Here is a 55,455-nt window from a genome sequence, read left to right as displayed (position 1 = left end):
ATCGAGTGCCTGCCATGGGCCGAGTTCATCAGCCGCTACGACCGGCCGGACACGCTGTTTTTTCTCGACCCGCCGTATTTCGGCGGCGAGAAGGACTACGGCGCCGGCCTGTTCGAGCGGTCGGAATACGCCCAGATGGCGGATGTTTTAAGGGGCTTAAAGGGCCGCTTCATCATGTCGATCAACGACGTCCCCGAGATCCGGAAGACCTTCGCCGGCTTCCGGCTGCGGCCGGTGCAGCTGACCTATTCGTTGGCCCGCAGCAACAAGGCGCACCAGGCGCGGGAGCTGATCATCACACGACATTCGAAGAGAGTGGAAGGATGAGGCTGTTCCCGGTCAAGAGGAACATGCTAAAGTTGCAGCCTCGACTTCCGGCAATTGGGGGAGCCTGCCTGTGCTCGATTATCTTAGTCGATATGTCTCGCTGGCTTCGTTGGCGATCATCTCGACCCTCGCAGTTTTTAATATCGGATACTTCTGGAAAGTTGGAATCCACTTCCTAGGGCTCGCGGACCTTAGTAATTTCGTCTACTCGCTCGGTGTCGCCCTCACTGCTCTCAGCATTGGTGCGGCAATTGTTGCCGTGGTCGCGCGAATCAAGAAGGCATCGGTGCAGATCATCATCGCATTGATCGGCGGCGCTCTGGCCACGGCGGGCACGATCCATTTTAGCCCGAGGACTCTCGACCCGCAGCTACTCGCAAACTTTGCAATCCTAATCGGATTCATCCTTCCGTGGTCTGCTTATGTGAGCAGACTGACAAGAGTAGGGGCGCCGATCGGTTGGCCCGAGTGCGCTTGGATTGCCATCGGTTGGTGGGCCATAATTTTCCAAGCCGGCGCTTGTCAGGTTGCCATAGAACTCGCTGACCGGTTTCGATACGTGGTCAACACAAAATCCGGCGTCATTGATAATGCGCGCATCCTGCGCGCGTCTTCTGCGGGTTTTCTCCTTGCCGTGGACGGACGGATCTCCTTCCTCCCGCAAGGCGAAATCAAAGCGGTGAGCCTCCAAAATCCGGAGTGAACGAGTCTGACTTCCGAGTCCGAGTTCGCGCCCGCCGCGATTGTGCCAGTCACCTGAAAACGCCGCATCTCCAATTGCTTGCGTCGATTTGAGCGAACTCGGACTCCCTGGGCGCCGACGGGCGGTTTCGAGTCCGAGTTCGAATGCCGCGCTAGGGTTATTCGGGCGATTTCGCGAAGCGGGCCGCCGCCTGGTGACATTTGAACTTGCGCGCGGTCCGTGCCGCCGACGAGCGCCAAAGGCCGCGCAAACCCTTGCATTCCAATCACTTCCCGCCGTTTCCCGGATAATCCCAGCTGATCCCGGGAGGTGTCATATGAAACTGCGCGTCACACCTGGCGCCCGGGGTCTGTGCGCCAAGTCTTGCGGTGATGTGGCAGCCCGACCGGGCATGCGCATCAGCCATCCGCAACGGCGACGGGGGCAATAGTGCAACGCTCCCCGGGGAGAGCACGACATAAGCCGTTCCAACCACTGCGCAGGGAAGGCCGGGATGCTCCGGTTGCCCTGTTACCCGCTGTGCATTGTAGCGCAAACTACTCATGGCATAGCGGACAATGGGAGCCAGCCGGCTCCCGGCCTTCCCTGCGCCCTCTTTCAATTGGGGGTGAGGCGACCAAGCAAAGCTCGGGCGAAGCAAGCCGCGAGGACGCGAGGGTGTGTCCGCAATGAAGATGCGTATGATGAAGCGGCCGTGTCACCCCACACTCCGTCATTGCGAGGAGCTCTTGCGACGAAGCAATCCAGACTGCCTCCGCAGAGGGATTCTGGATTGCTTCGCTGCGCTCGCAATGACGATGTTGAGGCAGTTGCGCGCCAAAACTCCGGTCTCGCATCCCGGACGCAGCGCGTCCGGGATGCGAGAGAGCGCGTGCTAAACCGGCTTGCCCGTATACGGCATCGACGCCGTCAAACCACCGTCAACCGGGAACGCCTGGCCGTTGACATACGATGCTTCGTCGCTGGCCAGGAACAGCCCCATCGCCGCGAGCTCGTGCGGCTGGCCGGGGCGCTTCAGCGGATTGAGCTGGCCGATCTTGTCTTGGGTGCCGCGCTCCTTGGCGCGGTCGAAGATCGGTTTGGTCATGCCGGTCTCGATCAGGCCCGGGCACACCGCGTTGATGCGCACGCCGGTGCCGGTGAGCGAATACGCTGTGGTCTGCACCAGGCTGATCACGCCGGCCTTGCTCGCCGCATAGGGATGCCCGCTGGCGCCGGCCTTGAGGCCCGCGACGGACGCCGTGAGCACGATCGCGCCGGACTGCTGCTTCACCATGTGCGGCATCGCATGTTTCACCGCGAGGAACGGGCCGATCAGGTTGATGCGCAGCACCTCCTGCCACTGTTCCACGGTCTGCTCGCCGAGCGGCACGAGCCCGCCGGAAACGCCGGCATTGGCCCAGATCACGTCGAGCCGGCCGTGCGTCTTCACCGCCTTGTCGATGACGGCCATGACGTCCTTTTCGGAGCCCGCGTCGGCCACCATGGCTTCCGCGACACCGCCGGCCTTCTTCACCTCGTCGACGGTCTCCTTCACCGCCTCGGTGCGGTCAACCGCGATCAGCTTGGCGCCTTCCCTGGTGAAGAGGAGTGCGGCGGCGCGGCCGATGCCGCTGCCGGCGCCGGTGATGATGACGGATTTGCCTTGCAGACGGCCCATGCGTTTCTCCCTTTGGTATGCTGCGCGACGCTTGCCGCGCAACGGAATTTCAAACAAGATTTCAAACGGTAAAGTGTCTTGAGACACGTTCACACCTGACGTACAGCGACATCACACGGGATGGAAGAGTTTCGATGACAGGCACAGACAAGCCCAAAGTGGTCACGACGCGGTGGTGGTGGGTCCGTCATGCGCCGGTGCGCAATGACGGCGGCAACATTTACGGCCAGAGCGATCTCGCCTGCGACACCAGCGACACCTACGTGTTCAACGCTGTTGCCAAGGTGCTGCCACGCAAGGCGGTTTGGTATTCGAGCAATCTGATGCGCACCCACCAGACCGCGGAAGCGATCTGGGCGGCCGGCTTCCCAAGGCCCGCATCGATGAAATGGGAAGCAGACCTGGCCGAACAGAATCTCGGACGCTGGCAGGGCATGAACCGCGCCCAGTTCATCGCCAGCCGCCCCGTCGGCTCGAGCTGGTTCGCCGACATCAACGAGCCCGCGCCCGGCGGCGAAAGCTTCATGGATCTCTACAACCGCACGCGCCGCACCGTCGAGCGGATCAACAACGAGGCGGCCGGGCAGGATGTGATCGCGGTCGCGCATGGCGGCACCATCAAGGCGGCGATCGGCCTCGCACTCGACGGCCAGGTAGAGCGGGCCCTGTCGTTCGACATCGACAATGTGTCGATCACGCGGCTCGATTATTTCTCAAGCCCCGAACGCTCGGTCTGGCGACTGCCGATGGTCAACCAGCAGCCGTGGATCGCTGATGACGCGCACGCCGAGATGCATCAGCTGGCGGGGCCGGAAGTCAAGAAGCTCGCCTGATACCGTTGTCCGCGCGCGCGGACACGGCGTAAGCTTCAAGTCAATCAAACCATAATCTGGGAGGAAACCATGACCTTGTTCGACATGAAGGGGAAAGTCGCCGTCATCACCGGCTCGACGCGCGGTATCGGGCTGGCGATCGCCGAGCGCATGGCCGAGCACGGCGCCAAGGTCGTGATCTCCTCGCGCAAGGCTGATGTCTGCGACCAGGTCGCGAAGGGCATCAACGACAGGTTCGGCAACGGCACGGCGGTTGCGATCGCCGCCAACATCTCGTCGAAGGAAAATCTGCAAAACCTCATCGACGAGAGCAACCGCGCCTTCGGCAAGATCGACGTGCTGGTCTGCAACGCCGCGTCGAACCCCTATTACGGTCCGCTCGCCGGCATCTCCGACGATCAGTTCAGGAAGATTCTCGACAACAACATCGTCGCCAACAACTGGCTGATCTCGATGGTGGTGCCGCAGATGATCGAGCGCAAGGACGGCTCGGTCATCATCGTCTCCTCGATCGGCGGCCTCAAGGGCTCGACCATCCTCGGCGCCTACGCGATTTCGAAAGCCGCCGACATGCAGCTCGCGCGCAACCTCGCCTGCGAATACGGCAAGCACAACATCCGCGTGAACTGCATCGCGCCCGGTCTGATCAAGACCGATTTTGCCAAGGCACTGTGGGACAACCCAGAGAATTTGAAGGCCTCGACCTCGCGCTCGCCGCTGTTGCGCATCGGCATCCCCGACGAGATCGCCGGCGCCGCCGTGTTCCTGGGATCGAAGGCCGGCGACTTCATGACCGGCCAGACCATGGTGATCGACGGCGGCGCGACGATTAGTTGAGGCGTTGCGTGGGAGGGAAGGGGCACCCAGCCCGCCCACAGACAGCTGTCATCGCCCGCCTTGTGCGCAATTGCGCACTGGGGCGGGCGATCCAGTATCCCAGAGGCCGGCGCTAGAGAGCGCCCTTTCACCACATCCGCCGCGGCGTACTGGATGCCCCGCTTGCCGCCTACGCTAAAGCTTCGGCGGCCCTGGACCTGAGCCCCGGCGAAGCCTTGGCGTAGCCGGGTCGCGGGGCATGACAGTGAGTGCGGAGATGCAACGCCGCGTCTAACTGGCGTCTCCTCAATCCACCGCCGCGTAAACCAGATCCCGCACCAGCGTCCGCGTGTGGTCGCGCTGCCCCGGTCCCTGCGACATAAACACGACGAACAGATCTTCCTTCGGGTCGATCCAGAAGAACGTCCCCGCAATGCCGCTCCAGAAATACTGGCCGACGCTGCCGGGGAACGGCGCGATGCCGGCCTCGCGGCGCACGGCAAAGCCGAGGCCGAAGCCGTGGCCCGGCGACAGCAGTGTGCCGTTGGTCACGACGTGCGGCCCAAGGTGATCGGATGCCATCAGCTCCAGCGTCTTGCGGCCGATGATCCTGTTGCCGTCGAGCGTGCCGCCGTTGCGCAGCATCAGCGCGAAGCGGGCATAGTCCATCGTGGTCGAGACCAGGCCGCCGCCGCCGGACTCCATCACCGGCTGCTCGAGCATGTTGAACAGCGCGACCTTGTCACCGGTCCAGGGATCGGCTTCGAACGGCTGGGCGAGCCGGCCGGCATTGGCTTCGCTGGTGGAGAAGGCGGTTTCAGTCATCTGCAGCGGGGCGAGGATGCGCTCAGCGAGGAACGCGCCGAGCGACTTGCCGCTGACGACCTCGATGATGCGGCCGAGGATGTCGGTGGAGCGGCTGTAGTTGAACTCGTCGCCGGGATGGCAGACCAGCGGGAAGCTTGCCACCAGCGCGGCATGCTCGGCATTGGTGATCTTGCGGCTGCGGACGCGGGACTCCTGGTAGAGCTTGTGCACGGGGCCGTCGCCCTGGTGCTCATAGGTCAGGCCCGAGGTGTGGCGGAGCAGGTCCTGCACCGTCATCGGCCGCCGGGGCGGAACCAGTTCCAGCTTGCCGCCACTGACGACGCCGACTTTCTGGTTGGCGAACTCCGGAATGAACTTGGCGACGGGGTCGGCGAGCAGCAAATGGCCATCCTCGACCAGCGCCATGATGCCGACCGAGACGATCGGCTTGGTCATCGAGAAGATCCGGAAGATCGAATCAAGCGCCATCGGCGCAGGTCCCGCCGGGCTCTGCTTGCCGAGCGCCTCGAACCAGCCGACCTGGCCGCGCCGGGCGACCAGCACGGTCACCCCGGGAATGGTTCCCTTGTCGATCTCGCGTTTGAAGGCGTCCGACATCGCCTGCAGGCGAGGGCGCGACAGGCCCAGCGTTTCCGGCCTGGCCTCGGGCAAAGGCGGGGTTTTCGGCGCGGTGGCGGCTTGGGCGGCGGCTGTGGCAGTCATGTTCACTCCCGGGGGCACATTATTATCGGGAACGAACTCTGGCCCAGAAGGCGCGGCACAAACAAGCGAAGCCAGCGCGCTTCACCCTTGCAAACCAGCCGTCCCCTGTGCTTGAAAGCGCCCCTGATCCGCGTGGCGACGCGAGGGTCCGTAGGAGTGTAGCTCAATTGGTAGAGCACCGGTCTCCAAAACCGGGGGTCGCAGGTTCGAGCCCTGCCACTCCTGCCAGCTAATCCCAGACAATCAGGATCGACAGGCAGGACGGTGGCGGGCCGACAAGCTCGGACCGTGGATCATGCGGACCGGGTAAGCCCTTGATCCGGATCGGGTCCGCTGGCCTCGGCCGCGCGTGTCCCGGGCAGCCCACACCTTGACCTTTGGCCCCATCCGCAGTATCTACCCCGCACTCGCAGCCGGCCCGTTAAACGCGGATTTCCGGCGCGGCTTTGAAATCCCCGAACAATCGAGCCCGGTTTCCCGGCTCATCCTTCGAGACAGAGGGCTGGGCCAACGGCGGCTGTTCGGATCCCTGAAATTCATTCGCGTCTGTCGACGGACGTTGGACATCAAACGATGGCAGTCAGCCCGTTCAAGTTTTTGCAGGAAGTGCGCTCGGAGACCGCCAAGGTCACCTGGCCGACCCGTCGTGAGACCACGATCACCACCATCATGGTGTTCGTGATGGTCGCCGTGGCCTCGATCTTCTTCTTCGCCGCCGACCAGATCATCCGTTACCTCATCACCTTCCTTTTGGGCATTCACTGATGGCAACAGCCGCTGCAACCCAATCGACCGACAAGCGCTGGTACATCGTCCACGCCTACTCGAACTTCGAGAAGAAGGTCGCCGAATCGATCCGCGAGCAGGCCAAGCAGCGCGGGCTCGAGGAGCTGTTCGAGCTGGTGCTGGTTCCGACCGAGAAGGTCACGGAAGTGCGCCGCGGCCGCAAGATCGACGCCGAGCGCAAGTTCTTCCCGGGCTACGTGCTGGTGAAGATGAAGCTGACCGACGAGGCGTTTCATCTGATCAAGAACACCCCGAAGGTCACGGGCTTCCTCGGCGCCGAGAACAAGCCGATGCCGATCTCGGAAGCCGAGGCCATGCGCATCCTGCACCAGGTGCAGGAGGGCGTGGAACGGCCGAAGGCGTCGGTGTCGTTCGAGATCGGCGAGAACGTGCGCGTGGCCGATGGCCCGTTCGCCTCGTTCTCGGGTGTGGTCGAGGAAATCGACGAGGCGCGCTCGCGCGTGAAGGTCGCGGTGTCGATCTTCGGTCGCGCCACGCCGGTCGAACTGGAATTCGGTCAGGTCGAGAAGGTCTGATTGGACGAGGCGTGAGGCTTCGGTCTCACGCTAGCAAGAGGCCGTGGGAGGGAGAGGGCGGTTGCCAGCCGCATCCGACCCAGACCACGAACCTGAAACCGCTGGCCCTGCCGGCACAACAGGAGTGATACATGGCAAAGAAAGTGACCGGATACCTGAAGCTTCAGGTCCCGGCCGGTGCGGCGAATCCTTCGCCCCCGATCGGTCCCGCGCTTGGTCAGCGCGGTCTCAACATCATGGAGTTCTGCAAGGCGTTCAACGCCCAGACCCAGAAGGAAGAGAAGAACACCCCGATTCCCGTCGTGATCACGATCTACGCCGATCGTTCGTTCACGTTCGAGATGAAGACCCCCCCGATGTCCTTCTTCCTCAAGCAGGCCGCCAAGATCCAGTCCGGTTCGAAGGCGCCGGGCCGTGATAAGGCCGGCAAGGTGACCAAGGCGCAGGTGCGCGAGATCGCCGAGAAGAAGATGAAGGATCTCAATTGCGATTCCATCGAGTCGGCCATGAAGATGGTCGAGGGCTCTGCCCGTTCGATGGGTCTGGAAGTGGCGGGGTAAGCGGTCATGGCAATCGGAAAGCGTTTGAACAAAGCCCGCGAAGGTGTTGACCGCGAAAAGCTTTACCCGCTCGCGGACGCCATCAAGATGGTCAAGGAACGCGCCAAGGCGAAGTTCGACGAGACCATCGAAGTCGCGATCAATCTCGGCGTCGATCCGCGTCACGCCGACCAGATGGTCCGCGGCGTCGTGACCCTCCCGAACGGCACCGGCCGTACGCTCCGCGTCGGCGTGTTCGCCCGCGGCGCCAAGGCCGATGAGGCCAAGGCTGCGGGTGCCGACGTCGTCGGCGCCGAGGACCTGGTCGAGAAGGTGCAGAACGGCTCGATCGATTTCGACCGCTGCATCGCCACCCCCGACATGATGCCGCTGGTCGGCCGTCTCGGTAAGGTGCTCGGCCCGCGCGGCCTGATGCCGAACCCGAAGATCGGCACCGTGACCATGGACGTCACCGGTGCAGTGAAGGGTGCCAAGGGCGGCTCGGTCGAGTTCCGCGTCGAGAAGGCCGGCATTTTGCAGGCCGGCGTCGGCAAGGCCTCGTTCTCCGAGGAGAAGCTGGTCGAGAACATCAAGGCCCTGGCCGATGCTGTCTCGAAGGCGAAGCCGGCTGGCTCCAAGGGCACCTACATCCAGCGCGTTGCGGTGTCCTCGACGATGGGCCCCGGCGTGAAGGTCGAGCCGGGCACCATTCTCGGTTAAGGCTTGCCTCGGCTGAGGTTTGGAAATTGCATGAGGCGAGGGGCGGAATTGGGCAACCGATTCCGCCCCTCGTCGTTTGCGGCGGCGTTCATCGGAAACAAGAACCGGGAAACAAGAAAAAATGGCTGACAAGGTCCTGATCTACTCGCGCTTCCCGAAGACGATGATGGCGCGCTTCGCCGAGCGGTTCGAACTGCTCGACACCGGCGGCAAGCCGGCGCGCGAGGTGTTTTCGGCCGAAGAGCTCGGCGGCATTCGCGCGATGCTCACCGCCGGCGGCTCGCCATTCGGGGCAGAGGCGATGGACCTGTTCCCAAAACTCGGCGCCATCGTCTGCTACGGCACCGGCTATGACGGCGTCGACCTGAAGGCGGCCGCCGCGCGCAACATCGCGGTCGGCCACAGCCCCGGTGCCAACGCGGCTTCCGTCGCCGATATCGCGATGACCCTGATGCTGGCGACGACGCGGCGGATCCTGGTCGCCGACCAATATGTCCGCAGCGGCGATTGGGCCGGCTCAAAGCAGTCGCCGATGATGCGGCCGCAGGCCGGCATGCCCGGCCGCCGCATCGGCGTCTACGGCATGGGCGAGATCGGCCGCAAGATCGCGGCCCGCTGCGCCGCCTTCGAGAGCGAGGTCGGCTACTTCAGCCGCAGCAAATACGATCTGCCCTATCAATATTTCCCGACGCTGGAGGCGCTCGCCGACTGGTGCAGTGTGCTGATGATCGCGGTCCGGGCAGGGGTTGATACCCAGCACGTCGTCAACGCCGATATCCTCGGGCGACTCGGGGAGCACGGCTATGTCGTCAACATCTCCCGCGGCTCAGTGATCGACGAGAAGGCCCTGGTCGCGGCCCTGACCGACAGGACCATCGCCGGCGCCGGCCTCGACGTCTTCGAGAAGGAACCGCACGCCCCCGACGCGCTGACGGCGCTCCCCAATGTCGTGTTCGCCCCGCATATCGGCGGCCACACCCTCGAATCGCACGTCGCCATGCAGAGCTGCGTGCTGGCGAACCTGACGGCATTCTTCGCGGGCAAGCCGCTGCCATACGGGGTCAAATCGGCCTGAATCGGCCCTTGTCGGGCCGCCTCAAGCCCGGCCGGCAACGGATTGGAACTGGTGTGAATTTTGCTCTTGGCAAGCGGGCTCCGAGCGGTTAAAGAACCGCTTCCGGACGTGCCGGCCTCGGCTGGCGCGTTCGTGCACGCATTCCGAAAACCCGACAAGACAGGAGATCATTCCTTTTCAGGACGTCCGTGAGGATTTGCCCGAAAAGGAAGGAAAACCCGTCGGTTGGTGGAGTGCGGGCAGGGGTCGGGCGGTTCGCCGGCTGACCTTGTCCTGTCCAAGACTGCAGGCGCCCGCGGGAAATTTCGATTTCTCAACGGCTTAATCGCATGGCCTGCATAGACGGGTGAAGACCGGATTTCACTTCGCGTCCAGCTTTAACGGCTGGCTTGCGAAACGGGTCTGGTTCGGACCTCGACACGCCGTGGGCCTTAAGGGCTCCCGGAGGGCAGGCTTTGAATTGTCGTCTCGCCCGGCGCGTGTCCGAAGGGGTTTTGGCCCCGAGGTTCAGGTTTTGGGTGGGGCGATGGGTGCAACCCGGCGGTCCCGCTTCTCGCGATGACCGCCAACCGGAAAGAGCTTGCTGTGGAACGAGCGGCAAAAAAGGAAGCGGTCGAACAGCTCAATGGGGTCTTCAAGACCACGAGCGTCGCGGTCGTTGCTCAATATTCCGGCCTGACCGTTGCCCAGATGCAGAAGCTGCGTATGCAGATGAAGCAGGCTGGCGCCTCGGTGAAGGTCTCGAAGAACCGTCTCGCCAAAATTGCTCTTGAAGGCACTGACGTCGTTGCCATCGGCCCCATGCTGAAGGGACCGACCGTGATCGCCACTTCGAACGATCCGGTAGCGGCGCCGAAGGTCGCCGTCGAATTCGCCAAGACGAACGAAAAGTTCGTCATCATTGGCGGCTCGATGGGAAAGACCGTCCTGAATGTCGACAGCGTGAAGGCACTTGCCTCGCTGCCGTCGCTTGATGAACTGCGCGCCAAGATCGTCGGCCTTCTTGTGGCCCCGGCGACCAAGATCGCTCAGCTCGCCAATGCGCCCGCGGGCAAGCTCGCGCGCGTCATCCAGGCTCATGCCTCAAAGGGCGAAGCGGCCTGACGCCCTTCGCAAAACTCAAACCCGAACCAGACTTACACTCAAGGAAACTGAACAATGGCTGACTTGCAGAAGATCGTTGACGACCTCTCGAGCCTCACCGTGCTCGAAGCTGCCGAACTCGCGAAGCTCCTCGAAGAGAAGTGGGGCGTTTCGGCTGCCGCGGCTGTCGCCGTGGCCGGCCCGGCTGGTGGTGGCGCTGCCGCCGCTCCGGCCGAAGAGAAGACCGAGTTCACGGTCGTTCTTGCCGCCGCCGGCGAGAAGAAGATCGAGGTCATCAAGGAAGTCCGCGCCATCACCGGCCTGGGCCTGAAGGAAGCAAAGGACCTCGTCGAGGGCGCGCCGAAGCCTGTCAAGGAAGGCGTGAACAAGGACGAGGCCGAGAAGCTCAAGGTCCAGCTCGAGAAGGCTGGCGCGAAGGTCGAGCTCAAGTAAGCAACGCTTACTGGCGCGAGATCCCGGGCGAGCATCAGCGAAGCCCGGGGTCTCGGTCCATCCATCTAAGGGGTGGGCAATATGCAAAAGGCGTGCGACGGAACATCCCGACGTAGGCCGAACACGAAAAAGTGTTGGGATTTGAAGGTTAACCCCTCGAATCTCGACTATTGTCGCCCCATATCGGTTCGACAGCACGAAAGCGCGGTGGGCAGGGATGCCGGATTCCCTGTAAGCCGTTGGGAGAGCAGGCTATTTCGGGCTTTTGCAGTCCGTGAAGACAATCGTTGTGACGGGCGGGCGTGCCTATGCGCCCCGCGCGTCGTTTTGCGTTTTGAAGGTCTGAAGAACAGATTCAGGGCATGACGGCCTGAAACTGGATTTTTGGTCCCCAAAGCGGGTTCGAAAAATTCAACCCGGGGAGCGGTGGCAACCGCGTCCTGGACGGCGCGCCCGGAGCGGGCGACGAAATGAGAGGCCACGATGGCGCAGCAGACATTCACCGGTCGCAAACGCGTTCGCAAGTTCTTCGGACACATCAAGGAAGTCGCCGAGATGCCGAACCTCATCGAGGTTCAGAAGGCGTCCTATGACCAGTTCCTGATGGTCGACGAACCCGTGGGCGGGCGTCTCGACGAGGGCCTGCAGGCGGTGTTCCGCTCGGTGTTCCCGATCTCCGACTTCTCGGGCACCTCGATGCTGGAATTCGTCCGCTACGAGTTCGAGCAGCCGAAATACGACGTCGACGAGTGCCGCCAGCGCGGCATGACCTTCGCGGCACCCCTCAAGGTGACGCTGCGCCTCATCGTGTTCGATATCGACGAGGAAACCGGCGCGAAGTCGGTGAAGGACATCAAGGAGCAGGACGTCTACATGGGCGACATTCCGCTCATGACGATGAACGGCACCTTCATCGTCAACGGCACCGAGCGCGTCATCGTCTCGCAGATGCACCGTTCGCCCGGCGTGTTCTTCGACCACGACAAGGGCAAGACCCATTCCTCGGGCAAGCTGCTGTTCGCCGCCCGCGTCATCCCGTATCGCGGCTCCTGGCTCGACATCGAGTTCGACGCCAAGGACATCGTCTATGCGCGTATCGACCGTCGCCGCAAGATTCCGGTGACGTCGCTGATGTTCGCGCTCGGCCTCGACGGCGAGGCGATCCTGTCCACGTTCTACAAGAAGATTCTCTACAAGCGGACCAAGGAAGGCTGGCGCGTTCCGTTCGACGCCAACCGTTTCCGCGGCTACTCGACCATCAACGACCTGATCGACGCCGACACCGGCAAGGTCGTGCTCGAGGCCGGCAAGAAGCTCACCGTGCGCGGTGCACGTCAGATGCAGGAGAAGGGGCTGAAGGCGCTGCGCCTGTCCGATGAGGAGCTCGTCGGCAACTATCTCGCCGAGGACCTCGTCAACCCGAAGACCGGCGAGATCCACGCGGAAGCTGGTGAAGAGATCACCGACAAGTCGATGAAGGCCCTCAACGAGCAGGGCTACAAGGAACTGCCGCTGCTCGACATCGACCACGTCAATGTCGGCGCCTACATCCGCAACACGCTCTCGGCCGACAAGAACATGACGCGTGAGGACGCGCTGTTCGACATCTACCGCGTGATGCGTCCGGGCGAGCCGCCGACGCTGGATTCGGCGCAGGCGATGTTCCAGTCGCTGTTCTTCGACGCCGAGCGCTACGACCTGTCCGCGGTCGGCCGCGTCAAGATGAACATGCGCCTCGACCTCGATGCGCCCGACACCCAGCGTACGCTGCGCAAGGAAGACATCCTCTCCGTCATCAAGACGCTGGTGGATTTGCGCGACGGCAAGGGCGAGATCGACGACATCGACCATCTCGGCAACCGCCGTGTGCGCTCGGTCGGCGAGCTCATGGAGAACCAGTACCGCATCGGTCTGCTGCGCATGGAGCGCGCGATCAAGGAGCGCATGTCCTCGGTCGACATCGACACGGTCATGCCGCAGGACCTGATCAACGCGAAGCCGGCGGCTGCCGCCGTGCGCGAGTTCTTCGGCTCCTCGCAGCTCTCGCAGTTCATGGACCAGACCAACCCGCTGTCGGAGATCACCCACAAGCGCCGCCTGTCGGCGCTTGGACCGGGCGGTCTGACCCGCGAGCGCGCCGGCTTCGAGGTGCGCGACGTGCATCCGACGCATTACGGCCGCATCTGCCCGATCGAGACGCCGGAAGGTCCGAACATCGGCCTGATCAACTCGCTCGCGACCTTCGCGCGCGTGAACAAGTACGGCTTCGTCGAGACGCCGTACCGCAAGGTCAAGGACGGTCGCGTCACCGACGAGGTCGTGTACCTCTCGGCGATGGAAGAGGGCCGCTACACGGTCGCGCAGGCCAACGTGCCGCTCGACCCGAAGGGCCGCTTCACCGAGGATCTCGTGGTCTGCCGTCACGCCGGCGAAGTCTTGCCGGTGACGCCGGACAAGGTCGACTACATGGACGTGTCGCCGAAGCAGCTCGTTTCGGTTGCCGCGGCGCTGATCCCGTTCCTCGAGAACGACGACGCCAACCGCGCGCTGATGGGCTCGAACATGCAGCGCCAGGCGGTGCCGCTGGTTCGCGCCGAGGCGCCGTTCGTCGGCACCGGCATGGAAGGCGTGGTTGCGCGTGACTCGGGTGCCGCGATCGCGGCGCGCCGTTCGGGTGTGATCGACCAGATCGACGCGACCCGCGTCGTCATCCGCGCCACGGAAGATCTCGATCCGACCAAGTCGGGCGTCGATATCTACCGTCTGATGAAGTACCAGCGCTCCAACCAGTCGACCTGCATCAACCAGCGTCCGCTGGTGAAGGTCGGCGACATCGTCAAGAAGGGCGACATCATCGCCGACGGTCCGTCGACCGATCTCGGTGAGCTCGCGCTCGGCCGCAACGTGCTGGTCGCGTTCATGCCGTGGAACGGCTACAACTTCGAAGACTCGATCCTGCTCTCCGAGCGGATCGTGAAGGAAGACGTCTTCACCTCGATTCACATCGAGGAGTTCGAGGTGATGGCCCGCGACACCAAGCTCGGCCCTGAGGAAATCACCCGCGACATTCCGAACGTCTCGGAAGAAGCGCTGAAGAACCTCGACGAAGCCGGTATCGTCTACATCGGCGCGGAAGTGCGCGCCGGCGACATCCTGGTCGGCAAGATCACGCCGAAGGGCGAAAGCCCGATGACGCCGGAAGAAAAGCTTCTGCGCGCCATCTTCGGCGAAAAGGCCTCCGACGTTCGCGACACCTCGCTGCGCGTTCCTCCGGGCGTGCAGGGCACGATCGTGGAAGTGCGCGTGTTCAACCGTCACGGCGTCGACAAGGACGAGCGTGCGCTGGCGATCGAGCGGGAAGAGATCGAGCGTCTGGCCAAGGACCGCGACGACGAGCAGGCGATCCTGGACCGCAACGTCTACAACCGTCTTGCCGAGCTCCTCGAGGGACGGCAGGGCATTGCGGGCCCGAAGGGCTTCAAGAAGGACACCAAGATCACCCGTGCGGTGCTCGAGGAGTACCCGAAGTCGCAGTGGTGGCTGTTCGCTTCGCCGAACGACAAGCTGATGGCCGAGATCGAGGCCATGAGGAAGCAGTACGACGAGTCGAAGAAGGGGCTGGAACAGCGCTTCCTCGACAAGGTCGAGAAGCTTCAGCGCGGTGACGAATTGCCGCCCGGCGTGATGAAGATGGTCAAGGTCTTCGTCGCGGTGAAGCGCAAGATCCAGCCCGGCGACAAGATGGCCGGCCGCCACGGCAACAAGGGCGTGGTGTCGAAGATCGTGCCGATCGAGGACATGCCGTTCCTCGAAGACGGTACGCATGCCGACATCGTGCTCAATCCGCTCGGCGTGCCCTCGCGCATGAACGTCGGACAGATCCTCGAGACCCATCTCGGCTGGGCTTGCGCCGGCCTCGGCAAGCGTATCGGCCAGACGGTCGATGCCTATCTGTCGAAGCAGGACATCAAGCCGCTGAAGGAAACCTTGAAGAAGGTCTACGGCGAGGACGAGACGATCAAGTCGCTCAACGACAACGAGTTGATCGAGCTTGGTCACAATCTGAGCCGCGGCGTGCCGATCGCGACGCCGGTGTTCGACGGCGCCAAGGAAGCCGACATCGAGGAGATGCTGAAGCTTGCCGGTCTCGACGCTTCGGGTCAGTCGACCGTCTATGACGGCCGTACCGGCGATGCCTTCGATCGCAAGGTGACGGTGGGCTACATCTACATGCTCAAGCTGCACCATCTCGTGGACGACAAGATCCACGCGCGTTCGATCGGTCCGTACTCGCTCGTTACCCAGCAGCCGCTGGGTGGCAAGGCGCAGTTCGGCGGCCAGCGCTTCGGCGAAATGGAGGTGTGGGCGCTCGAGGCTTACGGCGCGGCGTACACGCTCCAGGAGATGCTGACGGTGAAGTCGGACGACGTCGCCGGCCGTACCAAGGTGTACGAGGCGATCGTCCGCGGCGACGACACGTTCGAGGCCGGTATTCCGGAATCGTTCAACGTGCTGGTCAAGGAAATGCGCTCGCTCGGCCTCAACGTCGACCTGCACAACTCCAAGGTGGGACCGGCGCCGACGTCGGAAGCAGCCGAGTAATACGACCTTTCATGCCCGGCCTTCACGGCCGGGCATCGGCGCCCCTCCCGAGGCCTTGAGGGCAGGGCGCCCCGATTGAGTGATTTTCGAATTTGCGGCCGTAGGCGACCGGCACGCGAGGAGAAGACGATGAACCAAGAAATTATGAATCTCTTCAACCCGACGACTCCGGCTCAGGTCTTCGACCAGATCCGGATTTCGATCGCGTCTCCTGAGAAGATTCTGTCCTGGTCCTACGGCGAGATCAAGAAGCCGGAGACCATCAACTACCGTACCTTCAAGCCCGAGCGCGACGGCCTGTTCTGCGCCCGCATCTTCGGGCCGATCAAGGACTACGAGTGCTTGTGCGGCAAGTACAAGCGCATGAAGTACAAGGGCATCATCTGCGAGAAGTGCTCGGTCGAGGTCACGCTGTCGCGCGTCCGGCGCGAGCGCATGGGCCATATCGAGCTCGCAGCCCCCGTCGCCCACATCTGGTTCCTGAAGTCGCTGCCCTCGCGCATCGGCCTTCTGCTGGACATGACGCTGAAGGATCTCGAGCGGATCCTCTACTTCGAATATTACGTCGTGCTCGAGCCGGGCCTCACCGCGCTGAAGGACCGTCAGCTCTTGTCGGAAGACGAGTATCTGAAGGCGCAGGACGAGTACGGCCAGGATTCCTTCACCGCCATGATCGGCGCGGAAGCGATCCGCGAGCTGCTCAAGGGCATGGACCTCGAGAAGCTCGAGGCCACCTTGCGCCTCGAGATGCAGGAGACCGACTCCGACATCAAGCACAAGAAGCTCGCCAAGCGCCTGAAGATCGTGGAAGCGTTCCGCCACTCCGGCAACAAGCCGGAATGGATGATCATGACCGTGGTTCCGGTGATTCCGCCGGACCTGCGTCCGCTGGTGCCGCTGGACGGCGGCCGCTTCGCGACCTCGGACCTCAACGACCTCTACCGCCGCGTCATCAACCGCAACAACCGCTTGAAGCGGCTGATGGAGCTGCGCGCGCCCGACATCATCATCCGCAACGAGAAGCGCATGCTTCAGGAAGCGGTCGATGCGCTGTTCGACAACGGCCGCCGCGGCCGCGTCATCACGGGCGCCAACAAGCGTCCGCTGAAGTCGCTCGCCGACATGCTCAAGGGCAAGCAGGGCCGCTTCCGTCAGAACCTGCTGGGCAAGCGCGTCGACTATTCGGGCCGTTCGGTGATCGTGGTCGGTCCCGAGCTGCGCCTGCATCAGTGCGGCCTGCCGAAGAAGATGGCGCTCGAGTTGTTCAAGCCGTTCATCTACTCGCGGCTTGACGCCAAGGGCCTGTCCACCACCGTGAAGCAGGCGAAGAAGCTGGTCGAGAAGGAGCGGCCCGAGGTCTGGGACATCCTGGACGAGGTCATCCGCGAGCATCCGGTGCTGCTCAACCGCGCACCGACGCTGCATCGTCTCGGCATCCAGGCGTTCGAGCCCGTGCTGATCGAGGGCAAGGCGATCCAGCTGCATCCGCTGGTCTGCGCCGCGTTCAACGCCGACTTCGACGGCGACCAGATGGCCGTGCACGTTCCGCTGTCGCTCGAGGCGCAGCTGGAAGCGCGCGTCCTGATGATGTCGACCAACAACATCCTGCATCCGGCGAACGGCCAGCCGATCATCGTGCCGTCGCAGGACATCGTGCTCGGTCTCTACTACGTCTCGATCATGCGCGAAGGCCTGCCCGGCGAGGGCAAGATCTTCGGCGACATGGCCGAGCTCGAGCACGCGCTGCACGCGAAGGTCATCCACCTCCACACCAAGATCAAGTATCGGTGGCAGGGCATGGACGAGACCGGCAAGGTCTCGACGCGCTGGATCGAGACCACCGCAGGTCGCGTCATGCTCGGCAATCTGCTGCCGAAGAACCCGCGGATTTCGTACGAGATCATCAACAAGCTGATGACCAAGCGCGAAATCTCGGGCGTGATCGACCAGGTCTACCGTCACTGCGGCCAGAAGGAGACTGTGATCTTCTGCGACCGCATCATGGCGCTCGGCTTCTACAACGCGTTCAAGGCCGGCATCTCGTTCGGCAAGGACGACATGGTCGTGCCGCACTCCAAGTGGAAGATCGTCGACACCACCCGTACGCTGGCGAAGGATTTCGAGCAGCAGTACAACGACGGTCTGATCACCCATGGCGAGAAGTACAACAAGGTCGTCGACGCCTGGTCGAAGGCCACGGAAGAAATCGCCAAGGCGATGATGAAGGAGATCTCCTCGACCAAGAAGACGGCGAGCGGGGCGGATGCCGACATCAACTCGATCTACATGATGGCTCACTCCGGTGCCCGCGGTTCGCCGGCCCAGATGCGCCAGCTCGCCGGCATGCGCGGCCTGATGGCCAAGCCGTCGGGTGAGATCATCGAGACGCCGATCATCTCGAACTTCAAGGAAGGCCTCTCGGTGCTCGAGTACTTCAACTCGACCCACGGCGCCCGTAAGGGCCTCGCGGACACCGCGTTGAAGACCGCGAACTCGGGCTACCTGACCCGTCGTCTCGTCGACGTGGCGCAGGACTGCATCATCACGCAGAACGACTGCGGCACCAAGCTCGGCATCAAGATGCGCGCCATCGTCGATGCCGGCACCGTGGTTGCCTCGCTCGGCTCGCGCATCCTCGGCCGTACGGCCTGCGAAGACGTGCGTGACAGCTCGGGCAAGGTGATCATCAAGCGCGGTACGCTGATGGAAGAGAGCCATCTGGATGCCATCCACCAGGGTGGCGTGCAGGAGGTGAAGATCCGCTCGGCACTGACCTGCGAGCTCGTCAACGGCATCTGCGGCATGTGCTACGGCCGCGACCTCGCCCGCGGCACGCCGGTCAACCACGGTGAAGCCGTCGGCGTGATCGCGGCGCAGTCGATCGGCGAGCCCGGCACCCAGCTGACCATGCGCACCTTCCACATCGGTGGTGCGGCGCAGCTCAACGAGCAGTCGTTCGTCGAATCCAACTTCGACGGCAAGATCGTGATCAGGAACAAGGCCATCGCCCGCAACAGCGAAGGTCACCTGGTCGCGATGGTCCGCAACATGGTGATCGCGATCGTCGATGCCGACGGCACCGAGCGTGCGACGCACCGTATCCAGTACGGTTCGCGCCTGCACGTCGACGAGGGCGACACCGTCAAGCGCGGCCAGCGCATCGTCGAGTGGGATCCCTACACCCGTCCGCTGCTCACCGAAGTCGAAGGTACCATCGGCTTCGAGGATCTGGTCGAGGGGCAGTCGATCTCGGAAACGCTCGACGAGGCCACCGGTATCGCCAAGCGCGTTGTCATCGACTGGCGCTCGACCCGCGGCGGCGCGGACCTCCGTCCGGCCATCGTGGTCAAGGGCAAGGACGGCAAGGTGCTCAAGCTCGCCCGTGGCGGCGATGCCCGCTACATGCTGTCGGTCGATGCCATTCTCTCGGTCGACGTCGGAGCCAAGGTCAATACGGGCGACATCCTCGCCCGTGTCTCCACCGAAAGCGCCAAGACGCGTGACATCACCGGCGGTCTGCCGCGGGTGGCGGAACTGTTCGAGGCACGGCGTCCGAAGGATGCGGCGATCATCGCCGAAATCTCGGGCACCATCCGGTTCGGACGCGACTACAAGAACAAGCGTCGCATCTCGATCGAGCCGATGGACAAGACCGACGAGGCACGCGAGTACCTGATCCCGAAGGGCAAGCACATCCACCTTCAGGACGGCGACGTCGTCGAAAAGGGCGACTTCATCGTCGAAGGCAACCCGGCGCCGCACGACATCCTGGCGGTCAAGGGCATCGAGGAGCTCGCGGCCTATCTGGTCAACGAGATCCAGGAAGTCTACCGGCTCCAGGGCGTGCTCATCAACGACAAGCACATCGAGGTGATTGTCCGTCAGATGCTCCAGAAGGTGGAAGTCACCGACCAGGGCGATACGGACATGATCTCCGGCGAGCAGGTCGACAAGATCGAGTTCGACGCGCTCAACGAGAAGGCGAAGGAAGAGGGCAAGAAGATCGCTACGGGAACGCCGGTTCTGCTCGGCATCACCAAGGCGAGCCTCCAGACCCGCTCCTTCTTCTCGGCGGCCTCGTTCCAGGAGACCACCCGCGTCCTCACGGAAGCGGCGGTCAACGGCAAGGTCGATCCGCTCGAAGGTCTCAAGGAGAACGTCATCGTCGGCCGGCTGATCCCGGCGGGCACCGGCGCCTCCATGGCCAAGATCCGCGAAGTCGCGATGAAGCGCGACAAGCTGATCCTGGACGAGCGCGAGAAGCAGGCGGCCGTCGTGTCGCCCGCGCCCGAAGCGGAGCTTCCTGCGCTGCCTCCTGCGGAATAATCGTTCATCCGTAGGAATACCGAGGACAATGAAAAGGCCGGCGCAAGCCGGCCTTTTTGCTGCTTTGTTTGCCTGTTGCGGTGCAGGATCAACCTTTGTTCATCTTTCCTTCAGGCGCAAAAGCGCTTCTGCTAAGGGAAGTTAGACCGGTGGTCCCGTGACGGGGGCAGGGCCGGAGACCACGGAACTCATATGCTTGATCTCGCAATCGTAGGCGGCGGCCCCGGCGGGCTGATGAGCGCCTGGTACTTGAAGCGTAAGCTCGGCGACCTCTGCCGCATCACCATCTACGAGGCCTCCGACCGGCTCGGCGGCAAGATCGTCACGCGCAAATTCGATTCCGCGCCGGCGATGTACGAGGCCGGCGTTGCCGAGATCTACGACTACTCGATGACGGGTCCCGATCCGCTGCGCGAGCTGATCCAGCATTTCGGACTTCAGACCATTCCGATGGACGCCGAGCAGGTGCAGTTCGGCGGCGAGCTCCTCAACGACGTCGCGGGCATGCGCCGCAAATACGGCGCCAAGACTGCGGCGGCGATTGAGGCGTTCCGGAACCGCTGCGCCGAGGCGATGACGCCGATCGAATATTACGAGGGCGTCGGCGCGCACGACAACGAGAATCCCTGGGCCTACAAGACCGCCGAGCAGGTGCTCGACGAGGAGGTCGAGGACGAAACCGCAAAGCGTTTCTTCAAGGTGATGGCGCGCTCCGACATCGCGACCGAAAGCCACAACACCAACGGGCTCAACGCGCTCAAGAACTACCTGATGGATGTCGACGGCTATATCGGCCTCTATTCCATCCAGAACGGCAACGAGCAGCTGATCGAGTGCCTGCAGTCGGAGGTCAACGCCGACGTCCAGCTCAATCACCGCGTGCTCACCGTCGGCAAGGCGCCGACCGGCCGCTACCAGCTGAAGATGATGAACGGCAAGGGGCCGGAGACGCGCGACTTCGACCTCGTGCTGGTCTGCCTGCCGCATTCGTGGCTCGCGACGATGGGCTGGGAAGGCGAGCAGCTCCGCAAGTCGATGGTCAAGCACGTCTCGTATTTCGATCGTCCCGCGCACTATCTGCGCGTCTCGATCCTGTTCGACACGCCGTTCTGGGGCGAGAAGATTTCCGGCGCCTGGTTCATGTCGGAAGCCTTCGGCGGCTGCTGCGTCTACAACGAGGGCGCGCGCCATGACGTCGGCAAGCACGGCGTGCTGAACTGGCTGATTCCCGGCTCCGACGCGCTGGCCTTCGCCAATTTGTCGGATCAGGAGCTGATCGACGCCGCACTGAAATCGCTGCCCGCCTCGCTTGGCGATGCGCGTTCGCATTTCGTCGAAGGCAAGATCCACCGCTGGCTGTCGTCGGTGAACGCCATCCCCGGCGGTCTGCCCGTGCGCGACGTCATGACCAATCACCGGCCGGAGCCGAAGGAGCATCCCGGCATCGTGGTGGTCGGCGATTATCTGTTCGACTCCACGCTGAACGGTCTGCTCGACTCCTCGGACGCGGCGACCGACATCATCCTGACCGAGATGATGCGCCTGCGCCGCGAGCGCGGACAGGAGGAGGGCGAGCCGGTCTCGGACAAGATCGACCGCGACTATTTCGAGAACTATCGCGGCCTCGGTCCCTACAGCGAAGCTTGGCGCCACTTCACCGATCCCGATTATCTCACCAGGCTGATCGGCATCGTCTGGGGCAAGGCCAGGGGCGCCAAGCTGCTGGTCGCGGGCTCGGCCAGCGGCGAATTGGTCGGCGCGCTGCGCGATCGCGGCATCGATGCCTTCGGCATCGAGAACAACCGCGCCATCCACGCCAGGACGCCGAAGGCGCTGAAGAAGTACAACAAGCTCGGCTCGATCACCGACATGCCGTTCAAGGATGGCGCCTTCGACTTCGTGTTCGAGACCAGCCTCTGCCATGTTTCCCCGAAGCAGGTGGTCCGCGCGATCCGCGAACTGAACCGCGTGGTCAAGACCGGCCTCGTGTTCGGCTCGATCACCTCGGACATGGCTTCGGTGGTGATCGACCGCTACGACCTGCTGCGCGGCGTCAAGAAGCTCGGCACCTGGTGGGAATGGTCCGAGCTGTTCTTCGGCAACGGCTTTGACCTGTCGATGCATCGCAAGGACTGCACCGATGCGCTCTGGGAGGCGACGCTTGCTGCCAACAAGGGCCCGGGCCAGTGGTACGCCGACGCCGACAGCCTGCGTTATTCCTTCTTCGACAAGGTCGAGGATGAGGACGACGACTAGAGACAGGATCGGACCGGCCTAGCCAATTGCTTTGCCGAATTCGTCATGATCGCATAGAATCGGTGCGATAGCGGTTGCCGCTATTTCCTGCTTTCTCCGCGGTCATGCCGGCCGTCAGCATCGGTTGGTTTCATGGCGTCCAAGCCCCTCCCGCCCGACAAACAGAAACTCGCCACGGAAGAGGCGGCCGAGCTCGACGACAAGCTTGTCCCCGTCAAGGCGGACTTCGAAGACGACGAGGACGACGAAGACGAGGAGGATGACGAGCTGGAGCTCGACGACGACGATGAGGACGAGGAGCTCGTCGTCTTTACCGCGCGCGAGGCCGCAGGCGCGCTCGCGACCATCCTGGGTTTCGTCAAGCCGTTCCTGTCCAACTACAAGCGGATGCTGTCATTCGTGGCGTTCGGCGTCTGCGTCGAGACGCTGTTCAACGTCATCATGCCGCTCAGCCTGAAGTACCTGATTGACGACGCGCTCGGCGAGGAGGATTTCCAGGCACTCTACAAGATCCTCGGCGTGCTCGCGGTCGCCGGCATCTTCACCTCGATCGTGGCGGTCTGGTACGAGCGCTGGGACGCCAGGCTGGCTGCCTGCATCATCTCCGACGTCCGCAAGCGCCTGTTCGAGCACGTCCAGGACCTGCCGGCGGCCTATTTCGGCCGCACCAAGCGCGGCGAGATCCTGTCGCGCTTTTCCGTCGACCTTTCGGCCTTCGAGGGCTCGGTTAAGACCTTCGCCAACAGTGCCGCGCTGCCGTTCCTGGAATTGATCGCCGGCATCATCCTGATGGTGTTCCTGAACTGGCAGCTCGCCGCGGTTGCGCTGCTGGTGTTCCCGATCACGCTGATCGGGCCGCGCATCCTCACCCCGAAGGCGGTGCAGGCCAATTACGAGCAGAAGCAGAACGAGAGCGCGCTGCTCGGCATGGTGCAGGAGAACGTGGCCGCGCAGGCCGTGATCAAGGCGTTCAGCCTGCAACGCAAGATGTTCGGCTTCTTCAGCTTCCGCAACGACGAGACCCGCCGCAAGATCGCTTCGGCTGCGTTCCTGTCGACCATGGTGGAGCGGACGGTCACCATTTCGGTGCTGCTGCTGCACCTCGTCGTGCTCGCGATCGGCGCCTATCTGGCGACCAAGGGCCAGATCACCATCGGCACCTTCGTCACCTTCGAGAGCGCGTTCTGGGAGGTGTCCTACAACATCGCCCACGTGATGCACTTCATCCCGGTGTCGATCTCCTCGGCCGCCGCGATCCGCCACATGCAGGAGCTGCTGGACGAGCCGACGCGCGGCGCCGATCGTCCCGGCGCGCCCGATCTGCCGCGCATCACCAACGACATCACCTTCGACCACGTGACGTTCCAGTACGAAGGCAGCCAGACGCCGGTGCTGGACAATCTCAGCCTCAAGCTCAACGCCGGCAAGCGCATCGCCATCGTCGGCCCCTCGGGCTCCGGCAAGAGCACGCTGCTCAATTTGATCCTGCGGCTGTACGTGCCCAACGAGGGGCGCGTCGCCATCGACGGCGTCGACGTCCGCAAGGTGACCCTGGATTCGCTGCGCCGGAGCATGGCGGTGGTGTTCCAGGAGAACATGCTGTTCAACATGTCGATTCGCGAGAACATCCGGCTCGGCAAGGAAGGCGCGACCGACGAGGAGGTGGAGGACGCTGCCAAGAAGGCCGAGATCCACCGCTACATCATGAGCCTGCCGCAGCGCTACGACACGCCGGTCGGCGAGCGTGGCGATACGCTGTCGGGCGGCCAGCGCCAGCGCATCGCGATCGCGCGCGCGGTCATCCGTAACCCTTCCGTGCTGCTGCTGGACGAAGCCACCTCGGCGCTCGACCAGACCACCGAGGCCGCGATCAACCGTACGCTGCTGAAGGTCGCGAAGGGGCGCACCATGATCTGGTCGACCCATCGCCTGACCTCCGTGGTCGAGATGGACGAGATCATCGTGATCTCAGGGGGCAGGGCGATCGAGCGCGGCTCGCATGCCGAGCTGCTCGCCAGGAACGGCACCTATCGCAAGCTGTGGAACGACCAGATCCACCAGCCGCATGGCGCTGTGGCTCAGGCCGATGACGACAGCGACGATGACGACGAGGATGAAGACGACCTCGACGAGGATGATGAGGACGAGGACGACGAGGAGGCGTGACCGAGGAAGTTCGGCTCCAGATGAATTGCTCCTCCGAGCGGCCGCATCAAGCCTTGAACTGACCAAGCGATGAAGCGCGCCCAGCGCTGCGCGGTCCAGTAGGGACTCGTCGCGGTCGAGACGGAGCGGAACTCGAACGCCTTCGCCGCCGACCATTCGTCGCAGGCCCGCTTGACCGGATCGGCGTAGAAGGTGGCGATCTTGGCCCCGTCCATCCCGTCGGAGGCGAGCCACTCCGGGATATGGACGTTGCAGAGCCGCTCGACGTCGGTGAAGACCTTGTCACAGCCGGTGCCGGCGGCGGGGCAGGAGGTCGAGAACGCATCGCCCACCAGCACGAGGCCGGGCTGGCCGCTTGCGTCGTTCACATAGAGGTCGACCGGACGGATCTTGATCTCGCCGGCGATGTCGAAGGCGCCGGTGATGCGCTTGAGCCGGGGCAGGGCGGCGTTCAGCGTCTCGGCTGGCGCGCGGCGCAATTCGCGCAGCCATGGGTCGTCGACGCCGCGATAGACGAACAGATTGGCGCGCATCCGCGGACCGGTCGGAAACAGCGTGATGTAGGGGATTCGGTCGCTCGGCCGTTCCGAGAAATAGGTCAGCGCCGGGAAGTCGAACGAATTCCGCCCCGCCGGCACCACGTCGAACCCGATCGAGATCGAATGGCAGGCGCTGATGACTTTTCGCGCGATGCCGAGCTGGTGGCGCAGGCCGACGTTCAGGCCGTTGGCGAGCACGACGAGTCGGGCCGAGATCGTCTCCTCATTGGAGAGCGTGATCTTTTGCCGCTCCGGGCTCGTCGAGAGCGAGACCGCCTTTGCACAGATCCGCTCGACGCCAGCAGGGATCTCGTCGCGGACAGCGTTGACGAGCGAATCGTAGAGGATGTTGAACTGCCGACTCGGCGCCTTGTCGAGCAAACGGCCGAATCGGGCGATCCAGTTTTCGCCGGCAAAGGTCGCGCGGCGCAGCACCGATTCTCCGATTCCGGTCTTCAGGAATCGCTCGACCTGGACCTGACCACTGAGTTTTTCGACTCGAAAGTCCGCCGGATAGCTCGCATGCGGGTCGATCAGCACCGTCGAAATGCCGGCGCGGCCGAGCATTGCGGCGGCGGTCGAGCCGGACAATCCCCCGCCGATAATGGCAATGTCGGTGTAGCGCATGGTGCAAATCTCTGCCGCAGGCGGCAGATTGACGCATCAACAGGAAAAAAAGCCTTAGCAAGGGTTATAAAAGTACATTTAGCCCGGGTATAAATGGTTTTTGGGCTGGCGGAACAGGCGTCCGGTCCCCATATCCGGCAGGCGCGGTGAGTGCGGGCAAACAGCGATTTCGTCAGGTGGCAGAAGCGTTTTCTGACTGTCGTTTGACCTTGACTTGGCCGACTCTCACTTATAGAAAGCGCCTCACTTAACGACAGGCGGTGAGCATCGCCAGCGTCGGAACGGGCCACCCGTTGATCCGCAGGGATTAGATCCCCAAGGATCGGATCCTCAGGGATCGCTAAGACGGGCACCAACCTCGACGAATGCCGCTCAAACGCTGTCGATCATAGCTAGGCAATGCCAGTGCGATTTTAGGTCTCTTGAGCTCGTTCTCTTGAGATCGAATTCGGATGCATGACCTCGGTGCGCGGGCCGCAGCTTTATGCTGATTGCCCTGAAACTGCGGTCCTCTGTGGCGTCGTAACGCTTTCCGCTCGGTGATGGAGCGGTTGGCGCAATTTCGCTTTGTGCGGATTGTTCCGTGCGAGGCGACCTCGTCGGGCGGGGGCCCGAAAAGAATTGCGGTTCCGGCAACGGGCCGCGCCAAGACAGCGGACCCGGAAGGGACCGCGGCAGAACAAAGGGTAAGGCCAGGATGCCGACGATCAACCAGCTGATCGCTCAACCGCGTGAAGTGCAGAAGTCGCGCAAGAAGGTGCCGGCGCTGCAGCAGTCGCCGCAGAAGCGTGGTGTTTGCACCCGCGTCTACACCACGACCCCGAAGAAGCCGAACTCGGCGCTTCGTAAGGTCGCCAAGGTGCGCCTGACCAATGGCTTCGAGGTGATCGGCTACATCCCGGGTGAAGGCCATAACCTTCAGGAGCACTCGGTGGTCATGATCCGCGGCGGCCGCGTCAAGGACTTGCCCGGCGTGCGCTACCACATCCTCCGCGGCGTTCTGGATACCCAGGGCGTCAAGAACCGTAAGCAGCGTCGTTCGAAGTACGGCGCGAAGCGTCCGAAGTAAGCGGGAACCAGCTCAATGTCTCGTCGCCACTCAGCGGAAAAGCGCGAAGTTCTTCCCGATCCGAAGTTCGGGAACATCATCGTCACGAAGTTCATGAACTCGGTGATGTACGCCGGCAAGAAGTCGGTCGCCGAAGGCATCGTCTACGGTGCGTTCGGTATCATCGAAGCCAAGACCAAGCAGAGCCCCCTCGGCGTGTTCGAGCAGGCACTCGAGAACGTCATGCCGACGATCGAAGTGCGCTCCCGCCGCGTCGGCGGCGCGACCTACCAGGTGCCGGTCGAAGTTCGTTCGGTGCGCCGTCAGGCGCTGGGCATCCGCTGGCTGATCTCGGCCGCGCGCGATCGCAACGAGAAGACGATGACCGAGCGGCTCTCGGCTGAGTTGCTCGACGCCTCGAACAACCGGGGCAACGCCGTCAAGAAGCGCGAAGACGTGCACCGGATGGCGGAAGCCAACCGCGCCTTCTCGCACTATCGCTGGTAACGGCGAAACACGGAATCTAAGGATCAACCCATGCCTCGCGTTCATGCCATAGAGAACTACCGCAATTTCGGTATCATGGCGCATATCGATGCCGGCAAGACCACGACCACCGAGCGCATCCTCTATTACACCGGCAAGAGCCACAAGATCGGCGAAGTGCACGAAGGTGCCGCGACGATGGATTGGATGGAGCAGGAGCAGGAGCGTGGCATCACGATCACCTCGGCTGCCACCACCGCATTCTGGGCCGGCAAGCGCCTGAACATCATCGACACCCCCGGCCACGTCGACTTCACCATTGAAGTCGAGCGTTCGCTGCGCGTGCTCGACGGCGCCGTCTGCGTGCTCGACTCGAACCAGGGCGTCGAGCCCCAGACCGAGACCGTCTGGCGCCAGGGTGACAAGTACAGGGTTCCGCGCATCGTCTTCGCCAACAAGATGGACAAGACGGGTGCCGACTTCTTCAAGTGCCTGGCCGACATCGTTGACCGCCTCGGCGCCAAGCCGATCGCGATCCAGCTTCCGATCGGTGCCGAGAACAACTTCAAGGGTCTCGTCGACCTCGTGAAGATGCAGGGCATCATCTGGAACGATGAATCGCTCGGCGCGAAGTTCGACTATGTCGACATCCCGGAAGATATGGTCGAGCAGGCCAAGGAATACCGCGAGAAGATGGTGGAAGCCGCCGTCGAGCTCGACGATGATGCATTGGCTGCCTTCCTCGACGGCAAGGAGCCGGACGAAGCGACGCTGAAGCGGTTGATCCGCAAAGCGGTGCTGACCGGCGCGTTCTATCCCGTGCTGTGCGGCTCGGCCTTCAAGAACAAGGGTGTGCAGCCGCTGCTCGACGCCGTCGTCGATTATCTGCCGTCGCCGATCGACGTGCCCGCGATCAAGGGCACCGACGACCGCGGCAACGAGGTCGTGCGCAAGGCGGACGACAAGGAGCCGCTCGCGCTGCTCGCGTTCAAGATCATGGACGACCCGTTCGTCGGCACCATCACCTTCTGCCGCATCTACTCCGGCGTCCTGCAGAGCGGCACCGGTGTCGTGAATTCGACGCGCGAGAAGAAGGAGCGCATCGGGCGCATGCTGCTGATGCATGCGAACAACCGCGAGGACATCAAGGAAGCCTATGCCGGCGACATCGTCGCGCTGGCCGGCCTGAAGGAAGCGCGCACCGGTGACACGCTGTGCGATCCCGACAAGCAGGTGATCCTGGAGAAGATGGAATTCCCCGAGCCGGTCATCGAGATCGCGATCGAGCCGAAGTCCAAGGCCGACCAGGAAAAGCTGGGCGTGGCACTGGCGAAGCTCGCCGCGGAGGATCCGTCCTTCCGCGTGTCGACCGACCAGGAGTCCGGCCAGACCATCCTCAAGGGCATGGGCGAACTCCATCTCGACATCAAGGTCGACATCCTCAGGCGTACCTACAAGGTCGACGCCAACATCGGCGCGCCGCAGGTTGCGTTCCGTGAGCGCGTCACCAAGAAGGCCGAGGTCAAGTACACCCACAAGAAGCAGACCGGCGGTACCGGTCAGTTCGCGGAAGTGTCGATCGTGGTCGAGCCGAACGAGCCCGGCAAGGGCTACGAGTTCGAGTCCAAGATCGTCGGCGGTGCGGTTCCGAAGGAATACATCCCGGGCGTCGAAAAGGGCCTCAACAGCGTGATGGGCTCTGGTGTCGTCGCGGGCTTCCCCGTGGTCGACGTCAAGGTTCAGCTCGTCGACGGCAAGTACCACGACGTCGACTCGTCGGCGCTCGCCTTCGAAATCGCATCGCGCGCGGCATTCCGCGAAGCGCTGCAGAAGGGCAAGTCCGTCCTGCTCGAGCCGATCATGAAGGTCGAAGTGGTGACCCCGGAAGACTACACCGGCTCGGTCATCGGCGACCTGAATTCCCGGCGCGGTCAGATCCAGGGTCAGGACATGCGCGGCAACGCCAACGTCATCAACGCGATGGTGCCGCTCATGAACATGTTCGGGTACGTGAACAACCTGCGCTCGATGAGCCAGGGTCGCGCGACCTTCACCATGCAGTTCGACCACTACGCAGAAGCGCCGGCCAATGTGTCGGCAGAAGTCCAGAAGAAGTTTGCCTGATTGTCGTCGGTCTCGAACTGACGATTGAACGGAGAGTCAAATGGCCAAAGCAAAGTTTGAACGTAACAAACCGCACTGTAACATCGGCACCATCGGTCACGTCGACCATGGCAAGACGTCGTTGACGGCTGCGATCACCAAGATCCTCGCCGAGACCGGCGGTGCGACGTTCACGGCGTACGACCAGATCGACAAGGCGCCGGAAGAGAAGGCGCGCGGCATCACGATCTCGACCGCCCACGTCGAGTACGAGACCAAGAACCGCCACTACGCCCACGTCGACTGCCCCGGCCACGCCGACTACGTGAAGAACATGATCACCGGCGCCGCCCAGATGGACGGTGCGATCCTGGTCGTGTCGGCCGCTGACGGCCCGATGCCGCAGACCCGCGAGCACATCCTGCTCGCCCGCCAGGTCGGCGTGCCCGCGCTCGTGGTGTTCCTCAACAAGTGCGACATGGTCGACGATCCGGAACTCCTCGAGCTCGTCGAGCTCGAAGTCCGCGAGCTGCTCTCGAAGTACGACTTCCCGGGCGACAAGATCCCGATCATCAAGGGTTCGGCGCTCGCCGCTCTCGAAGATTCCGACAAGAAGCTCGGCCATGACGCCATCCTCGAGCTGATGAAGAATGTCGACGAGTACATTCCGCAGCCGGAGCGTCCGGTCGACCAGCCCTTCCTGATGCCGGTTGAAGACGTGTTCTCGATCTCGGGCCGCGGCACCGTCGTGACCGGCCGTGTCGAGCGCGGCATCGTCAAGGTCGGCGAGGAAATCGAGATCGTCGGTCTGCGCGCCACGCAAAAGACCACGGTCACGGGCGTCGAAATGTTCCGCAAGCTGCTCGATCAGGGCCAGGCCGGCGACAACATCGGTGCGCTGCTCCGCGGCACCAAGCGCGAGGACGTCGAGCGCGGCCAGGTGCTGTGCAAGCCGGGTTCGGTCAAGCCGCACACCAAGTTCAAGGCTGAGGCCTACATCCTCACCAAGGAAGAGGGCGGTCGCCACACCCCGTTCTTCACCAACTACCGTCCGCAGTTCTACTTCCGCACCACCGACGTGACCGGTGTCGTGCATCTGCCGGAAGGCACCGAGATGGTGATGCCGGGCGACAACATCGCGATGGAAGTGCACCTGATCGTGCCGATCGCGATGGAAGAGAAGCTCCGCTTCGCGATCCGCGAAGGTGGCCGCACCGTCGGCGCCGGCGTCGTCGCCTCGATCATCGAGTAATTACGAGAATAGGGATTGGCGCGTAGCGAGTGTGACATTCGCTATTCGCTATTCGCCACCCCCCACTAAAGAGAGACCACGGCAATGAACGGCCAAAACATTCGTATCCGTCTCAAGGCGTTCGACCATCGTATCCTCGATACGTCGACCCGCGAGATCGTGAACACGGCGAAGCGCACCGGCGCGCAGGTCCGCGGACCCATTCCGCTGCCCACCCGCATCGAGAAGTTCACCGTCAACCGTTCGCCTCACGTCGACAAGAAGAGCCGCGAGCAGTTCGAGATGCGCACTCACAAGCGCCTGCTCGACATCGTCGATCCGACCCCGCAGACCGTCGATGCTTTGATGAAGCTCGACCTGGCCGCCGGTGTCGACGTCGAGATCAAGCTCTAAGATTTTTGGATCACGTTCGCGACTAGCGGACAGAAAGAACAGGAAGCACGCCGATGCGCTCCGGAGTGATCGCACAAAAGGTCGGGATGACGCGGGTCTTTACAGAGGCCGGCGAACATATCCCCGTGACCGTGCTGAAGCTCGGCAATTGCCAGGTCGTAGGCCACCGCACTGAAGAGAAGAACGGTTACGTCGCGCTCCAGCTTGGTTCTGGCAGCCGCAAGACCGTGTACATGCCCAAGGCAGAGCGCGGCCAGTTCGCGGTCGCCAAGGTCGAGCCGAAGCGGCAGGTCGAGGAATTCCGCGTCTCCGCGGATGCCATGATCCCCGTTGGCGCCGAGATCCTTGCCGATCATTTCGTCGTCGGCCAGTTCGTCGACGTCACCGGCACCTCGGTCGGTAAGGGCTTCGCTGGCGGTATGAAGCGCTGGAACTTCGGCGGTCTGCGCGCCACCCACGGTGTGTCGGTCTCGCACCGCTCGATCGGTTCGACCGGTGGCCGTCAGGACCCCGGCAAGACCTGGAAGAACAAGAAGATGCCCGGCCACATGGGTGTCGACCGCATCACCACGCTCAACCTTCGAGTCGTTCAGCTCGATGTCGAGCGCGGGCTGATCCTCGTCGAAGGCGCCGTTCCCGGCTCCAAGGGCGGTTGGATCCGCGTGCGCGACGCTGTCAAGAAGCCGCTGCCGAAGGATGCTCCGAAGCCCGGCAAGTTCAAGGTTGCTGGCGAAGCGGACGCTGCTCCGGCTGCGCAGGAGGCGTGAGATGGAATTGAAGGTCACGACCCTCGAAGGTAAGGAAGCCGGCTCGGTCCAGCTTTCCGACGCCATTTTCGGCCTCGAGCCGCGCCAGGACATCATTGCGCGTTGCGTGCAGTGGCAGCTCAACAAGCGTCAGGCCGGCACTCACAAGGCCAAGGGCCGCGCCGAGATCTGGCGCACCGGCAAGAAGATGTACAAGCAGAAGGGCACCGGCGGTGCTCGTCACGGCTCGGCCCGCGTGCCGCAGTTCCGCGGCGGTGGCCGTGCCTTCGGTCCGGTGGTGCGTTCGCACGCCACCGACCTGCCGAAGAAGGTCCGCGCGCTTGCCCTCAAGCATGCGCTGTCGGCCAAGGCCAAGGACGGCGACCTGCTGGTGATCGACAAGGCCGCGCTGGAAGCCGCCAAGACCAAGGCGCTGCTCGGCCACTTCTCGGGCCTCGGCTTGACCAACGCGCTGATCATCGACGGCGCCGAGCTCAACAACGGCTTTGCCGCTGCGGCCCGCAACATCCCGAACATGGACGTGCTGCCGATCCAGGGCATCAACGTCTATGACATCCTGCGCCGTCAGAAGCTCGTTCTGACCAAGGCCGCCATCGATGCGCTGGAGGCGCGCTTCAAATGACGAAGAACATCGAGCCTCGCCACTACGACGTGATCTTGTCGCCGGTCGTGACCGAAAAGGCGACGATCGCCTCGGAGCACAACAAGGTCCTGTTCAAGGTGGCCGCGAAGGCGACCAAGCCGCAGATCAAGGAAGCGATCGAGAAGCTGTTCGACGTCAAGGTCAAGAGCGTCAACACGCTGGTCCGCAAGGGCAAGACCAAGATCTTCCGCGGCAATCTCGGCTCGCAGTCGAACAGCAAGCGCGCGATCGTGACCCTCGAAGAGGGCCACCGGATCGACGTGACCACCGGTCTGTAAGGTCGTACGACGATGGCACTGAAAAAATTCAATCCCACGACGCCGGGCCAGCGCCAGCTGGTCATGGTCGATCGTTCGGCCCTCTACAAGGGCAAGCCGGTCAAGGCGCTCACCGAAGGCAAGCACTCCTCGGGCGGTCGCAACAACACCGGTCGCATCACCGTGCGCTTCCGCGGCGGCGGTCACAAGCAGACGCTGCGCATCGTCGACTTCAAGCGCGACAAGGTCGATGCGCCCGCGACGGTCGAACGGCTGGAATACGATCCGAACCGCACCGCGTTCATCGCGCTGGTCAAGTACGAAGACGGCACCCAGGCCTATATCCTGGCGCCGCAGCGCCTTGCCGTCGGTGATTCCGTGGTTGCCGGCAACTATGTCGACGTGAAGCCGGGCAACGTCATGCCGCTCGGCAACATGCCGGTCGGCACGATCATCCACAACATCGAGGTCAAGATCGGGAAGGGCGGCCAGCTCGCTCGTTCCGCCGGCACCTACGCCCAGCTCGTCGGCCGCGACCACGACTACGTGATCATCCGCCTGAACTCGGGCGAGCAGCGCCTGGTGCACGGCCGTTGCCGCGGCACGATCGGCGCGGTGTCGAACCCGGATCACATGAACACCTCGATCGGCAAGGCCGGCCGCAACCGTTGGCTGGGCCGCAAGCCGCATAACCGCGGTGTTTCGATGAACCCGATCGACCATCCGCACGGCGGTGGTGAAGGTCGGACCTCGGGCGGTCGCCACCCGGTCACCCCGTGGGGCAAGCCGACCAAGGGCAAGAAGACCCGCAGCAACAAGTCGACCAACAAATTCATTCTCCTAAGCCGCCACAAGCGGAAGAAGTAAGGAACGCCGGACATGGTTCGTTCAGTCTGGAAAGGCCCGTTCGTCGAGGGTTCTCTGCTCAAGAAGGCAGATGCCGCCCGTGCGTCCGGCCGTCACGACGTCATCAAGATCTGGAGCCGTCGCTCGACGATCCTGCCGCAGTTCGTCGGCCTGACCTTCGGCGTCTACAACGGTCAGAAGCACGTACCGGTTGCCGTCAACGAGGAAATGGTCGGTCACAAGTTCGGCGAGTTCTCGCCGACCCGGACCTTCCATGGCCACTCCGGCGACAAGAAAGCCAAGAAGGCTTGAGGATTAAACGATGAGCAAACCTAAGCGCGAACGGAGCCTCGCCGAGAACGAGGCCAAGGCGGTCGCCCGGATGCTGCGGGTGAGCCCGCAGAAGCTCAACCTGGTCGCCCAGCTCATTCGCGGCCGGAAGGCGGCTGCTGCGCTCGCCGACCTGCAGTTTTCGCGCAAGCGGATCGCGGTTGACGTGAAGAAGTGCCTGGAATCGGCTATCGCCAATGCCGAGAACAACCACGACCTCGACGTCGACGATCTCGTCGTGGCGCAGGCCTTCGTCGGCAACGGTCTCGTGATGAAGCGCTTTGCCGCCCGCGGCCGTGGCCGCTCGGGCCGTGTCTACAAACCATTTTCGCAGCTGACGATCATTGTTCGTCAGGTCGAAGCCGAAGCAGCAGCGGCTTAAGGGTCGCAGGAGAAAACGATGGGTCAAAAGATCAATCCAATCGGTCTGCGTCTCGGCATCAACCGGACCTGGGATTCCCGCTGGTTCGCCGGCAAGCAGGAATACGGCAAGCTGCTGCACGAGGACGTCAAGATCCGCGAGATCCTGCACAAGGAGCTCAAGCAGGCGGCCGTCGCCCGCATCGTGATCGAGCGTCCGCACAAGAAGTGCCGCGTCACCATCCACTCGGCTCGTCCGGGCGTGGTGATCGGCAAGAAGGGCGCCGACATCGATAAGCTGCGCAAGAAGGTCGCGGACATCACCTCGTCCGACGTCGTCATCAACATCGTCGAGATCCGCAAGCCGGAGCTCGATGCGACGCTGGTGGCCGAGTCGATCGCGCAGCAGCTCGAGCGCCGCGTGGCGTTCCGCCGTGCCATGAAGCGCGCCGTGCAGTCGGCGATGCGTCTCGGCGCGGAAGGCATCCGCATCAACTGCTCGGGTCGTCTGGGCGGCGCGGAAATCGCGCGCATGGAGTGGTACCGCGAAGGTCGCGTGCCGCTGCACACGCTGCGCGCCGACATCGACTACGGCGTTGCGACCGCGTTCACGACCTTCGGCACCTGCGGTGTCAAGGTCTGGATCTTCAAGGGCGAGATCCTCGAGCACGATCCGATGGCCCAGGACAAGAGAATGGCCGAAGGCGAGACCGGCGGCGGTGGTGATCGCGGTGGCCGTGGGCGCCGTGACAACGCTGCGGCCTGACGCCAGCACAGAGAATTTGAGGGCTTGAAGCCATGATGCAACCTAAGAAAACGAAGTTCCGGAAGGCGCATAAGGGCCGTATCCACGGCGTTGCGTCTTCGGGTGCGACGTTGGCCTTCGGCCAGTTCGGCCTGAAGGCGACCGAGCCGGAGCGCGTTACCGCGCGCCAGATCGAAGCCGCTCGCCGCGCGCTGACGCGCCACATGAAGCGCGCCGGCCGCGTCTGGATCCGCGTGTTCCCCGATGTTCCGGTGTCGAAGAAGCCGGCCGAAGTCCGCATGGGTTCCGGCAAGGGTGCGCCGGAACTGTGGGTTGCGCGCGTCAAGCCGGGCCGGGTGCTTTTCGAGATCGACGGCGTCACGGTGCAGACCGCGAAGGAAGCACTGACGCTGGCGGCCGCCAAGCTGCCAATCAAGACGCGCTTCGTCGAGCGCATTGCGGAGTAATGGCCATGGCCCAGATGAAGATCGAAGACATCCGCGCGTTGAGCCCTGATCAGCAGGATGACGCCATCCTGAACCTGAAGAAGGAGCGCTTCAACCTGCGCTTCCAGCGCGCCACCGGGCAGCTCGAGAACACTTCGCGCTTGCGCGAGGCTCGCCGTGACATCGCCCGCATCAAGACCGTCGCCGCGCAGAAGCGCGCGAAAGAGAAGTAAGGGGCTTACGAATATGCCGAAACGTACTTTGCAAGGCGTGGTCGTCAGCGACAAGACTGCCAAGACCGTCGTGGTGCGCGTCGATCGCCGCTTCACGCACCCGATCTACAAGAAGACGATCCGCCGTTCGAAGAACTACCACGCGCACGACGAGGACAACCAGTTCAAGCCGGGCGACATGGTGTGGATCGAGGAATCGAAGCCGATTTCGAAGTTGAAGCGCTGGATCGTGATCCGGGGCGAACACAAGAAAAGCGCCTGATCTGTTGGCTTTAGCCGACTGACTTCAGGAAAATGTTGAGCGCCGGCTGGGCTGGCGCAAGAGAGAAGAGGACGAGGTGCATCAATGATTCAGATGCAGACCAACCTCGACGTGGCCGACAATTCTGGCGCACGCCGTGTCATGTGTATCAAGGTGCTCGGAGGCTCCAAGCGCCGCTACGCCACGATCGGCGACATCATCGTCGTCTCGATCAAGGAAGCGATTCCGCGTGGCAAGGTGAAGAAGGGCGACGTGATGAAGGCCGTCGTGGTGCGCGTCCGCAAGGACATCCGCCGCGCCGACGGTTCGGTCATCCGCTTCGACCGCAACGCCGCCGTTCTGATCAACAACCAGTCCGAGCCGGTCGGCACCCGTATCTTCGGGCCCGTGCCGCGCGAGCTGCGCGCGAAGAACCACATGAAGATCATCTCGCTCGCGCCGGAGGTGCTGTGATGGCTGCGAAGATCCGCAAGGGCGACAAGGTCGTCGTGCTGACCGGTCGCGACAAGGGTCGCACCGGCGAAGTATTCGAGGTTCGCCCGGACGCCGGCACGGCGCTGGTGCGCGGTATCAACATGGTCAAGCGTCATCAGAAGCAGACGCAGGCCCAGGAGGGCGGCATCATCTCGAAGGAGTCGCCGATCCAACTGTCCAACATCGCGTTCGTCGGCAAGGATGGAAAGCCGACCCGCGTCGGATTCAAGATTCTGGCGGACGGCAAGAAGGTCCGCATCGCCAAGAGCTCGGGAGCTGAGATCGATGGCTGAGGTCGCTTACACGCCGCGCCTGCGCGCGGAATATGACGCGAAGATCCGGACGGAAATGACCGAGAAGTTCGGTTATGAGAACGTCATGCAGGTTCCGCGTCTGGACAAGGTCGTGCTGAACATGGGCGTTGGCGACTCCGTCAACGACCGTAAGAAGGCCGAGAACGCCGCCGCTGAATTGACGCTGATCGCCGGCCAGAAGGCGATCGTGACCTATTCGCGTATCGCGATCGCGACCTTCAAGCTGCGTGAGAACCAGCCGATCGGCTGCAAGGTCACGCTGCGCAAGGCCCGCATGTACGAGTTCATCGATCGCCTGGTGACGGTCGCGCTGCCGCGCGTCCGCGACTTCCGCGGCCTGAACCCGAAGAGCTTCGACGGCCGCGGCAACTACTCGCTCGGCCTCAAGGAACACATCATTTTCCCCGAGATCGACTTCGACAAGGTCACGGAAGCCCGCGGTATGGACATCACCGTCTGCACCACGGCCAAGACCGACGACGAGGCGAGGGCCTTGTTGACCGCTTTCAATTTCCCGTTCCGGCAGTGAGACGCTGACCTAAAGCCTCTCAAACGCGGATACCCAGGAGCCAAGCATGGCAAAGAAGAGTTCAGTCGAGAAGAACAACCGGCGCAAGCGGATGGCGAAGAACGCCGCCCCGAAGCGCGAGCGGTTGAAGGCGATCATCGCCGACAAGACGCTGCCGATGGAGGAGCGGTTCGCCGCCACCCTGAAGCTTGCGGAAATGCCGCGCAACTCGTCGGCGACCCGCATCCGTCTGCGTTGCGAGCTGTCGGGCCGTTCGCGCTCGAACTACCGCAAGACCAAACTGTCTCGCATCGCGATGCGCGACCTTGGCTCCAAGGGCATGGTCCCGGGCCTCGTGAAGTCCAGCTGGTAAGGAGGGTCGTTTAGATGTCTACGCACGATCCAATCAGCGATCTGATCACCCGTATCCGCAACGCGCAGATGCGCTCCAAGAGCAAGGTCTCCACGCCTGGCTCGAAGATGCGCGAGAACGTGCTCGAGGTCCTCAAGACCGAAGGCTACATCCGCGGTTACGCCACGCTCGAGCATTCCTCGGGCCGCAGCGAGATCGAGATCGAGCTGAAGTATTTCGACGGCGAGCCCGTCATCCGCGAGATCGAACGAGTCTCCAAGCCCGGGCGTCGTGTTTACGCCTCGGTGAAGGCTCTGCCGCGGGTCAACAACGGGCTCGGCATTTCGGTGTTGTCGACGCCGAAGGGGATCATGGCCGACCACAGCGCGCGCGAAGCGAATGTGGGCGGCGAAGTTCTCTTCACGGTGTTCTGAGAAGGATTGTTGATCCATGTCACGTGTTGGCAAAAGGCCTGTGGCGGTTCCGTCGGGTGTGACCGCGACCGTCGACGGGCAGACCGTCAAGATGAAGGGGCCCAAGGGCCAGCTTCAGTTCGTCGTCCATAACGACGTCGAGGTGAAGCTCGAGAACGGCCAGGTCAAGGTGAACCCGCGGGTCGAGACCAACCGCGCGCGGGCGCTGTACGGTACCGCTCGCGCCCAGGTCGCGAATCTGGTCGAAGGCGTCACCAAGGGCTTTGAGAAGAAGCTCGAAATCACCGGCGTCGGTTACCGCGCCGCGATGCAGGGCAAGAACCTGCAGCTCGCGCTCGGTTACAGCCACGACGTGGTCTACGCGATCCCGGAAGGGATCACGATCACCGTGCCGAAGCCGACTGAGATCACGGTGACCGGCAGCGACATCCAGCGTGTCGGCCAGGTCGCCGCCGAGATTCGCTCCTATCGTCCGCCGGAGCCCTACAAGGGCAAGGGCGTGAAGTATGTTGGCGAATTCATCTTCCGCAAGGAAGGCAAGAAGAAGTAACGGAGCCGGTCATGTCCAAAGCCAAGGTTACCAATGCCCGGCGCAAGCGGAGTGTGCGGCTGAAGCTGCGCCGCTCCGGTGGCGGTCGTCCGCGTCTGTCGGTGTTTCGCTCGTCCAAGCACATCTACGCCCAGGTCATCGACGACCTGAAGGGCGAGACGCTGGCCTCTGCCTCGTCGCTCGAGAAGTCGATGCGCGACGGCGGCAAGACCGGCGCCGACATCGATGCGGCGAAGGCGGTCGGCAAGCTGCTGGCCGAGCGCGCCGCCGAGAAGGGCGTCAAGGAAGTCGTGTTCGATCGCGGCAGCTACCTCTACCACGGGCGCGTCAAGGCACTGGCCGACGCTGCGCGTGAGAGCGGGCTGAGCTTCTAACAGAATTTGAGGATTGAGGCGCAAGCCTCTGAAGGATTGGAAAAATGGCAGAACGCGAACAACGTGGTGGACGCGATCAACGCGGCGGCGGCGGACGTGAACGCCGGGAGGAGCGCGACAGCGAGTTCGTCGACAAGCTCGTCCACATCAATCGCGTGGCAAAGGTCGTCAAGGGCGGCAAGCGCTTCGGTTTCGCAGCGCTGGTCGTGATCGGCGACCAGAAGGGCCGCGCCGGCTTCGGTCACGGCAAGGCGCGCGAAGTGCCTGAGGCGATCCGCAAGGCGACTGAATCCGCCAAGCGCAACCTGACCCGCGTGTCGCTGCGCGAGGGCCGTACGCTGCATCACGACATCGCCGGCCGTCATGGCGCGGGCCGTGTCTACCTGCGTGCTGCTCCGGCCGGTACCGGCATCATCGCCGGCGGCCCGATGCGCGCCGTGTTCGAGACGCTCGGCATCCAGGACGTGGTCGCGAAGTCGATCGGCTCGTCGAACCCCTACAACATGGTTCGCGCAACCTTCGACGCGCTGAAGCATCAGGATTCGCCGCGTTCGGTCGCAGCCCGCCGCAATATCAAGGTGTCCACCCTCCAGTCCCGCCGTATCGGCGGTGACGCCGAGGCGGCTGCCGACTAACGGAAGCTTTTCGGAGTAGACTCCCATGGCCAAGGCAGCAAAGACGATCAAGCTCGAGCAGACCGGCAGCGCGATCCGCCGCCATCACTCGCAGCGTTCGACGCTGATCGGACTCAAGCTCAACAAGATCGGCCGCACCAGCGAACTGCCGGACACCCCGGCGGTTCGTGGCATGATCGAGAAGGTTCACCATCTCGTTCGCATCGTCGACGAGAAGTAAGCAAAGGCGCAGGATCCCGAAAAGCGGGCACCCGTTTTCGGTGAAGATCATGCGCAAGAAACAAGGAGCAGGGCGATGAAGCTCAGCGATATCGCCGACAACGCCGGCTCGCGCAAGAAGCGTATGCGCGTCGGCCGTGGCATTGGTTCGGGCAAAGGCAAGCAGTCCGGCCGCGGTGGCAAGGGCCAGACCGCGCGTTCGGGCGTGCGCATCAAGGGTTTCGAAGGCGGCCAGATGCCGATGCATCGCCGTCTGCCGAAGCGCGGCTTCAACAACATCTTCCGCGTCGAGTTCGCCGAGATCAATCTCGACCGGCTCCAGGAAGCGGTCGATGCCAAGAAGATCGACGCCGGCAGCGTCGTGAACGTCGAGGCCCTGGTGAAGGGCGGCGTGCTGCGCCGCGCCAAGGCCGGCGTGCGGCTGCTCGGCCGCGGCGAGCTCAAGTCCAAGCTCAACATCGAAGTGCACGGCGCCACGAAGACCGCGATCGCCGCGGTCGAGAAGGCCGGCGGCTCGGTGAAGATCCTCGCCCCTGCCAAGGAAGAAGGCGAGGCGGCGTAACAACTGCGTCATTGGCCCGCGGCTCGCGGGCCTTTACGCGTGTGGGACGTGGACTTATCGAAGCCGAGCCCCAGATAATGTCCGGCGTCCGCTAGAGTAGCCCGGCCGCGGGCATGACGGCGCAATAGGCGGCGGGAGAAAGTCCAAGATGGCCTCTGCAGCGGAACAACTGGCAGCCAATCTCAATTTCGGTGCGTTTGCCAAGGCTGACGAACTGAAGAAGCGCATCTGGTTCACCTTGGGTGCGCTGCTCGTTTATCGGCTCGGGACCTATATCCCGCTGCCCGGCATCGATCCCAACATCTGGGAACAGGTGTTCCGCTCCCAGGCGGGCGGCATCCTCGGCATGTTCAACATGTTCGCCGGCGGCGGTATCCACCGCATGGCGATCTTCGCGCTGAACATCATGCCGTATATCTCGGCCTCGATCATCATCCAGCTCCTCACCACCGTCTCGCCGCAGCTCGAGGCGCTGAAGAAGGAAGGTGAGTCCGGCCGCAAGCTGTTGAACCAGTACACCCGCTATCTCACCGTGATCCTGGCCGCGTTCCAGTCCTATGGCATCGCGGTGGGCCTCGAAGGCGCCGGCAACGTGGTCAGCGACCCCGGCATGTTCTTCCGCCTGTCCACGGCGATCACGCTGACCGGTGGCACCATGTTCCTGATGTGGCTGGGTGAGCAGATCACCTCGCGCGGCATCGGCAACGGCATCTCGCTGATCATTCTCGCCGGCATCGTCGCCGAGCTGCCCGCGGCGCTCGCCAACATGCTCGAGCTCGGCCGTCAGGGCGCGATGTCGACCGGCCTCATCCTGGTCGTCATCATCATGGCGGTCGCCGTGATCGCCTTCATCGTGTTCATGGAGCGCGCCCAGCGCCGGCTGCTGATCCAGTATCCGAAGCGCCAGGTCGGCAACAAGATGTTCGAGGGCCAGTCCTCGCATCTGCCGCTCAAGCTCAACACCTCGGGCGTGATCCCGCCGATCTTCGCGTCCTCGCTGCTGCTGCTGCCGACCACGGTTGCCAACTTCAACGCCGGCAGCGGGCCGGAATGGTTCCAGTGGATCACGACCCAGCTCGGCCACGGCCGTCCGCTGTTCCTGATCATGTATCTCGCGCTGATCGTGTTCTTCGCGTTCTTCTACACCGCGATCGTGTTCAACCCGACCGAGACCGCGGACAATCTGAAGAAGCATGGTGGCTTCATTCCGGGCATCCGTCCGGGCGAGCGCACCGCGGAATATATCGACTACGTGCTGTCGCGCATCACCGTGCTCGGCGCTGTTTATCTGGCGATCGTCTGCTTGATCCCGGAAATCCTGATCTCCTACGCCTCGGTGCCGTTCTACTTCGGCGGCACTTCGCTGCTGATCGTCGTCAGCGTCACCATGGACACGGTGGCGCAGGTGCAGGGCTATCTGCTGGCGCATCAGTATGAGGGCTTGATCCGGAAGTCGAAGCTGCGCGGCCGCCGCCGCTAGGCGCGGCGTTCCCCGAGGGCGGCGCGACAGCGCCGCCGATTCGCCGCGCGAGCAACGCGCGGCGCCCGCCGAGGCGACCAGTCAGCCATTCCAAGACATCGGCAGAGCTGCTCTCCCTGCGACGCAATCACTGATTTCAAAGGCCTTCTTGGCGTCCTGGCATTTGCTCCCCTATGATATGGGTAGCGGTGCGGCGCCGATTATGATTTGCACTGTCATTGGACTTCAAACACAGGTGCGCGACGTATCGCTCACCAATCCGGGGGGCGTACGCCGATGAGAATTATACTTCTGGGACCGCCGGGGTCGGGCAAGGGGACCCAGGCGCAACTGCTGGTGCAGCGCTATGGCATCGTCCAGCTCTCGACCGGAGAGATGCTGCGCGCGGCCGTTGCGGCGGGAACGCCGGTCGGGCTGAAGGCCAAGGAGATCATGGCCAGCGGCGGCCTCGTGCCCGACGAGATCGTGGTGGGAATCATCTCCGACCGCATCGACCAGCCGGACGCCAAGAACGGTTTCATCCTCGACGGCTTCCCGCGCACCGTGCCGCAGGCCGAGGCGCTGGATGAGCTGCTCAAGCACAAGCATCTCAAGCTCGACGCCGTGGTCGAGCTCCGCGTCAACGAGAGCGCACTCCTGAGCCGCGTCGAGACCCGCGTCGCCCAGATGCGGGAGCGCGGGGAGGAGGTCCGGGTCGACGACACCCCGGAGGTCCTGACCAAGCGACTCGCCAGCTACCGCAGCCAGACGGAACCGCTGATTCACTACTATTCCGAGCGGCGGAAGCTCTCGACCATCGACGGCATGATGGCCATCGACGAGGTCACCCGCGCGATTCATCGCCAGCTCCTGGCCCTCGGGGCGGTCGAACCCAAGACGCACGGCAAGGCCCAAGCGCGCAGCGCGGCCAAGTCGGGGCCCGCCAAAAAGGGTACCAAGAAGGCCAAGGTAGCCAAAAAACCGGCGAAAACCGCCAAAAAGGCTGCCAAATCCGCTAAAAAGGCCGCCAAGAAGGCCGTAAAGGGCGCCAAGAAGGCGGCCAAGAAAACGACCAAGAAAACGGTCAAAAAGGCAGCCAAAACGACCGCCAAGAAGGCTGTCAAAAAAGGTGCCAAAAAGGCCGCAAAAAAGGTCACGAAAAAGCGAGCTAAGCGCTAGCAGCGGTTGACGAAAGCCCCCTGAATCCCCTAATAAGCCCCGCATCCAAGTCGGATAGTTTCAAACGATGCCGGGCCCCAGGAAGACCAGGGGTGGGCGTCGTGTTCGCGTTTGTGAACACCTGCCCGAGAAACCAAGCACTTAAAGCCTGATTCCTGACGAGGGATCGGCAACAGGAGAGAAGGCCGTGGCCCGTATTGCCGGCGTGAACATTCCGACCAACAAGCGCGTGCTGATCGCGCTCCAGTACATCCATGGCATCGGCCAGAAGATCGCTGGTGAGATCCTGGAGAAGGTGAAGATCCCCGAGGATCGTCGCGTCAACCAGCTCAGCGATGCCGAAGTGCTCCAGATCCGCGAAGTGATCGACCGCGACTATCTCGTCGAGGGCGACCTGCGTCGTGAGGTCGGCATCAACATCAAGCGTCTGATGGACCTCGGCTGCTATCGCGGCCTGCGTCATCGTCGTGGCCTGCCGGTGCGCGGTCAGCGTACCCACACCAATGCGCGTACGCGCAAGGGTCCGGCCAAGGCCATCGCCGGCAAGAAGAAGTAAGTTTTCGAATCCAATCGCGGCGTGTGGCGAAAGGGGAGACCCGTTCGCCACGCGCCTTTCGTTCCACAGGTGTAGCCGCTGGCATTACGGCGGCGTTTGAGATCTTCAGGAAAGGTACTCTATGGGCAAGGAAGCCACCCGCGTTCGCCGTCGTGAGCGCAAGAACATCGCCTCCGGCGTCGCGCACGTGAACTCGTCGTTCAACAACACGACCATCACCATCACCGACGCGCAGGGCAACACGATTGCCTGGTCCTCCGCCGGCACGATGGGCTTCAAGGGGTCGCGCAAGTCGACCCCGTACGCCGCGCAGGTTGCCGCCGAGGACGTGTCGAAGAAGGCGCAAGAGCACGGCATGCGCACGCTCGAAGTCGAAGTCGCTGGTCCCGGTTCGGGCCGCGAGTCGGCGCTCCGTGCGCTTCAGGCCGCGGGCTTCACCGTCACCTCGATCCGCGACGTGACCACGATCCCGCACAACGGTTGCCGTCCCCGCAAGCGTCGGCGCGTTTGATACCAAGTTGCGGGCGCATTGGTCGCCCGCAATGACTTTTTGCAAAGCCGCGCGAATGATCCGCGGCCTTTCTCCAACGCCAGTGTCTGCACTAGCAGTTTGACTGGCCTGTATGGGTGAAACAGTGACGATCCAGAAAAATTGGCAAGAACTGATTCGGCCGAACAAGCTCCAGATCCAGCCCGGCAGCGATTCGACCCGTTTCGCAACCATCGTCGCCGAGCCGCTCGAGCGCGGCTTCGGCCAGACGCTCGGCAACGCGCTGCGCCGTATCCTGCTCTCCTCGCTCCAGGGCGCGGCGGTGCAGTCGGTGCACATCGACGGCGTGCTGCACGAGTTCTCCTCGATCGCGGGCGTCCGTGAAGACGTCACCGACATCGTGCTCAACATCAAGGACATCTCGATCAAGATGCAGGGCGAAGGCCCCAAGCGCATGGTCGTGAAGAAGCAGGGCCCGGGCGTCGTCACCGCCGGCGACATCCAGACCGTGGGCGACGTGGTCGTGCTCAACCCGGACCTCCAGATCTGCACGCTCGACGAGGGCGCCGAGATCCGCATGGAGTTCACGGTCGCCACCGGCAAGGGCTACGTGCCCGCCGAGCGCAACCGTCCCGAGGACGCGCCGATCGGACTGATCCCGGTCGACAGCCTGTACTCGCCGGTCCGCAAGGTCTCCTACAAGGTCGAGAACACCCGTGAGGGCCAGATCCTCGACTACGACAAGCTGACCATGACGATCGAGACCAACGGCGCGCTGACGCCGGATGACTCGGTGGCTTATGCCGCCCGCATCCTGCAGGATCAGCTCAACGTGTTCGTCAACTTCGAAGAGCCGCGCAAGGAAGTCGCCCAGGAGATCATCCCGGACCTCGCCTTCAACCCGGCCTTCCTCAAGAAGGTGGACGAGCTCGAGCTGTCGGTTCGTTCGGCCAACTGCTTGAAGAACGACAACATCGTCTACATCGGCGACCTCGTGCAGAAGTCGGAAGCCGAAATGCTCCGCACCCCGAACTTCGGCCGCAAGTCGCTGAACGAGATCAAGGAAGTGCTGGCCCAGATGGGTCTGCATCTCGGCATGGAAGTGCCGGGCTGGCCGCCGGAGAACATCGACGAGCTCGCCAAGCGCTTCGAGGATCACTACTGAGCGCAGCATGATCCCGGAAAAGTGCGACGCGGTTTTCCGATAAGGATCATGCTCAATCAAGAAAGCGAAAGCGCAACGCGCTTTCGCGGGCGAACGCAGGCAGCCCACCTGAGCAACATGTCCGACGAACCGTCGCGGCAGTTTCAAACTAAGGAATAGTTACATGCGTCACGGCAAGGTTCATCGGAAGCTCAACCGCACTGCCGAGCATCGCCGCGCGATGTTCGCCAATATGTGCGCCGCGCTGATCAAGCACGAGCAGATCGTCACCACGCTGCCCAAGGCCAAGGAGCTCCGTCCGATCGTCGAGAAGCTCGTCACGCTCGGCAAGAAGGGCGGCCTGTCCATGCGCCGCCAGGCGATCTCCGAGATGCGCGACAAGGATCAGGTCAAGAAGCTGTTCGACGTGCTGGCGCCCCGCTACAAGGACCGTCAGGGCGGCTACACCCGCATCATCAAGGCCGGCTTCCGCTACGGCGACAACGCCGCGATGGCCGTGATCGAGTTCGTCGACCGCGACGTCGATGCCAAGGGCCAGGACTCCGGTCCGGTGCAGGAGAAGGAAGCCGAGGCGGCGTAAGCCGGCCGGTACCTCAGTTTTCAGAAAGCGGCGCCCCTGGGCGCCGCTTTTTTGTATGGCGCGGCGATATCTCATGCCGTGCATCGTCTGGTGAACGCGATTCCGGCCGGGGGGCTGTCGATGAGGATTGTGCTTGGGATCACGCTGGCGCTGTTGATGTCGCCGGCCTCTGGCGAGACGCTGGTCGAGCGCGGTGCCTATCTCGTCAACAGCGTGATGGTCTGCCACAACTGCCACACGCCGCGCGGACCGCAAGGGCTCGATCTTTCGCGCGCGCTCGCGGGCGGCAGCCAGGTCTTCGATGAGCCCGCCTTCAAGGTCACCGGCTCCAACATCACGCCGGACAAGGACACCGGCATCGGCAACTGGAGCGATGCCGAGCTGAAGCGGTTTCTGGTCAGCGGTCACAGGCCGAACGGGACCAAGGTCGCGCCGATCATGCCGACCGCGTTCTACACGGTGCTCACGGCCCGGGATCTCGATGCGCTTACCGCTTACCTGCGCTCAGTCCCCGCAGTGCGCCACGAAACGCCGGCGCCGGAATACAGGATCGCGCTGAAGCCGGAAACGCCGACCTATGCTGGCAAGCAGGCGACCGAGGCCGAGTTCTCCGACAAGCTCGCGCGCGGCCGCTATCTCCTGACCATCGCCCATTGCCTGGAATGCCACACGCCGGAGGGCCCGTCCGCCGTGCATGATTTCGCGGGTGCGAGCGGCAAGGGTGGCCGCACGTTCAAGGGGCCGTGGGGCGAATCCATCTCCCCCAATATCAGCGCGGATCCCGCGGCCGGCCTGGGCGGCTGGAGCGACGACGAAATCAAACGTGCGATTACGCAAGGCCTCGCGCGCGACGGCCACAAGCTCAAGCCGCCGATGGCCTATGCTGCCTACGCCAGCATGACGGCCCAGGATCTCGATGCCATCGTCGCGTTTCTCAGGACGCTACCGCCGCGGCAATAGTGCCGCAGGGTGGGCAAAGGTGCGCTCTCAGCGCGCCGTGCCCACCATTTCGCTTTCAACTCGTGTCGACAAGATGGGCACGCTTCCGCCTTCGCTCTTCGAGCTACGGCGGACAAGTCGCTTTGTCCCACCCTACGATTTCGCAGTTGTGGCGATTGAAGCGGCGTGCGCTGGACACGATATCCGCTTCAGCAACAATGGAGATGATTCATGAAGATCGACCTTTCCGGAAAGACCGCCCTCGTGACCGGCTCCACCGCCGGCATCGGCCACGCCATCGCAAAAGGTCTCGCTGCGTCCGGCGCGAGCGTGGTCATCAACGGTCGCGGCCAGGACAAGGTCGATGCCGCCGTGCGCAAGCTGGAAGGGGCGGGCCTTAAGGTCCGCGGCATCGCCGCCGACGTCTCGACCGCAGCGGGCTGCAAGGCGCTCGTCTCGGCGCTGCCGGAGGTCGACATCCTCATCAACAACGCCGGCATCTTCGAGCCAAAAGACTTCTTCGAGATCCCTGACGAGGACTGGAGCCGTTTCTTCGAGGTCAATGTGATGAGCGGCGTGCGGCTGTCGCGCGCCTATATGAAGGGCATGCTCAAGCGCAACTGGGGCCGCATCGTCTTCATCTCATCGGAGTCCGGGCTCAACATTCCCGTCGAGATGATCCACTACGGCATGAGCAAGACAGCCCAGCTCTCGGTCGCCCGCGGTCTCGCGCAGCTCACCCGCGGCACCGGCGTTACCGTCAATTCCGTGCTGCCGGGTCCGACCATGTCGGAGGGCGTCGAGACCTTCGTGAAGGATCTCGCCAAGCAGAATGGCCAGTCGGTCGATGAAGCCGCGGCCAATTTCGTCAAGCAGCACCGCCCGAGTTCGCTGATCCAGCGCTTCGCCAGCGTCGACGAAATCGCCAACATGGTGGTCTATGTCGCGTCGAAGGAAGCGTCCGCGACCAACGGTGCGGCGCTGCGCGCGGAAGGCGGCATCGTCAATACGATCGCCTGAGACTGCGCGAAGGCGTGGCACCGGAAGCGTGGCACCGTAGGGTGGGCAAAGCGACTTGTCCGCCGTAGCTCGAAGAGCGAAGGCGGAAGCGTGCCCACCACTTTTGTCGCACCGGTTGCGAGATGGTGGGCACGGCGCGAGCGCGCCTTTGCCCACCCTACGCAGCTTCGCCCTAACGTTGTGACTGCTACCACCCCTCCAGCACGATCTTCCCGCGCGACTTGCCGCTTTCGAGCAGCGCATGCGCGCGCTTGAGGTTGGCCGCGTTGATCGTGCCAAAGGTCTGGTCGAGCGTGGTGCGCAGCACGCCCTTGTCGATGAGGTCGGAGACGTCGTTGAGCAGATGATGCTGCGCGATCATGTCGGGCGTCTGGAAAGAGGAGCGCGTGAACATCGATTCCCAGTGTACCGAGATCGCCTTGCCCTTGAAGGTGCTCACGGCGAACTCCGGGGGATCGTCGATCAGGCCGAACCGACCCTGCGGCGCCATGAACTCGGCGATCGCCTTGTAGTGCTGGTCGGTGAAGGTAAGGCTCGCTACCAGCGCGACCGGCGGCAGCCTCAAGCTCTCGATCTGCTCCTTCATCGGCTTGCCGTGGTCGATCACCGCATGCGCGCCGAGATCGAGGCACCATTTTTGCGACTCCGGCCGCGTCGCCGTCGCGAGCACCGTGAGGCCCGTGAGGCGGCGCGCAAGCTGGATCAGGATCGAGCCGACGCCGCCGGCGCCGCCCGTGATCAGCAGCGTGCGCGGATCGACGCTCTTGCCGGGCACCGCGCCGAGCCGGTCGAACAGCAATTCCCAGGCGGTGATGGAGGTGAGGGGGAGGGCTGCGGCCTGCGCGAACGAGAGCGACTTCGGCTTGACGCCGACGATGCGCTCGTCGACCAGGTGGAATTCGGAATTGGTGCCCTGGCGCAGGATCGAGCCGGCGTAAAACACCTCGTCGCCCGGCTTGAACAGTGTGACGTCCGGACCCACGGCATCGACGATTCCGGCCGCGTCATAGCCAAGAATCTTCGTCTCGCCCTCGGGCGGGGCGGCACGCTTGCGTACCTTATAATCAACCGGGTTGGCCGAGATGGCCTTCACGGCGACGCGGATATCGCGCCCCTTGGGCTCGGGCTTTGCGGTCTCGAAATCGATCAGCGCGTCCTGATCCTCGATCGGAAGCGATTTTTTGTAGCCGACGGCCTTCATGGCTTGTCTCCATCAAATGGCGCGTAGCTTGTGATCTGCGCCTGGCCCGCTAACTGTCCCGCTAGCCCCGATTTGGCAAGTACTGTAAATTCGGGGATATAGTCCCTGTTTGGATACTATTGGGAAAACACGCATGAAGCGGCGAGATTTTACCCGGCGTCCGGGCTGCTCGGTCGAGGCGACGCTGGACCTGATCGACGGCAAGTGGAAGGGCGTGATCCTCTACCATCTCCAGGACGGCACCCAGCGCTTCGGCGAACTGCGTCGCCGGATGCCCGGCATCACCCAGCGCATGCTGACAAAGCAGCTTCGCGCGCTGGAGGAGGACAAGCTCGTCATCCGCAAGGTCTATGCCGAGGTGCCGCCACGCGTGGAGTATTGCCTCTCCGAGCTCGGCGAGAGCCTGCGGCCGGTGATCGACATCCTGAAGGCCTGGGGCGAGAGCCATCAGCAACGGCTGTCCTGCGCGCCGCCGCCCGAAGTGGAGCCGGTCAAGAAGCCGAAGCGCGCAGCGTAACTCTCCGGGAGCGGACCGTGCCGCTCCCGGAAGAGATTGCATCAGAACGCAAACTGCGTGCGCAACGCGACCGCATCGAACTTCGAGCCGGTGTCCGCCGCCGACACCGCCGAGGCCTGCTTCGACACCGTGCCATGCAGATAGTCGAGCATGAAGCGCACATTGCCGTTGACGTACCAGTTGAGCGCCAGCGTGTAGACGGTTTGCCGCCCGCCGGCGATGCCGGCGGCGGTCGCCAACTGATCGTTCAGATCTATGGTCGAGTAGCGACCGGCGATCTCCCAGGCACCCCAGCCGCCGCCGTTGATCGAGAACGGATTGTTCGGCTTGACGCCGCCATAGGCCGCGTTGCTCGGATTGTACTTGCGCGATTCACCGGTCAGGACATAGGCCGCCTGTGCGTAGCCGCCCTGGAATTTGAGGCTCGACGTACCGATGGGCGCCACCGCGGTGTTCGCACCGCGATCGATGTTGAACCAGTAGTATTCGCCCTGGACCCAGAGCGGTCCATAGGTGGCCGCGGCTTCCACGCCATAGACCTGCGCGCCCGACACATTTGCAATCGCACCGGTCGAGATCAGCGTCGTGGGATCGATGCGCAGCTCGGGACGATCGCTGAGCGTGAGCGTTTGCGTGTTCGCGAGCAGATTGCGCGGCGGCTGGATCAGCCATTCCGCGTCGGCGCCGAGATGCACGGAGTAGTCGTTGCCGCTCACGACCTGACCCGCAACGCGGGCGGTCGCGCCGTATTGCTCGCTGGTCCCGGGAGGTGACACGCTCGAGGCCGAGTGAATGGCACCCGAGGTCGGGCCGGTCACGTAAGCGCCGGCCCAGAACACGTCATTGTACCAGCGGGCACCGGCGGCGGAACGGAAGTCGCCGGCGGCGATATTTTGCGCGATGATGCCGACCGAGGCGCGTTCCATGAAGGCAATGTCGTTGGAACTCGTGGATTCATCCAGGGTCCAGGCAAGGTCCATGATGCCGGCTTCGATTGCCATCTTGCCGCCGAACGGCTTCAGCCCCGTGTAGCTCACCCAAGCATTCTCGATGCCGGAGGTGCCTCCGCCCGGCAGGAAGCCGACAGGCGTAGCGCCGGCGGCGCCCGTGCCGCCAAATCCGTCGGACGAGCCCCCGAAATCGTAGATCAGCGCGAAATTCCAGTCTTCGAGGAATTTGCCGACGACACCGATGCGCGCGCGACGCACGTTTTCGCCGCTGTCCAGCTTTTGCGGCACAGTTGCCGCCGTGTTGGGACGATAGTCATAGCCGCCCATATCGTAGTGCACGCGACCGGTGATCGCGACGCAGTTTGCCCCATCGGCGGTGCAGATGGTTGGCCGGTTGTTCGGCATCGTCACGACGGCGCCGGACGCGGGCGCCGGTCCCTTGAGCGGGATCGCCGCGTTAGCATTGGCCACGACCGCCTTCGCCTCCGAGCGCGCTTCGGCCTTGGCCTCTGCCTTTGCTTCGACTTTGGCCTTCGCCGTGGCCGCCGTGTTGGCGGCGGTCTGGCTCTGGAGCTTGTCGAGCTTCTGCTCCAGCATCTTCAATTGCTGCTTCAGCAGAGCGATCTCCTGATCGCTGCTGCTTGCCATTTGGGCCTGGGCCTGCGAGGCCGCCAGCGCACCGGCGAGACCAATCGCGGTGGCTGCAAGTCTTGTCCTGCTCACATCATGACTCCATCGTTTGACGAACTTCCCCAAGTCGCAACGGGAGAGCCTAGGTATGATCGATGACTGCCCCGCGACGCTGCGCCCGGTTGCGCGGTTCCCACTGATGCCAATTCGCCGCAACCGAATCCGCTCGACACCACAATGGTGGATGACGCGCATCATGCCAATCCACCGCCCAGGTAAATTGTCATTTCGCATGCGGGACTTGCAAGGCGGACACACCGGAAAGGCGGCTGAATAATGCCCCCTGGCGCCCTTCTATTGGCGGGCGAACGCGCCTATATTCCGGCGTCTTTTCCGAGAGGTAGGAATGTTTCGATCGACCCGGACCGCCGTCATCACGGCATTGTGCATAGCGTTTTCAGCCCACCTCAATCCGGCCGCCGCGCAGGACCGTCGTGTCCCGTCCTCGCCCGCCGAGCTGCGGCTGTCCTATGCGCCGATCGTGCAGCGGGTGCAGCCGGCCGTCGTCAACGTCTACGCCGCCAAGGTGGTGCAGAACCGCAATCCGCTGCTGGACGACCCGATCTTCCGCCGCTTCTTCGGCGTGCCGGGCCAGCAGCCCGAGCAGATGCAGCGCTCGCTCGGCTCCGGTGTCATCGTCGATGCCTCCGGCCTCGTCGTCACCAACGTCCACGTCATCGAGGGCGCGGACCAGGTGAAAGTATCGCTGTCGGACAAGCGGGAGTTCGAGGCTGAGATCCTGCTGAAGGATCCGCGCACCGATCTCGCCGTGCTGCGCCTGAAGGACACCAAGGAGAAGTTTCCGACCCTCGACTTCACCAATTCCGACGAGCTGCTGGTTGGCGACGTCGTGCTCGCGATCGGCAATCCCTTCGGCGTCGGCCAGACCGTGACCCACGGCATCATCTCGGCGCTCGCGCGCACCCAGGTCGGCATCACCGACTACCAGTTCTTCATCCAGACCGATGCGGCCATCAATCCCGGCAATTCCGGCGGCGCGCTGGTCGACATGAGCGGAAAGCTCGCCGGCATCAACACCGCGATCTATTCGCGCTCCGGCGGCTCGCAAGGCATCGGCTTTGCGATTCCCGCCAACATGGTGCGCGTCGTCGTCGCCTCCGCCAAGAGCGGCGGCAAGGCGGTGAAGCGGCCGTGGTTAGGGGCAAAATTGCAGGCGGTGACGCCCGAGATCGCCGAGAGCCTCGGCCTGCGTTCGCCGACCGGCGCGCTGGTCGCAAGCGTGGTCTCGACCGGCCCCGCGGCCAAGGCCGGCCTGAAATCCTCCGATCTCATCACCGGGATCGACGGCCAGACCGTGGATGATCCCAACGCGTTCGATTACCGTTTCGCCACGCGTCCGCTCGGCGGCACCGCGCAGATCGACGTGCAGCGCGGCGGCAAGCCACTCAAGGTCACGATCTCGCTCGAGACCGCTCCCGACTCCGGCCGCAACGAACTCGTCGTCACCGCGCGCTCGCCGTTCCAGGGCGCGAAGGTCTCGTCCATCACGCCGGCGGTTGCCGACGAGCTGCATCTGGACGCCGACACCGAAGGCGTCGTGATCACCGATCTCGGCGGCGACAGCGCGGCTGCGAGTGTCGGCTTCCAGAAGGGCGACATCATCCTCGCCGTCAACAACCAGAAGATCAGCAAGACCGGCGACCTCGAAAAGGCGGCGGGCGAACGGCCGCGGATCTGGCGCATCACGCTGGTGCGTGGCGGCCAGCAGATCAACGTCACGCTGGGCGGATGAGCCCGAAGCGACCACAGGAGACGCCAACTCTCTTCGCCGCGGCGGGGCTCGACCACGAGGCTCCGCATCCGCTGCCGGACCGGCTGCGCCCGCGCGCGCTGTCGGAGGTCGTTGGCCAGGACCATATCCTCGGTCCCGACGGTGCGCTGACGCGCATGCTGGAGACGCGCACGCTCGGCTCGCTGGTGTTCTGGGGCCCGCCCGGCACCGGCAAGACCACGGTGGCGCGGCTGCTGGCGGATGCGACCGATCTGCATTTCGAGCAGATCTCCGCCGTGTTCTCCGGCGTCGCCGATCTGAAGAAGGCGTTTGACGCCGCGCGCGCCCGCCGCGAGATGGGTAAGGGCACGCTGCTGTTCGTCGACGAGGTGCATCGCTTCAATCGCGCCCAGCAGGATTCGTTTCTGCCCGTTATGGAAGACGGCACCGTCGTGATGGTCGGCGCGACCACCGAAAACCCGTCCTTCGAGCTCAACGCGGCGTTGCTCTCGCGCGCGCGCGTGCTGGTGTTTCGCTCGCTCGATGCCGCCGCGATCGAAAAACTGTTCGCGCATGCCGAGGAGGTCGAGGGCCGCAAGCTGCCGCTCGATGACGAGGCGCGCGCCGTGCTGGTGCGCATGGCCGACGGCGACGGCCGGGCATCGCTGACGCTTGTCGAGGAGGTCTGGCGTTCGGCGCGGGCGGACGAGATTTTCAACGCGGCGCAGTTGCAGGAGATCCTGCAGCGCCGCGCGCCGATCTACGACAAGTCGGCCGACGGTCACTACAACCTGATCTCGGCGCTGCATAAGTCGGTGCGGGGCTCCGACCCCGACGCCGCGCTGTATTACCTCGCGCGCATGCTCGATGCCGGCGAGGACCCGCTGTTCCTGGCCCGCCGCGTCGTACGCATGGCGGTCGAGGACATCGGCCTTGCCGATCCGCAGGCGCTCGTCATTGCCAACGCGGCCAAGGACGCCTTCGACTTCCTCGGCCATCCCGAGGGCGAGCTCGCGATCGCGCAAGCCGTCGTCTATCTCGCCACCGCGCCGAAATCGAATGCCGTCTACACGGCTTTCAAGGCCGCGATGCAGGTCGCAAAACAGGCCGGCTCGCTGCTACCGCCAAAGCACATCCTCAATTCCCCGACCAAGCTGATGAAGTCCGAAGGCTACGGCGCGGCCTACGAATACGACCACGACGCCCCCGACGCCTTCTCCGGCCAGGACTACTTTCCGGAAGCCCTGGGCCGCCAGACCTTCTACGACCCGCCCGAGCGCGGTTTTGAGCGCGAGATCCGCAAGCGGCTGGATTACTGGGCCAAGCTGCGGAAGGAGCGGGGTGGCTCGCGCTAGAAACGGCCATTTCGCCGTGACGGGAGCCGGCTTTTAGGGTACGCAGGCAACCATGAGCCGCCGCATCAAAAGAATGAACCCAAAGCCCCGCTCGCGTGACGAGCGCGACGATTCGCGTCCATTCAAGGCGCGCACTGCGAAGAAGGCGGGACCACGGCTGGGTGGCAAGCCGGGTGCGAAGCCGCCGCGCTTTGCGGCGGAGCGTGCTGAGCGGCGGCCGCCCAAGGCTGCGCCCGAAGCGTCGGCGCCGGCAAAGCCCGTCGAGGCGCTGCTGCCGACCAAGGTGCAGACCGTCAAGGTCACGGCCGACGAGAACAACATGCGCGTCGACCGTTTCCTCGAAGCGCGCTTTCCGGGCCTGTCGTTCTCCCACATCCAGCGCGTCGTCCGCAAAGGCGAGTTGCGGGTCGACGGCAAGCGCGTCGACAGCAAGGACCGCCTGGAGGAGGGCCAGAGCGTCCGCATTCCGCCGCTGAAGCTCGACACGCCGAAGGCGGCCAGCCCACTGTCGGAAGCTGCGCAAAAAACGCTTGCCGCGCTGAAGGAGATGACGATCTACGAGGACGACGACGTTCTCGTGCTGAACAAGCCGTTGGGCCTCGCCGTGCAGGGCGGCTCGGGCATGACACGGCACATCGACCAGATGCTGGAGGTGATGCGTGATTCCAAGGGCCAGAAGCCGCGCCTCGTGCACCGCATCGACCGGGAGACCTCGGGCTGCCTGCTGATCGCCAAGACGCGATTTGCCGCCTCGCATCTGACCGGCGCCTTTCGCTCGCGGTCCGCGCGAAAGACCTATTGGGCGCTGGTGCCGGGTCTGCCGAAGCCGAAGCAGGGCCGCATCTCGACCTTCCTCGCGAAGGAAGAGAGCGAGGACGACACCATCATGCGCATCGCCCAGCATGGCGACGAAGGTGCCAGCCACGCGGTGACGTATTATGCGGTGGTCGAGACCGCCGGCAACAAGCTGACCTGGGTGTCGCTCAAGCCCGTGACCGGCCGCACCCATCAGCTGCGCGCCCACATGGAGCATATCGGCCACCCCATTGTCGGCGATCCCAAATATTTCAACATCGAGAACTGGCAGCTGCCGGGCGGCCTGCAAAACCGGTTGCATCTGCTTGCGCGCCGCATCGTCATTCCGCATCCCCGCGGCGGCGTGATCGACGCCACCGCGCCATTGCCGCCGCACATGCAGCAGTCGTGGAATCTGCTCGGGCTCGATGCGAGCCGGTTTGATCCGATCGAGAACGCGCCGGAAGAGTAGGGATTGGGGCCTCGCTACCAGCCCCGTCATTGCGAGGAGCGAAGCGACGAAGCAATCCAGAATGCTTCTGCGGATACAGTCTGGATTGCTTCGCTGCGCTCGCAATGACGGTGTTGAGGCAGTGGCGACTGGCCCGCTCACTTCCGAAACTGCTCCAGAAACATCCGCAGACTGTCGTGCGGGCT

At 63.5% G+C, this 55,455-nt stretch carries 58 protein-coding genes and 1 tRNA gene (2 of these 59 running past the window's edge); 53 read left to right on the top strand and 6 right to left on the bottom strand.

Annotated elements, in window-relative coordinates:
- Positions 1-327 carry the 3' portion of a DNA adenine methylase gene (locus ABIB99_RS35350; protein WP_354180141.1) on the top strand. Its footprint begins 489 nt before the window's first position, so 327 of the gene's 816 nt are visible here — the last part of the coding sequence; its start codon lies beyond the left edge, outside the window; the stop codon is at positions 325-327.
- A 70-nt stretch (positions 328-397) separates the two neighbouring features.
- On the top strand, positions 398-1,030 hold the full coding sequence (locus tag ABIB99_RS35345) for a hypothetical protein (protein WP_354180105.1): 633 nt from the start codon (positions 398-400) through the stop codon (positions 1,028-1,030).
- An 874-nt stretch (positions 1,031-1,904) separates the two neighbouring features.
- Here ABIB99_RS35345 and ABIB99_RS35340 read toward each other — a convergent pair.
- Positions 1,905-2,690 carry an SDR family NAD(P)-dependent oxidoreductase gene (locus ABIB99_RS35340; RefSeq protein WP_071912821.1) on the bottom strand — a complete coding sequence of 262 codons (786 nt, stop codon included), beginning with the start codon at positions 2,688-2,690 and terminating at the stop codon, positions 1,905-1,907.
- Between the two features lie 134 nt (positions 2,691-2,824).
- Here ABIB99_RS35340 and ABIB99_RS35335 point away from each other — a divergent pair, with 134 nt between their 5' ends.
- Positions 2,825-3,523, top strand: coding sequence for a histidine phosphatase family protein (locus ABIB99_RS35335; protein ID WP_063982567.1), 699 nt, complete (start codon positions 2,825-2,827; stop codon positions 3,521-3,523).
- 69 nt (positions 3,524-3,592) lie between these two features.
- Positions 3,593-4,360, top strand: coding sequence for an SDR family NAD(P)-dependent oxidoreductase (locus ABIB99_RS35330; protein ID WP_354180102.1), 768 nt, complete (start codon positions 3,593-3,595; stop codon positions 4,358-4,360).
- A 285-nt stretch (positions 4,361-4,645) separates the two neighbouring features.
- Here the strand turns inward: ABIB99_RS35330 and ABIB99_RS35325 are convergent, their stop codons facing one another.
- The gene (locus ABIB99_RS35325; protein ID WP_354180100.1) at positions 4,646-5,869 is read right to left on the bottom strand and encodes a serine hydrolase domain-containing protein; all 1,224 of its coding nucleotides are present in this window, start codon (positions 5,867-5,869) and stop codon (positions 4,646-4,648) included.
- Positions 5,870-6,021: 152 nt separating this feature from the next.
- Between ABIB99_RS35325 and ABIB99_RS35320 the strand changes: the two genes are divergently transcribed.
- The 12 genes from ABIB99_RS35320 (at position 6,022) to ABIB99_RS35265 (ending at position 24,411) form a co-directional block, all read left to right on the top strand.
- A tRNA-Trp gene (locus ABIB99_RS35320) sits at positions 6,022-6,097 on the top strand.
- 345 nt (positions 6,098-6,442) lie between these two features.
- Positions 6,443-6,634: a preprotein translocase subunit SecE gene (gene secE, locus ABIB99_RS35315; RefSeq protein WP_007611620.1), complete on the top strand. Its 192-nt coding sequence runs from the start codon at positions 6,443-6,445 to the stop codon at positions 6,632-6,634.
- Positions 6,634-7,191, top strand: coding sequence for a transcription termination/antitermination protein NusG (gene nusG, locus ABIB99_RS35310; RefSeq protein ID WP_063982569.1), 558 nt, complete (start codon positions 6,634-6,636; stop codon positions 7,189-7,191). The genes secE and nusG overlap by 1 nt, the downstream gene beginning before the upstream one ends.
- 131 nt (positions 7,192-7,322) lie before the next feature.
- On the top strand, positions 7,323-7,751 hold the full coding sequence (rplK, locus tag ABIB99_RS35305; protein ID WP_006611824.1) for a 50S ribosomal protein L11: 429 nt from the start codon (positions 7,323-7,325) through the stop codon (positions 7,749-7,751).
- Positions 7,752-7,757: 6 nt separating this feature from the next.
- Positions 7,758-8,450, top strand: a complete 693-nt coding sequence (gene rplA, locus ABIB99_RS35300) for a 50S ribosomal protein L1 (protein ID WP_014494487.1) — start codon at positions 7,758-7,760, stop codon at positions 8,448-8,450.
- A 121-nt stretch (positions 8,451-8,571) separates the two neighbouring features.
- Positions 8,572-9,525 carry a 2-hydroxyacid dehydrogenase gene (locus ABIB99_RS35295; protein ID WP_354180097.1) on the top strand — a complete coding sequence of 318 codons (954 nt, stop codon included), beginning with the start codon at positions 8,572-8,574 and terminating at the stop codon, positions 9,523-9,525.
- A gap of 585 nt (positions 9,526-10,110) precedes the next feature.
- Positions 10,111-10,629 (top strand): 50S ribosomal protein L10, encoded by a 519-nt coding sequence (rplJ, locus tag ABIB99_RS35290; protein ID WP_063986291.1) that lies wholly within the window; start codon positions 10,111-10,113, stop codon positions 10,627-10,629.
- 54 nt (positions 10,630-10,683) lie between these two features.
- Complete coding sequence (gene rplL / locus ABIB99_RS35285; RefSeq protein ID WP_063982571.1) at positions 10,684-11,061, top strand: 50S ribosomal protein L7/L12; 378 nt, start codon at positions 10,684-10,686, stop codon at positions 11,059-11,061.
- Between the two features lie 483 nt (positions 11,062-11,544).
- Entirely contained in the window at positions 11,545-15,663 is a 4,119-nt protein-coding gene (gene rpoB / locus ABIB99_RS35280; protein ID WP_085405453.1) for a DNA-directed RNA polymerase subunit beta, read from the top strand.
- A gap of 129 nt (positions 15,664-15,792) precedes the next feature.
- Positions 15,793-19,989, top strand: a complete 4,197-nt coding sequence (rpoC, locus tag ABIB99_RS35275) for a DNA-directed RNA polymerase subunit beta' (RefSeq protein ID WP_071912831.1) — start codon at positions 15,793-15,795, stop codon at positions 19,987-19,989.
- 192 nt (positions 19,990-20,181) lie between these two features.
- Positions 20,182-22,245, top strand: coding sequence for an FAD-dependent oxidoreductase (locus ABIB99_RS35270; protein ID WP_354180093.1), 2,064 nt, complete (start codon positions 20,182-20,184; stop codon positions 22,243-22,245).
- Positions 22,246-22,377: 132 nt separating this feature from the next.
- Positions 22,378-24,411 (top strand): ABC transporter ATP-binding protein, encoded by a 2,034-nt coding sequence (locus tag ABIB99_RS35265; RefSeq protein WP_354180091.1) that lies wholly within the window; start codon positions 22,378-22,380, stop codon positions 24,409-24,411.
- Here the strand turns inward: ABIB99_RS35265 and ABIB99_RS35260 are convergent.
- The gene (locus ABIB99_RS35260; protein WP_354180089.1) at positions 24,324-25,577 is read right to left on the bottom strand and encodes an FAD-dependent oxidoreductase; all 1,254 of its coding nucleotides are present in this window, start codon (positions 25,575-25,577) and stop codon (positions 24,324-24,326) included. The genes ABIB99_RS35265 and ABIB99_RS35260 overlap by 88 nt on opposite strands.
- A gap of 697 nt (positions 25,578-26,274) precedes the next feature.
- Between ABIB99_RS35260 and rpsL the strand changes: the two genes are divergently transcribed.
- From rpsL to ABIB99_RS35095, 33 genes are all read left to right on the top strand, one after another.
- On the top strand, positions 26,275-26,646 hold the full coding sequence (gene rpsL, locus ABIB99_RS35255) for a 30S ribosomal protein S12 (protein ID WP_007603006.1): 372 nt from the start codon (positions 26,275-26,277) through the stop codon (positions 26,644-26,646).
- Between the two features lie 15 nt (positions 26,647-26,661).
- On the top strand, positions 26,662-27,132 hold the full coding sequence (gene rpsG / locus ABIB99_RS35250) for a 30S ribosomal protein S7 (RefSeq protein ID WP_063982575.1): 471 nt from the start codon (positions 26,662-26,664) through the stop codon (positions 27,130-27,132).
- A 30-nt stretch (positions 27,133-27,162) separates the two neighbouring features.
- Entirely contained in the window at positions 27,163-29,235 is a 2,073-nt protein-coding gene (fusA, locus tag ABIB99_RS35245; protein WP_354180088.1) for an elongation factor G, read from the top strand.
- Between the two features lie 40 nt (positions 29,236-29,275).
- The gene (gene tuf / locus ABIB99_RS35240; RefSeq protein WP_063982577.1) at positions 29,276-30,466 is read left to right on the top strand and encodes an elongation factor Tu; all 1,191 of its coding nucleotides are present in this window, start codon (positions 29,276-29,278) and stop codon (positions 30,464-30,466) included.
- 84 nt (positions 30,467-30,550) lie between these two features.
- Complete coding sequence (gene rpsJ, locus ABIB99_RS35235) at positions 30,551-30,859, top strand: 30S ribosomal protein S10 (protein ID WP_002712302.1); 309 nt, start codon at positions 30,551-30,553, stop codon at positions 30,857-30,859.
- 53 nt (positions 30,860-30,912) lie between these two features.
- Entirely contained in the window at positions 30,913-31,626 is a 714-nt protein-coding gene (gene rplC, locus ABIB99_RS35230) for a 50S ribosomal protein L3 (RefSeq protein ID WP_063982578.1), read from the top strand.
- Position 31,627: 1 nt separating this feature from the next.
- Entirely contained in the window at positions 31,628-32,248 is a 621-nt protein-coding gene (rplD, locus tag ABIB99_RS35225) for a 50S ribosomal protein L4 (protein WP_011088150.1), read from the top strand.
- A complete protein-coding gene (locus ABIB99_RS35220; RefSeq protein WP_007603019.1) occupies positions 32,245-32,547 on the top strand; it encodes a 50S ribosomal protein L23 in 303 nt (100 codons plus the stop codon). The genes rplD and ABIB99_RS35220 overlap by 4 nt, the downstream gene beginning before the upstream one ends.
- A 12-nt stretch (positions 32,548-32,559) precedes the next feature.
- Positions 32,560-33,393: a 50S ribosomal protein L2 gene (rplB, locus tag ABIB99_RS35215; RefSeq protein ID WP_028152985.1), complete on the top strand. Its 834-nt coding sequence runs from the start codon at positions 32,560-32,562 to the stop codon at positions 33,391-33,393.
- A 12-nt stretch (positions 33,394-33,405) separates the two neighbouring features.
- Positions 33,406-33,684 (top strand): 30S ribosomal protein S19, encoded by a 279-nt coding sequence (gene rpsS / locus ABIB99_RS35210; protein ID WP_008136357.1) that lies wholly within the window; start codon positions 33,406-33,408, stop codon positions 33,682-33,684.
- Between the two features lie 10 nt (positions 33,685-33,694).
- The gene (rplV, locus tag ABIB99_RS35205) at positions 33,695-34,084 is read left to right on the top strand and encodes a 50S ribosomal protein L22 (protein WP_011088147.1); all 390 of its coding nucleotides are present in this window, start codon (positions 33,695-33,697) and stop codon (positions 34,082-34,084) included.
- An 18-nt stretch (positions 34,085-34,102) separates the two neighbouring features.
- Positions 34,103-34,828: a 30S ribosomal protein S3 gene (rpsC, locus tag ABIB99_RS35200; protein WP_063982580.1), complete on the top strand. Its 726-nt coding sequence runs from the start codon at positions 34,103-34,105 to the stop codon at positions 34,826-34,828.
- A gap of 32 nt (positions 34,829-34,860) precedes the next feature.
- A complete protein-coding gene (rplP, locus tag ABIB99_RS35195) occupies positions 34,861-35,274 on the top strand; it encodes a 50S ribosomal protein L16 (RefSeq protein WP_354078117.1) in 414 nt (137 codons plus the stop codon).
- 5 nt (positions 35,275-35,279) lie between these two features.
- Positions 35,280-35,486 (top strand): 50S ribosomal protein L29, encoded by a 207-nt coding sequence (gene rpmC / locus ABIB99_RS35190; RefSeq protein ID WP_063986292.1) that lies wholly within the window; start codon positions 35,280-35,282, stop codon positions 35,484-35,486.
- A 13-nt stretch (positions 35,487-35,499) separates the two neighbouring features.
- Positions 35,500-35,748: a 30S ribosomal protein S17 gene (rpsQ, locus tag ABIB99_RS35185; RefSeq protein ID WP_071912842.1), complete on the top strand. Its 249-nt coding sequence runs from the start codon at positions 35,500-35,502 to the stop codon at positions 35,746-35,748.
- Between the two features lie 84 nt (positions 35,749-35,832).
- Positions 35,833-36,201 (top strand): 50S ribosomal protein L14, encoded by a 369-nt coding sequence (rplN, locus tag ABIB99_RS35180; RefSeq protein ID WP_007603030.1) that lies wholly within the window; start codon positions 35,833-35,835, stop codon positions 36,199-36,201.
- Positions 36,201-36,515: a 50S ribosomal protein L24 gene (gene rplX, locus ABIB99_RS35175; RefSeq protein ID WP_063982583.1), complete on the top strand. Its 315-nt coding sequence runs from the start codon at positions 36,201-36,203 to the stop codon at positions 36,513-36,515. Before rplN ends, rplX begins: the two co-directional genes overlap by 1 nt.
- Positions 36,508-37,065 (top strand): 50S ribosomal protein L5, encoded by a 558-nt coding sequence (gene rplE / locus ABIB99_RS35170; RefSeq protein ID WP_063982584.1) that lies wholly within the window; start codon positions 36,508-36,510, stop codon positions 37,063-37,065. The genes rplX and rplE overlap by 8 nt, the downstream gene beginning before the upstream one ends.
- Before the next feature lie 46 nt (positions 37,066-37,111).
- Positions 37,112-37,417: a 30S ribosomal protein S14 gene (gene rpsN / locus ABIB99_RS35165; protein WP_063982585.1), complete on the top strand. Its 306-nt coding sequence runs from the start codon at positions 37,112-37,114 to the stop codon at positions 37,415-37,417.
- A gap of 14 nt (positions 37,418-37,431) precedes the next feature.
- Complete coding sequence (gene rpsH, locus ABIB99_RS35160) at positions 37,432-37,830, top strand: 30S ribosomal protein S8 (RefSeq protein WP_008136338.1); 399 nt, start codon at positions 37,432-37,434, stop codon at positions 37,828-37,830.
- Between the two features lie 16 nt (positions 37,831-37,846).
- Positions 37,847-38,380 carry a 50S ribosomal protein L6 gene (rplF, locus tag ABIB99_RS35155; protein WP_063982587.1) on the top strand — a complete coding sequence of 178 codons (534 nt, stop codon included), beginning with the start codon at positions 37,847-37,849 and terminating at the stop codon, positions 38,378-38,380.
- Positions 38,381-38,391: 11 nt separating this feature from the next.
- Positions 38,392-38,754, top strand: coding sequence for a 50S ribosomal protein L18 (gene rplR / locus ABIB99_RS35150; RefSeq protein ID WP_007603036.1), 363 nt, complete (start codon positions 38,392-38,394; stop codon positions 38,752-38,754).
- Between the two features lie 44 nt (positions 38,755-38,798).
- Entirely contained in the window at positions 38,799-39,389 is a 591-nt protein-coding gene (gene rpsE / locus ABIB99_RS35145; RefSeq protein WP_354180079.1) for a 30S ribosomal protein S5, read from the top strand.
- Positions 39,390-39,414: 25 nt separating this feature from the next.
- Positions 39,415-39,609: a 50S ribosomal protein L30 gene (gene rpmD / locus ABIB99_RS35140; protein ID WP_011088137.1), complete on the top strand. Its 195-nt coding sequence runs from the start codon at positions 39,415-39,417 to the stop codon at positions 39,607-39,609.
- Between the two features lie 75 nt (positions 39,610-39,684).
- On the top strand, positions 39,685-40,170 hold the full coding sequence (gene rplO / locus ABIB99_RS35135) for a 50S ribosomal protein L15 (protein ID WP_014494508.1): 486 nt from the start codon (positions 39,685-39,687) through the stop codon (positions 40,168-40,170).
- Positions 40,171-40,318: 148 nt separating this feature from the next.
- Complete coding sequence (gene secY, locus ABIB99_RS35130; protein ID WP_071912844.1) at positions 40,319-41,650, top strand: preprotein translocase subunit SecY; 1,332 nt, start codon at positions 40,319-40,321, stop codon at positions 41,648-41,650.
- 276 nt (positions 41,651-41,926) lie between these two features.
- A complete protein-coding gene (locus tag ABIB99_RS35125) occupies positions 41,927-42,808 on the top strand; it encodes an adenylate kinase (protein WP_354180075.1) in 882 nt (293 codons plus the stop codon).
- A 187-nt stretch (positions 42,809-42,995) separates the two neighbouring features.
- On the top strand, positions 42,996-43,364 hold the full coding sequence (gene rpsM, locus ABIB99_RS35120; RefSeq protein WP_014494511.1) for a 30S ribosomal protein S13: 369 nt from the start codon (positions 42,996-42,998) through the stop codon (positions 43,362-43,364).
- 121 nt (positions 43,365-43,485) lie between these two features.
- The gene (gene rpsK, locus ABIB99_RS35115) at positions 43,486-43,875 is read left to right on the top strand and encodes a 30S ribosomal protein S11 (RefSeq protein WP_007603045.1); all 390 of its coding nucleotides are present in this window, start codon (positions 43,486-43,488) and stop codon (positions 43,873-43,875) included.
- 112 nt (positions 43,876-43,987) lie between these two features.
- Positions 43,988-45,019 carry a DNA-directed RNA polymerase subunit alpha gene (locus tag ABIB99_RS35110; RefSeq protein WP_038942308.1) on the top strand — a complete coding sequence of 344 codons (1,032 nt, stop codon included), beginning with the start codon at positions 43,988-43,990 and terminating at the stop codon, positions 45,017-45,019.
- A 163-nt stretch (positions 45,020-45,182) separates the two neighbouring features.
- On the top strand, positions 45,183-45,599 hold the full coding sequence (rplQ, locus tag ABIB99_RS35105; RefSeq protein ID WP_014494513.1) for a 50S ribosomal protein L17: 417 nt from the start codon (positions 45,183-45,185) through the stop codon (positions 45,597-45,599).
- 120 nt (positions 45,600-45,719) lie between these two features.
- Positions 45,720-46,559, top strand: coding sequence for a c-type cytochrome (locus tag ABIB99_RS35100; RefSeq protein ID WP_354180072.1), 840 nt, complete (start codon positions 45,720-45,722; stop codon positions 46,557-46,559).
- Positions 46,560-46,769: 210 nt separating this feature from the next.
- Positions 46,770-47,558, top strand: a complete 789-nt coding sequence (locus ABIB99_RS35095; RefSeq protein WP_135214972.1) for an SDR family NAD(P)-dependent oxidoreductase — start codon at positions 46,770-46,772, stop codon at positions 47,556-47,558.
- A gap of 187 nt (positions 47,559-47,745) precedes the next feature.
- On the opposite strand, the gene ABIB99_RS35090 is transcribed toward ABIB99_RS35095, so the two are convergent.
- Positions 47,746-48,759 (bottom strand): zinc-binding alcohol dehydrogenase family protein, encoded by a 1,014-nt coding sequence (locus tag ABIB99_RS35090; protein ID WP_247301704.1) that lies wholly within the window; start codon positions 48,757-48,759, stop codon positions 47,746-47,748.
- 133 nt (positions 48,760-48,892) lie between these two features.
- On the opposite strand from ABIB99_RS35090, the gene ABIB99_RS35085 reads away from it, so the two are divergent.
- Entirely contained in the window at positions 48,893-49,276 is a 384-nt protein-coding gene (locus ABIB99_RS35085) for a winged helix-turn-helix transcriptional regulator (RefSeq protein ID WP_041959361.1), read from the top strand.
- 41 nt (positions 49,277-49,317) lie between these two features.
- On the opposite strand, the gene ABIB99_RS35080 is transcribed toward ABIB99_RS35085, so the two are convergent.
- A complete protein-coding gene (locus tag ABIB99_RS35080) occupies positions 49,318-50,949 on the bottom strand; it encodes an OprO/OprP family phosphate-selective porin (protein ID WP_354180069.1) in 1,632 nt (543 codons plus the stop codon).
- A 313-nt stretch (positions 50,950-51,262) separates the two neighbouring features.
- Here ABIB99_RS35080 and ABIB99_RS35075 point away from each other — a divergent pair, with 313 nt between their 5' ends.
- From ABIB99_RS35075 to ABIB99_RS35065, 3 genes are read left to right on the top strand one after another with little or no spacing between them, the layout of a single operon-like run.
- Entirely contained in the window at positions 51,263-52,669 is a 1,407-nt protein-coding gene (locus ABIB99_RS35075) for a DegQ family serine endoprotease (RefSeq protein WP_208087423.1), read from the top strand.
- Positions 52,666-54,003, top strand: coding sequence for a replication-associated recombination protein A (locus tag ABIB99_RS35070; protein ID WP_028151184.1), 1,338 nt, complete (start codon positions 52,666-52,668; stop codon positions 54,001-54,003). Before ABIB99_RS35075 ends, ABIB99_RS35070 begins: the two co-directional genes overlap by 4 nt.
- Positions 54,004-54,055: 52 nt before the next feature.
- Positions 54,056-55,270 (top strand): RluA family pseudouridine synthase, encoded by a 1,215-nt coding sequence (locus tag ABIB99_RS35065; RefSeq protein WP_354180066.1) that lies wholly within the window; start codon positions 54,056-54,058, stop codon positions 55,268-55,270.
- A gap of 137 nt (positions 55,271-55,407) precedes the next feature.
- On the opposite strand, the gene ABIB99_RS35060 is transcribed toward ABIB99_RS35065, so the two are convergent.
- On the bottom strand, positions 55,408-55,455 hold the 3' portion of the coding sequence (locus tag ABIB99_RS35060; RefSeq protein ID WP_283016846.1) for a hypothetical protein. The gene runs 399 nt beyond the window's last position; 48 of the gene's 447 nt are visible here — the last part of the coding sequence; the start codon falls outside the window, past its right edge — the gene reads right to left on this strand; it ends in the stop codon at positions 55,408-55,410.

Origin of the sequence: Bradyrhizobium sp. LA6.1 (genome assembly GCF_040547805.1) — a bacterium.
In the GTDB taxonomy this organism is placed as follows: domain Bacteria; phylum Pseudomonadota; class Alphaproteobacteria; order Rhizobiales; family Xanthobacteraceae; genus Bradyrhizobium; species Bradyrhizobium barranii.
Note: the sequence above shows the minus strand (reverse complement) of the source record. Positions and strands in the feature narration are given on the sequence as shown.

What these genes read in the sequence shown, in the direction of transcription:
- ABIB99_RS35340 (WP_071912821.1), bottom strand. Translation starts at nt 2,690, where the DNA reads ATGGGCCGTCTGCAAGGCAAATCCGTCATCATCACCGGCGCCGGCAGC.
- ABIB99_RS35335 (WP_063982567.1), top strand. Translation starts at nt 2,825, where the DNA reads ATGACAGGCACAGACAAGCCCAAAGTGGTCACGACGCGGTGGTGGTGG.
- ABIB99_RS35330 (WP_354180102.1), top strand. Translation starts at nt 3,593, where the DNA reads ATGACCTTGTTCGACATGAAGGGGAAAGTCGCCGTCATCACCGGCTCG.
- ABIB99_RS35325 (WP_354180100.1), bottom strand. Translation starts at nt 5,869, where the DNA reads ATGACTGCCACAGCCGCCGCCCAAGCCGCCACCGCGCCGAAAACCCCG.
- secE (WP_007611620.1), top strand. Translation starts at nt 6,443, where the DNA reads ATGGCAGTCAGCCCGTTCAAGTTTTTGCAGGAAGTGCGCTCGGAGACC.
- nusG (WP_063982569.1), top strand. Translation starts at nt 6,634, where the DNA reads ATGGCAACAGCCGCTGCAACCCAATCGACCGACAAGCGCTGGTACATC.
- rplK (WP_006611824.1), top strand. Translation starts at nt 7,323, where the DNA reads ATGGCAAAGAAAGTGACCGGATACCTGAAGCTTCAGGTCCCGGCCGGT.
- rplA (WP_014494487.1), top strand. Translation starts at nt 7,758, where the DNA reads ATGGCAATCGGAAAGCGTTTGAACAAAGCCCGCGAAGGTGTTGACCGC.
- ABIB99_RS35295 (WP_354180097.1), top strand. Translation starts at nt 8,572, where the DNA reads ATGGCTGACAAGGTCCTGATCTACTCGCGCTTCCCGAAGACGATGATG.
- rplL (WP_063982571.1), top strand. Translation starts at nt 10,684, where the DNA reads ATGGCTGACTTGCAGAAGATCGTTGACGACCTCTCGAGCCTCACCGTG.
- rpoB (WP_085405453.1), top strand. Translation starts at nt 11,545, where the DNA reads ATGGCGCAGCAGACATTCACCGGTCGCAAACGCGTTCGCAAGTTCTTC.
- rpoC (WP_071912831.1), top strand. Translation starts at nt 15,793, where the DNA reads ATGAACCAAGAAATTATGAATCTCTTCAACCCGACGACTCCGGCTCAG.
- ABIB99_RS35270 (WP_354180093.1), top strand. Translation starts at nt 20,182, where the DNA reads ATGCTTGATCTCGCAATCGTAGGCGGCGGCCCCGGCGGGCTGATGAGC.
- ABIB99_RS35265 (WP_354180091.1), top strand. Translation starts at nt 22,378, where the DNA reads ATGGCGTCCAAGCCCCTCCCGCCCGACAAACAGAAACTCGCCACGGAA.
- ABIB99_RS35260 (WP_354180089.1), bottom strand. Translation starts at nt 25,577, where the DNA reads ATGCGCTACACCGACATTGCCATTATCGGCGGGGGATTGTCCGGCTCG.
- rpsL (WP_007603006.1), top strand. Translation starts at nt 26,275, where the DNA reads ATGCCGACGATCAACCAGCTGATCGCTCAACCGCGTGAAGTGCAGAAG.
- rpsG (WP_063982575.1), top strand. Translation starts at nt 26,662, where the DNA reads ATGTCTCGTCGCCACTCAGCGGAAAAGCGCGAAGTTCTTCCCGATCCG.
- fusA (WP_354180088.1), top strand. Translation starts at nt 27,163, where the DNA reads ATGCCTCGCGTTCATGCCATAGAGAACTACCGCAATTTCGGTATCATG.
- tuf (WP_063982577.1), top strand. Translation starts at nt 29,276, where the DNA reads ATGGCCAAAGCAAAGTTTGAACGTAACAAACCGCACTGTAACATCGGC.
- rpsJ (WP_002712302.1), top strand. Translation starts at nt 30,551, where the DNA reads ATGAACGGCCAAAACATTCGTATCCGTCTCAAGGCGTTCGACCATCGT.
- rplC (WP_063982578.1), top strand. Translation starts at nt 30,913, where the DNA reads ATGCGCTCCGGAGTGATCGCACAAAAGGTCGGGATGACGCGGGTCTTT.
- rplD (WP_011088150.1), top strand. Translation starts at nt 31,628, where the DNA reads ATGGAATTGAAGGTCACGACCCTCGAAGGTAAGGAAGCCGGCTCGGTC.
- ABIB99_RS35220 (WP_007603019.1), top strand. Translation starts at nt 32,245, where the DNA reads ATGACGAAGAACATCGAGCCTCGCCACTACGACGTGATCTTGTCGCCG.
- rplB (WP_028152985.1), top strand. Translation starts at nt 32,560, where the DNA reads ATGGCACTGAAAAAATTCAATCCCACGACGCCGGGCCAGCGCCAGCTG.
- rpsS (WP_008136357.1), top strand. Translation starts at nt 33,406, where the DNA reads ATGGTTCGTTCAGTCTGGAAAGGCCCGTTCGTCGAGGGTTCTCTGCTC.
- rplV (WP_011088147.1), top strand. Translation starts at nt 33,695, where the DNA reads ATGAGCAAACCTAAGCGCGAACGGAGCCTCGCCGAGAACGAGGCCAAG.
- rpsC (WP_063982580.1), top strand. Translation starts at nt 34,103, where the DNA reads ATGGGTCAAAAGATCAATCCAATCGGTCTGCGTCTCGGCATCAACCGG.
- rplP (WP_354078117.1), top strand. Translation starts at nt 34,861, where the DNA reads ATGATGCAACCTAAGAAAACGAAGTTCCGGAAGGCGCATAAGGGCCGT.
- rpmC (WP_063986292.1), top strand. Translation starts at nt 35,280, where the DNA reads ATGGCCCAGATGAAGATCGAAGACATCCGCGCGTTGAGCCCTGATCAG.
- rpsQ (WP_071912842.1), top strand. Translation starts at nt 35,500, where the DNA reads ATGCCGAAACGTACTTTGCAAGGCGTGGTCGTCAGCGACAAGACTGCC.
- rplN (WP_007603030.1), top strand. Translation starts at nt 35,833, where the DNA reads ATGATTCAGATGCAGACCAACCTCGACGTGGCCGACAATTCTGGCGCA.
- rplX (WP_063982583.1), top strand. Translation starts at nt 36,201, where the DNA reads ATGGCTGCGAAGATCCGCAAGGGCGACAAGGTCGTCGTGCTGACCGGT.
- rplE (WP_063982584.1), top strand. Translation starts at nt 36,508, where the DNA reads ATGGCTGAGGTCGCTTACACGCCGCGCCTGCGCGCGGAATATGACGCG.
- rpsN (WP_063982585.1), top strand. Translation starts at nt 37,112, where the DNA reads ATGGCAAAGAAGAGTTCAGTCGAGAAGAACAACCGGCGCAAGCGGATG.
- rpsH (WP_008136338.1), top strand. Translation starts at nt 37,432, where the DNA reads ATGTCTACGCACGATCCAATCAGCGATCTGATCACCCGTATCCGCAAC.
- rplF (WP_063982587.1), top strand. Translation starts at nt 37,847, where the DNA reads ATGTCACGTGTTGGCAAAAGGCCTGTGGCGGTTCCGTCGGGTGTGACC.
- rplR (WP_007603036.1), top strand. Translation starts at nt 38,392, where the DNA reads ATGTCCAAAGCCAAGGTTACCAATGCCCGGCGCAAGCGGAGTGTGCGG.
- rpsE (WP_354180079.1), top strand. Translation starts at nt 38,799, where the DNA reads ATGGCAGAACGCGAACAACGTGGTGGACGCGATCAACGCGGCGGCGGC.
- rpmD (WP_011088137.1), top strand. Translation starts at nt 39,415, where the DNA reads ATGGCCAAGGCAGCAAAGACGATCAAGCTCGAGCAGACCGGCAGCGCG.
- rplO (WP_014494508.1), top strand. Translation starts at nt 39,685, where the DNA reads ATGAAGCTCAGCGATATCGCCGACAACGCCGGCTCGCGCAAGAAGCGT.
- secY (WP_071912844.1), top strand. Translation starts at nt 40,319, where the DNA reads ATGGCCTCTGCAGCGGAACAACTGGCAGCCAATCTCAATTTCGGTGCG.
- ABIB99_RS35125 (WP_354180075.1), top strand. Translation starts at nt 41,927, where the DNA reads ATGAGAATTATACTTCTGGGACCGCCGGGGTCGGGCAAGGGGACCCAG.
- rpsK (WP_007603045.1), top strand. Translation starts at nt 43,486, where the DNA reads ATGGGCAAGGAAGCCACCCGCGTTCGCCGTCGTGAGCGCAAGAACATC.
- ABIB99_RS35110 (WP_038942308.1), top strand. Translation starts at nt 43,988, where the DNA reads ATGGGTGAAACAGTGACGATCCAGAAAAATTGGCAAGAACTGATTCGG.
- rplQ (WP_014494513.1), top strand. Translation starts at nt 45,183, where the DNA reads ATGCGTCACGGCAAGGTTCATCGGAAGCTCAACCGCACTGCCGAGCAT.
- ABIB99_RS35100 (WP_354180072.1), top strand. Translation starts at nt 45,720, where the DNA reads ATGAGGATTGTGCTTGGGATCACGCTGGCGCTGTTGATGTCGCCGGCC.
- ABIB99_RS35095 (WP_135214972.1), top strand. Translation starts at nt 46,770, where the DNA reads ATGAAGATCGACCTTTCCGGAAAGACCGCCCTCGTGACCGGCTCCACC.
- ABIB99_RS35090 (WP_247301704.1), bottom strand. Translation starts at nt 48,759, where the DNA reads ATGAAGGCCGTCGGCTACAAAAAATCGCTTCCGATCGAGGATCAGGAC.
- ABIB99_RS35085 (WP_041959361.1), top strand. Translation starts at nt 48,893, where the DNA reads ATGAAGCGGCGAGATTTTACCCGGCGTCCGGGCTGCTCGGTCGAGGCG.
- ABIB99_RS35075 (WP_208087423.1), top strand. Translation starts at nt 51,263, where the DNA reads ATGTTTCGATCGACCCGGACCGCCGTCATCACGGCATTGTGCATAGCG.
- ABIB99_RS35070 (WP_028151184.1), top strand. Translation starts at nt 52,666, where the DNA reads ATGAGCCCGAAGCGACCACAGGAGACGCCAACTCTCTTCGCCGCGGCG.
- ABIB99_RS35065 (WP_354180066.1), top strand. Translation starts at nt 54,056, where the DNA reads ATGAGCCGCCGCATCAAAAGAATGAACCCAAAGCCCCGCTCGCGTGAC.